This window comes from Nonomuraea sp. CX421 (assembly GCF_059358955.1).
Map to the genome: position 1 here is coordinate 55,331 of NZ_JCADBK010000003.1, position 55,430 is coordinate 110,760.

53 protein-coding genes (2 of these 53 running past the window's edge) are annotated in these 55,430 nt (G+C 71.2%); 28 read left to right on the forward strand and 25 right to left on the reverse strand.

Annotated elements, in window-relative coordinates; translation table 11 throughout:
• Positions 1-55: the 3' portion of an RNA-guided endonuclease InsQ/TnpB family protein gene (locus AC5L3X_RS06105; RefSeq protein ID WP_494856232.1), read on the forward strand. Its footprint begins 1,163 nt before the window's first position; the window shows 55 of its 1,218 coding nt (coding positions 1,164-1,218); its start codon lies off the left edge, out of view; the stop codon is at positions 53-55.
• A 41-nt stretch (positions 56-96) separates the two neighbouring features.
• Here the strand turns inward: AC5L3X_RS06105 and AC5L3X_RS06110 are convergent, their stop codons facing one another.
• From AC5L3X_RS06110 to AC5L3X_RS06145, 8 genes are read right to left on the reverse strand one after another with little or no spacing between them, the layout of a single operon-like run.
• Complete coding sequence (locus AC5L3X_RS06110; protein WP_494855655.1) at positions 97-1,056, reverse strand: NAD-dependent epimerase/dehydratase family protein; 960 nt, start codon at positions 1,054-1,056, stop codon at positions 97-99.
• Complete coding sequence (locus tag AC5L3X_RS06115) at positions 1,053-2,360, reverse strand: nucleotide sugar dehydrogenase (RefSeq protein WP_494855656.1); 1,308 nt, start codon at positions 2,358-2,360, stop codon at positions 1,053-1,055. The genes AC5L3X_RS06110 and AC5L3X_RS06115 overlap by 4 nt, the downstream gene beginning before the upstream one ends.
• Before the next feature lie 23 nt (positions 2,361-2,383).
• Positions 2,384-3,295 (reverse strand): glycoside hydrolase family 191 protein, encoded by a 912-nt coding sequence (locus AC5L3X_RS06120; protein WP_494855658.1) that lies wholly within the window; start codon positions 3,293-3,295, stop codon positions 2,384-2,386.
• A gap of 11 nt (positions 3,296-3,306) precedes the next feature.
• Positions 3,307-4,185: an NAD-dependent epimerase/dehydratase family protein gene (locus AC5L3X_RS06125; RefSeq protein ID WP_494855660.1), complete on the reverse strand. Its 879-nt coding sequence runs from the start codon at positions 4,183-4,185 to the stop codon at positions 3,307-3,309.
• A complete protein-coding gene (locus AC5L3X_RS06130) occupies positions 4,182-4,907 on the reverse strand; it encodes a sugar phosphate nucleotidyltransferase (protein WP_494855661.1) in 726 nt (241 codons plus the stop codon). The genes AC5L3X_RS06125 and AC5L3X_RS06130 overlap by 4 nt, the downstream gene beginning before the upstream one ends.
• A gap of 20 nt (positions 4,908-4,927) precedes the next feature.
• Positions 4,928-6,343 (reverse strand): hypothetical protein, encoded by a 1,416-nt coding sequence (locus AC5L3X_RS06135; protein ID WP_494855662.1) that lies wholly within the window; start codon positions 6,341-6,343, stop codon positions 4,928-4,930.
• Complete coding sequence (pelF, locus tag AC5L3X_RS06140) at positions 6,340-7,767, reverse strand: GT4 family glycosyltransferase PelF (RefSeq protein ID WP_494855663.1); 1,428 nt, start codon at positions 7,765-7,767, stop codon at positions 6,340-6,342. The genes AC5L3X_RS06135 and pelF overlap by 4 nt, the downstream gene beginning before the upstream one ends.
• Entirely contained in the window at positions 7,764-9,911 is a 2,148-nt protein-coding gene (locus AC5L3X_RS06145) for an Agd3-related carbohydrate deacetylase (RefSeq protein WP_494855665.1), read from the reverse strand. Before AC5L3X_RS06145 ends, pelF begins: the two co-directional genes overlap by 4 nt.
• Before the next feature lie 194 nt (positions 9,912-10,105).
• Here AC5L3X_RS06145 and AC5L3X_RS06150 point away from each other — a divergent pair, with 194 nt between their 5' ends.
• Positions 10,106-10,972 (forward strand): AfsR/SARP family transcriptional regulator, encoded by an 867-nt coding sequence (locus AC5L3X_RS06150; protein ID WP_494855666.1) that lies wholly within the window; start codon positions 10,106-10,108, stop codon positions 10,970-10,972.
• Positions 10,973-11,145: 173 nt separating this feature from the next.
• Here AC5L3X_RS06150 and AC5L3X_RS06155 read toward each other — a convergent pair whose 3' ends face one another.
• Positions 11,146-14,226: a PKD domain-containing protein gene (locus tag AC5L3X_RS06155; protein ID WP_494855667.1), complete on the reverse strand. Its 3,081-nt coding sequence runs from the start codon at positions 14,224-14,226 to the stop codon at positions 11,146-11,148.
• Positions 14,227-14,327: 101 nt separating this feature from the next.
• A complete protein-coding gene (locus tag AC5L3X_RS06160) occupies positions 14,328-17,315 on the reverse strand; it encodes a PKD domain-containing protein (RefSeq protein WP_494855668.1) in 2,988 nt (995 codons plus the stop codon).
• A 290-nt stretch (positions 17,316-17,605) separates the two neighbouring features.
• On the opposite strand from AC5L3X_RS06160, the gene AC5L3X_RS06165 reads away from it, so the two are divergent.
• The 5 genes from AC5L3X_RS06165 to AC5L3X_RS06185 are packed head-to-tail and all read left to right on the forward strand — an operon-like array spanning position 17,606 to position 22,739.
• Positions 17,606-18,982 (forward strand): hypothetical protein, encoded by a 1,377-nt coding sequence (locus AC5L3X_RS06165; RefSeq protein WP_494855669.1) that lies wholly within the window; start codon positions 17,606-17,608, stop codon positions 18,980-18,982.
• Positions 18,979-20,142, forward strand: a complete 1,164-nt coding sequence (locus AC5L3X_RS06170; protein ID WP_494855670.1) for a hypothetical protein — start codon at positions 18,979-18,981, stop codon at positions 20,140-20,142. The genes AC5L3X_RS06165 and AC5L3X_RS06170 overlap by 4 nt, the downstream gene beginning before the upstream one ends.
• An 11-nt stretch (positions 20,143-20,153) precedes the next feature.
• The gene (locus AC5L3X_RS06175; RefSeq protein ID WP_189125004.1) at positions 20,154-21,014 is read left to right on the forward strand and encodes a sulfotransferase domain-containing protein; all 861 of its coding nucleotides are present in this window, start codon (positions 20,154-20,156) and stop codon (positions 21,012-21,014) included.
• Positions 21,002-21,898 carry a Wzz/FepE/Etk N-terminal domain-containing protein gene (locus AC5L3X_RS06180; protein ID WP_494855671.1) on the forward strand — a complete coding sequence of 299 codons (897 nt, stop codon included), beginning with the start codon at positions 21,002-21,004 and terminating at the stop codon, positions 21,896-21,898. Before AC5L3X_RS06175 ends, AC5L3X_RS06180 begins: the two co-directional genes overlap by 13 nt.
• Positions 21,810-22,739, forward strand: a complete 930-nt coding sequence (locus tag AC5L3X_RS06185) for a glycosyltransferase family 2 protein (protein WP_189125002.1) — start codon at positions 21,810-21,812, stop codon at positions 22,737-22,739. The genes AC5L3X_RS06180 and AC5L3X_RS06185 overlap by 89 nt, the downstream gene beginning before the upstream one ends.
• Positions 22,740-22,748: 9 nt before the next feature.
• Here the strand turns inward: AC5L3X_RS06185 and AC5L3X_RS06190 are convergent, their stop codons facing one another.
• Positions 22,749-23,261, reverse strand: coding sequence for a glycosyltransferase (locus tag AC5L3X_RS06190; protein ID WP_494855672.1), 513 nt, complete (start codon positions 23,259-23,261; stop codon positions 22,749-22,751).
• Positions 23,258-23,719 (reverse strand): PssD/Cps14F family polysaccharide biosynthesis glycosyltransferase, encoded by a 462-nt coding sequence (pssD, locus tag AC5L3X_RS06195; RefSeq protein ID WP_189125000.1) that lies wholly within the window; start codon positions 23,717-23,719, stop codon positions 23,258-23,260. Before pssD ends, AC5L3X_RS06190 begins: the two co-directional genes overlap by 4 nt.
• A gap of 112 nt (positions 23,720-23,831) precedes the next feature.
• Between pssD and AC5L3X_RS06200 the strand changes: the two genes are divergently transcribed.
• The 6 genes from AC5L3X_RS06200 to AC5L3X_RS06225 are packed head-to-tail and all read left to right on the forward strand — an operon-like array spanning position 23,832 to position 31,769.
• On the forward strand, positions 23,832-25,604 hold the full coding sequence (locus AC5L3X_RS06200) for a tyrosine-protein kinase family protein (RefSeq protein WP_494855673.1): 1,773 nt from the start codon (positions 23,832-23,834) through the stop codon (positions 25,602-25,604).
• The gene (locus AC5L3X_RS06205; protein WP_494855674.1) at positions 25,601-27,139 is read left to right on the forward strand and encodes an MATE family efflux transporter; all 1,539 of its coding nucleotides are present in this window, start codon (positions 25,601-25,603) and stop codon (positions 27,137-27,139) included. The genes AC5L3X_RS06200 and AC5L3X_RS06205 overlap by 4 nt, the downstream gene beginning before the upstream one ends.
• A complete protein-coding gene (locus AC5L3X_RS06210) occupies positions 27,139-28,446 on the forward strand; it encodes a ParB N-terminal domain-containing protein (protein WP_494855675.1) in 1,308 nt (435 codons plus the stop codon). The genes AC5L3X_RS06205 and AC5L3X_RS06210 overlap by 1 nt, the downstream gene beginning before the upstream one ends.
• Before the next feature lie 3 nt (positions 28,447-28,449).
• Complete coding sequence (locus AC5L3X_RS06215) at positions 28,450-29,769, forward strand: RCC1-like domain-containing protein (protein WP_494855676.1); 1,320 nt, start codon at positions 28,450-28,452, stop codon at positions 29,767-29,769.
• A 9-nt stretch (positions 29,770-29,778) separates the two neighbouring features.
• Positions 29,779-30,912: a glycosyl hydrolase gene (locus AC5L3X_RS06220; protein ID WP_494855677.1), complete on the forward strand. Its 1,134-nt coding sequence runs from the start codon at positions 29,779-29,781 to the stop codon at positions 30,910-30,912.
• A complete protein-coding gene (locus AC5L3X_RS06225) occupies positions 30,909-31,769 on the forward strand; it encodes a beta-1,6-N-acetylglucosaminyltransferase (RefSeq protein WP_494855679.1) in 861 nt (286 codons plus the stop codon). The genes AC5L3X_RS06220 and AC5L3X_RS06225 overlap by 4 nt, the downstream gene beginning before the upstream one ends.
• Here AC5L3X_RS06225 and AC5L3X_RS06230 read toward each other — a convergent pair whose 3' ends face one another.
• From AC5L3X_RS06230 to AC5L3X_RS06265, 8 genes are all read right to left on the reverse strand, one after another.
• Positions 31,770-33,221, reverse strand: a complete 1,452-nt coding sequence (locus AC5L3X_RS06230; protein WP_494855680.1) for a sugar transferase — start codon at positions 33,219-33,221, stop codon at positions 31,770-31,772. It lies immediately after the preceding gene.
• Positions 33,222-33,512: 291 nt separating this feature from the next.
• Entirely contained in the window at positions 33,513-33,863 is a 351-nt protein-coding gene (locus AC5L3X_RS06235) for a hypothetical protein (protein WP_189124993.1), read from the reverse strand.
• A gap of 47 nt (positions 33,864-33,910) precedes the next feature.
• A complete protein-coding gene (locus AC5L3X_RS06240; protein WP_494855682.1) occupies positions 33,911-34,543 on the reverse strand; it encodes a GntR family transcriptional regulator in 633 nt (210 codons plus the stop codon).
• 10 nt (positions 34,544-34,553) lie between these two features.
• Positions 34,554-35,435, reverse strand: a complete 882-nt coding sequence (locus tag AC5L3X_RS06245) for a DMT family transporter (RefSeq protein WP_494855684.1) — start codon at positions 35,433-35,435, stop codon at positions 34,554-34,556.
• A gap of 18 nt (positions 35,436-35,453) precedes the next feature.
• The gene (locus AC5L3X_RS06250; RefSeq protein ID WP_494855685.1) at positions 35,454-35,831 is read right to left on the reverse strand and encodes a hypothetical protein; all 378 of its coding nucleotides are present in this window, start codon (positions 35,829-35,831) and stop codon (positions 35,454-35,456) included.
• Between the two features lie 165 nt (positions 35,832-35,996).
• The gene (locus AC5L3X_RS06255; RefSeq protein ID WP_494855687.1) at positions 35,997-36,494 is read right to left on the reverse strand and encodes a GNAT family N-acetyltransferase; all 498 of its coding nucleotides are present in this window, start codon (positions 36,492-36,494) and stop codon (positions 35,997-35,999) included.
• Positions 36,495-36,504: 10 nt separating this feature from the next.
• Positions 36,505-36,861, reverse strand: coding sequence for an MmcQ/YjbR family DNA-binding protein (locus AC5L3X_RS06260; protein WP_189124989.1), 357 nt, complete (start codon positions 36,859-36,861; stop codon positions 36,505-36,507).
• 43 nt (positions 36,862-36,904) lie between these two features.
• Positions 36,905-37,324: a VOC family protein gene (locus AC5L3X_RS06265; protein WP_494855689.1), complete on the reverse strand. Its 420-nt coding sequence runs from the start codon at positions 37,322-37,324 to the stop codon at positions 36,905-36,907.
• Between the two features lie 161 nt (positions 37,325-37,485).
• Between AC5L3X_RS06265 and AC5L3X_RS06270 the strand changes: the two genes are divergently transcribed.
• Positions 37,486-37,896 (forward strand): hypothetical protein, encoded by a 411-nt coding sequence (locus AC5L3X_RS06270; RefSeq protein ID WP_494855691.1) that lies wholly within the window; start codon positions 37,486-37,488, stop codon positions 37,894-37,896.
• Positions 37,897-37,965: 69 nt separating this feature from the next.
• Here the strand turns inward: AC5L3X_RS06270 and AC5L3X_RS06275 are convergent, their stop codons facing one another.
• The gene (locus AC5L3X_RS06275; RefSeq protein ID WP_494855692.1) at positions 37,966-39,597 is read right to left on the reverse strand and encodes an alpha/beta hydrolase family protein; all 1,632 of its coding nucleotides are present in this window, start codon (positions 39,595-39,597) and stop codon (positions 37,966-37,968) included.
• A 79-nt stretch (positions 39,598-39,676) separates the two neighbouring features.
• Between AC5L3X_RS06275 and AC5L3X_RS06280 the strand changes: the two genes are divergently transcribed.
• Positions 39,677-40,237: an ArsR/SmtB family transcription factor gene (locus AC5L3X_RS06280; protein ID WP_189124985.1), complete on the forward strand. Its 561-nt coding sequence runs from the start codon at positions 39,677-39,679 to the stop codon at positions 40,235-40,237.
• Here AC5L3X_RS06280 and AC5L3X_RS06285 read toward each other — a convergent pair.
• The 3 genes from AC5L3X_RS06285 to AC5L3X_RS06295 form a co-directional block, all read right to left on the reverse strand.
• Positions 40,198-41,502: an RNA polymerase sigma factor gene (locus AC5L3X_RS06285; RefSeq protein WP_494855694.1), complete on the reverse strand. Its 1,305-nt coding sequence runs from the start codon at positions 41,500-41,502 to the stop codon at positions 40,198-40,200. The genes AC5L3X_RS06280 and AC5L3X_RS06285 overlap by 40 nt on opposite strands.
• Positions 41,503-41,622: 120 nt before the next feature.
• Entirely contained in the window at positions 41,623-41,997 is a 375-nt protein-coding gene (locus AC5L3X_RS06290; protein ID WP_494855696.1) for a YciI family protein, read from the reverse strand.
• A gap of 52 nt (positions 41,998-42,049) precedes the next feature.
• A complete protein-coding gene (locus AC5L3X_RS06295; RefSeq protein ID WP_494855697.1) occupies positions 42,050-42,727 on the reverse strand; it encodes a DUF998 domain-containing protein in 678 nt (225 codons plus the stop codon).
• A 205-nt stretch (positions 42,728-42,932) separates the two neighbouring features.
• Between AC5L3X_RS06295 and AC5L3X_RS06300 the strand changes: the two genes are divergently transcribed.
• From AC5L3X_RS06300 to AC5L3X_RS06325, 6 genes are read left to right on the forward strand one after another with little or no spacing between them, the layout of a single operon-like run.
• Entirely contained in the window at positions 42,933-43,508 is a 576-nt protein-coding gene (locus tag AC5L3X_RS06300) for a biotin transporter BioY (RefSeq protein WP_494855698.1), read from the forward strand.
• Positions 43,505-44,923, forward strand: a complete 1,419-nt coding sequence (locus AC5L3X_RS06305; protein ID WP_494855700.1) for a class I adenylate-forming enzyme family protein — start codon at positions 43,505-43,507, stop codon at positions 44,921-44,923. Before AC5L3X_RS06300 ends, AC5L3X_RS06305 begins: the two co-directional genes overlap by 4 nt.
• A gap of 32 nt (positions 44,924-44,955) precedes the next feature.
• The gene (locus tag AC5L3X_RS06310) at positions 44,956-45,117 is read left to right on the forward strand and encodes a hypothetical protein (RefSeq protein WP_494855701.1); all 162 of its coding nucleotides are present in this window, start codon (positions 44,956-44,958) and stop codon (positions 45,115-45,117) included.
• A complete protein-coding gene (locus AC5L3X_RS06315) occupies positions 45,110-46,234 on the forward strand; it encodes a thiolase family protein (RefSeq protein WP_494855703.1) in 1,125 nt (374 codons plus the stop codon). The genes AC5L3X_RS06310 and AC5L3X_RS06315 overlap by 8 nt, the downstream gene beginning before the upstream one ends.
• Entirely contained in the window at positions 46,231-46,905 is a 675-nt protein-coding gene (locus tag AC5L3X_RS06320) for an energy-coupling factor ABC transporter ATP-binding protein (RefSeq protein WP_494855704.1), read from the forward strand. Before AC5L3X_RS06315 ends, AC5L3X_RS06320 begins: the two co-directional genes overlap by 4 nt.
• Positions 46,902-47,507 (forward strand): energy-coupling factor transporter transmembrane component T family protein, encoded by a 606-nt coding sequence (locus AC5L3X_RS06325; RefSeq protein ID WP_494855706.1) that lies wholly within the window; start codon positions 46,902-46,904, stop codon positions 47,505-47,507. Before AC5L3X_RS06320 ends, AC5L3X_RS06325 begins: the two co-directional genes overlap by 4 nt.
• Positions 47,508-47,574: 67 nt before the next feature.
• On the opposite strand, the gene AC5L3X_RS06330 is transcribed toward AC5L3X_RS06325, so the two are convergent.
• Positions 47,575-49,068 carry a PucR family transcriptional regulator gene (locus AC5L3X_RS06330; protein WP_494855708.1) on the reverse strand — a complete coding sequence of 498 codons (1,494 nt, stop codon included), beginning with the start codon at positions 49,066-49,068 and terminating at the stop codon, positions 47,575-47,577.
• Positions 49,069-49,235: 167 nt separating this feature from the next.
• Here AC5L3X_RS06330 and torT point away from each other — a divergent pair, with 167 nt between their 5' ends.
• The 7 genes in view from torT to AC5L3X_RS06365 are tightly spaced (at most 43 nt apart) and all read left to right on the forward strand, a layout consistent with a single transcriptional unit that may run on beyond the window.
• Complete coding sequence (torT, locus tag AC5L3X_RS06335; protein ID WP_494855710.1) at positions 49,236-50,357, forward strand: TMAO reductase system periplasmic protein TorT; 1,122 nt, start codon at positions 49,236-49,238, stop codon at positions 50,355-50,357.
• A 43-nt stretch (positions 50,358-50,400) separates the two neighbouring features.
• A complete protein-coding gene (locus AC5L3X_RS06340; RefSeq protein ID WP_494855711.1) occupies positions 50,401-51,927 on the forward strand; it encodes a sugar ABC transporter ATP-binding protein in 1,527 nt (508 codons plus the stop codon).
• The gene (locus tag AC5L3X_RS06345) at positions 51,924-52,955 is read left to right on the forward strand and encodes an ABC transporter permease (protein WP_189124973.1); all 1,032 of its coding nucleotides are present in this window, start codon (positions 51,924-51,926) and stop codon (positions 52,953-52,955) included. The genes AC5L3X_RS06340 and AC5L3X_RS06345 overlap by 4 nt, the downstream gene beginning before the upstream one ends.
• A gap of 2 nt (positions 52,956-52,957) precedes the next feature.
• The gene (gene pxpA, locus AC5L3X_RS06350) at positions 52,958-53,707 is read left to right on the forward strand and encodes a 5-oxoprolinase subunit PxpA (RefSeq protein ID WP_494855713.1); all 750 of its coding nucleotides are present in this window, start codon (positions 52,958-52,960) and stop codon (positions 53,705-53,707) included.
• Positions 53,700-53,945: an acetyl-CoA carboxylase gene (locus tag AC5L3X_RS06355; RefSeq protein ID WP_189124971.1), complete on the forward strand. Its 246-nt coding sequence runs from the start codon at positions 53,700-53,702 to the stop codon at positions 53,943-53,945. The genes pxpA and AC5L3X_RS06355 overlap by 8 nt, the downstream gene beginning before the upstream one ends.
• A gap of 5 nt (positions 53,946-53,950) precedes the next feature.
• The gene (locus tag AC5L3X_RS06360) at positions 53,951-55,315 is read left to right on the forward strand and encodes an acetyl-CoA carboxylase biotin carboxylase subunit (RefSeq protein WP_494855715.1); all 1,365 of its coding nucleotides are present in this window, start codon (positions 53,951-53,953) and stop codon (positions 55,313-55,315) included.
• Positions 55,312-55,430, forward strand: the 5' portion of a protein-coding gene (locus tag AC5L3X_RS06365; RefSeq protein WP_494855716.1) for a 5-oxoprolinase subunit B family protein. The gene runs 787 nt beyond the window's last position; the window shows 119 of its 906 coding nt (coding positions 1-119); the start codon lies at positions 55,312-55,314; its stop codon lies off the right edge, out of view. The genes AC5L3X_RS06360 and AC5L3X_RS06365 overlap by 4 nt, the downstream gene beginning before the upstream one ends.

The following is a 55,430-nucleotide window of genomic DNA, read 5'->3' on the forward strand; positions in this document are numbered from 1 at the left end:
GCCGTTGGGCGAGCCCGCGAACCGTGAACCTCAACCTGTCCTCCTACCTGCGTAGAGATGGGTTGGAATCCCCCGGCTTCGGCCATGGGGAGGATGTCAAGCCGTCCACGACTCCCGATACCACTCGAAGGTTCGGCGAACCCCTTCCTCCAGGGAGACGCGGGGTTCGTACCCGGTGAGCTCGCGGAGCAGGGTGAGGTCGGGGCAGCGGCGCGCGACCGAGCCCTTGGGGGCGGGCACCTCGCGGATGGCGGGGTCGGCGCCCGCGACGCGCAGGACGAGCTTGGCCAGGTCGCCGATGTTGGTCTCCTCGGAGTCGTCGCCGATGTGCACGATCCGCCCCGAGGCCGCCGGGGTGGCCATGAGCCGGACCATCGCCTCGGTGGCGTCGTCGACGTAGCAGAAGGCCCTGCTCTGCTCCGAGCCGTACAGGGTGAAGGGGTTCTCGCCGCGGGTGGCCCGCAGCGCCAGCTCGGGGATGACGTGGTCGGCGCCCATCCGTGGGCCGTAGATGTTGTGGAAGCGGCCGATGACGGCCGTGAACCCCTTGGCACGGGCGGTGTGCAGGACCGCCGCTTCGCCGAGCAGCTTGCTGACGGCGTAGGTGAAGCGCGCGGAGCCCACGTCCTCGATCATCAGCGGCACGCTCTCCGGGGTGGGGACGGGCACCGTGCCCGTGCTGACCCCGCCCGCGTACACCTCGCTGGTGGAGGCGAAGAACAGCCGGTCGTCCGGGCCGAGCCAGTCGAGCAGGTGCATCAGCACGAGGGTGTTGACCCGGATGACCCTGGCCGGGTCGGACTCGACGTTCCGCACGCCGACGACCGCGGCGAGCAGGTAGATCTGGTCCCAGCCCCGCTCGATGGCCGCGTAGGCCGCCGGGTCGGTCAGGTCGGCCGATCTGACGTCGGCCCGCGCGGCGAGCTCGGCCAGCGCGGGGTCGCGGCGGCCGCGGGAGAAGTCGTCGACGACGGTGACCTCGTGTCCGTCGGCGAGCAGCCGGCGGGCGAGGTGCAGCCCGATGAACCCGGCCCCGCCCAGCAGGAGGACTCTCATGACGCGCGCTCCTTCGCCAGATAACCGATGCCGGCGTAGCGGACGCCGTGCCGGACCACCGCGTCCTCGTCGAGGATGCGCCACGAGTCGAAGAGCACGCGCAGGCCGGAGGAGGCGAGCCTGGCCTCGACCTCGATGCCCCGGTAGTCGGGATGGTCGTTGATGATGATCATGGCGTCGGCCGTGGCGAACGCCTTGTCCAGGCTGACGGGCTCGCCGCCGTATGCCCGGATGACCTCGTCCGCGACCAGGGGGTCGTGTCCCTGGACGGTCAGGCCGGCGGCGGTGAAGACCGGCATCATGTCGGCGATCGGCGTGCCGCGCATGTCGTCGGTGGCGGGCCAGCCCTTGTAGGCCCAGCCGAGCACCGACAGCCTGATGCCCTCGGTGCGGCCGAACGTCTCGCCGACCAGCTCCACGACGCGCTCGGCGACGTGCGCGGGCAGCCGCTCGTTCAGCGACCGGGCCTGACCCACCAGGTACGGCCGGTGCGTCGGGCCCGCGCTGGCCAGCATGATGTACGGGTCCTTCGACAGGCAGCCGCCGCCCACGTAGCCGGGCTTGGCCAGGTCGGGCCGGGGATAGTCGAGGTTGGTGGCCCGGATGACCTCCAGCGGGTCGAGCCCGTTCTGCTCGGCGATGAGGGCCAGCTCGTTGCCGAAGGCGTAGATCAGGTCGGTGTGGCAGTTGTTGGAGAGCTTGACCATCTCGGCCGTCTCCAGGCTGGAGACGGGCACGATCTGGTCGGCGAGCCCCTCGAACAGCTCGACGCCGGCCCGCAGGCTCTCCTCGTCGAGCCCGCCGATGACCTGGGGCAGCTCGACGAGCTCGCGGAGCGCCTGCCCCTGGATGGTCCGCTCGGGCGCCATGACCAGCCGCGCCCGGCCCCAGCGGGCGGTGAGCGCGGGCAGCACGATCGCGCGGCTGGTGCCGATCGGCACCGTGCTGCGGACCACGACCAGGGTCTCCGGGCCGCACACCTCGGCCACCTGCTCGGCCGCCGCGGCGAGGTTGTCCAGCTGGGGCACGCCCGTGGACAGGTCGACGGGGGTGGAGACCGACAGGATGGCCGCGTCCAGCGGCGCGGCGGGCAGCCGGTCGGAGATGTGGATCGAGGTGCCGAGGAACTCCTCGAAGGCCTCCTCCACTCCCGGCTCGAACACATGGATCCGGCCGTTGGACAGGGCCTCGACCACGCTGGGGTTGGCGTCCACACCATGGACGGTGTAGCCGCGCCGCCCGAGGGCGGCGGCCAGCGTCAGACCCACATAACCCATGCCGACAATGCCGACTTTTTTCGGCATTTCTGGCTCCTTTCTGGCTAGTTTTACCTACAGGGCGGGCTGATGCGATCAAGGGCAACTGTGGTGACATTTCCCGCTATGCCGAGTTTTCGATAACGGGAACAGGCATTCATGACATTCGCCGCCGAACTCGCGTAGTCGGTCGCGAGCACCACTTTCCCTTGCCGGTGCAGAGCCATGGCATTGGCGAGATTCTCGCCGCACCATTCCTCGTCGCAGGGATCGTCCGTCGCCTTGAAGAACAGCTCCTCCATGCCGATCCCGTCGATCGCCCGGGTGTATCCGGGGTGGTGCCGGAGCTCCGGGGAGTTCTGCGGGAGGATGGCGAAGCCGGGGCGGCTCCGCTTGGCGTACGCGCTGATCCGGACGATCAGGTCGACCATGTCGCGGGCCAGGCGGTCACGGGTGCGGCCCGGCACCCGGGCCAGGTCGATCTCCTCGTAGGCCAGCGGGGTGTCGAGATAGACCCCGTCGAAGCCGGCCCGCAGCGCCTGGTCGACCCGGGGCCTGACGACCTGGTCCCACCAGCGCGGGTCCCAGTACTTCACGAAGTGCTCGTCCGGCCAGTCCTTCCAGACGTTGAGCAGCAGGTCGGCGTGCCGGTCACGCAGCGGGCGGTACTCGGTCCTGAACTCCTCGATCGAGCCGATCTCGAAGTACGCGAGCACCTTCTTGCCGCTGCCCCGCAGACGGGCGATCTCCTCGCGGGTGAAGTAGCCCTTGACCGTGCCGTCGCGGGAGAGATCGATGATGGCCAGCTGGTGCGGCGCGCGTGCCAGCTCGTCCAGCCGGCCCTTCGGGTACTTCTCCAGGACGTACGTGAACGTGGAGATCTCGCCCAGCCCCCGAGGACCGGCGGCCGGCGAGCCGGTCGCACAGGACGCGCAGGATGCCAGCGTGGCCATCGCGACCCCCGCGTGCAGGAAGGAACGCACCCCCGCTCCCCTCACACCATCGCCTTGACCGAGTCGCCGAGTTGGAACCGGGGCTGCCAGCCCAGCACCTGCCGGGCCCGGCCGATGTCGGCCCGGCTCCAGTCGACGGCCCGGGACCGGGCCGACCCCGGCGCGCTCTCCCGCACCTCGCCCGCGAACCCCGACTCCTGGGCCAGTAGCGCCACCACGTCGCGGACCGCGACCGCGACGCCGCTGCCGACGTTGAAGACCCGTTCGGTCAGCTCGCCGGCGAAGCCCGCGCTCACCACCGCCTCGGCCACGTCACGCACGTCCACGAAATCGCGGTAGGCGCCGAGCGGGCCCAGGTCGATGCGATCGAGCCCGTCCGTGACCGCCCGGTCGAGGAGCGTCCGGGCCCGGCCCAGCACGCTCTCGCCGCTGATGCCGGGGCCGATGGGATTGAAGATCCGCAGCGAGGCGCCGTCGAGCCTGCCCTCGGCGGCGGCCTGCTCGACCAGGAGCGTGCCGGCCAGGTGGCTGACGCCGTAGGCGCTGACCGGGCACACCGCGTCCTGCTCGCGCAGCGAGTGGTCCGGCCGCGCCGGGCCGTACTCGGCGGCGGATCCCAGGCGGACGAACCTGGCCTTCGGCGTCACCTGGGCCATCGCCTCGATGAGGAGCGCGGTGACCCCGGCGTTGCCGCGCACCAGCTCGTCGTATCCGCCCGACAGCCGGCCCACGCAGTTGAGCACCACCGAGGGCCGGACCGCCGCCAGCAGGTCGGCCACGTCGGCCACCGACGCCGTGAGCAGGTCGAGCCGGGCCCTGCCGGGACAGAGCAGCTGGGTCACCCGGGAGTCCGCCGCCAGCCGGTCCTTCACCTGGCGGCCCAGGAACCCCGTGGCGCCGAACAGCACGACGCCGGTCATCGCACCCGCTCCGGTGACGGCAGCAGCTGCGGCCGGATCTCGTCGAACCGGGCGTTGGCCTCGTCGTAGTCGTCGGGCCGCCCGATGTCGAGCCAGTAGCCGTCGAACTCGTAGATGCCCGGCGGGGTGTCCTTCGCGAGCAGGTCGAGCACCAGCTCGTCGAAGCCGAACGGCAGGCCGTCCTGGTAGTGCGCGATCGTCTCACGCGACAGGGCGTAGACCCCCATGCTCACCAGGTAGCTGAGCAGGGGCTTCTCCCTGAAGCCGACGATCCGCCCGCCCTGCGCTTCGAGCACCCCGAAGTCGATCTTCACGACGCGCGGCGAGGTGGCGACCGTGAGCGGCATGCCCGAGCCGGTGTGCCGGGTCAGCAGCTCGGCGTAGTTGAGCGTGGTGAGGACGTCGCCGTTCATCACCAGGAAGTCGTCGGGCAGCCGGTCCCTGATCGGGAACAACGGGCCGATGGTGGACAGTGGCTTGACCTCCTCCGTGTAGTCCACCGTCAGGCCCCAGCGGGAGCCGTCGCCAACGAACGCGCGGATGAGCGGGCTGAGATGCCCCACCGCGAGCGTCGCGTTGGTGAACCCCTGCGAGGTGAGCTGCCGCAGGATGATGTCGAGGATCGCGTACTCCTCGCCGATGGGCACCAGCGGTTTGGGCAGGGCCGACGTGTACGGACGCAGGCGAACACCCTTGCCACCGGCCAGAATGACGACGTGCATTGCGGTTCCCTTCTGCGGGGTCAGCGATACCGCTGGACGTCCCTGAGGCTCCGGGCCATGAGGACGAGCAGCACCGTGAAGAAGACGAGCCCGGCCGTGAGGAAGAGCGTCACGTCGGCCAGGGCGGAGTGCGGGTCGGGCAGCAGCCAGCGGCCACCCGGATGAACGGCGAGGGCCAGGCCCTGCGCCAGGCACAGGTGCGCCACCTTCCCCTGGCTGGCCAGCAGGAAGGCGACGAAGTAGGAGCCGCCGACGGTGACGTGGGCGGCGGCCATGACCGCGGCCCCGTACGACAGCGCGTCGGTGGCGTACAGGAACGTGAGCGGCAGCAGGGCGAGCGTGGACAGCACGGACAGGCAGATCAGCAGCCCTCTGGCGAGCAGTCCACGGGTCAGCTCGGTGAACTCGGCCGGGTAGCAGACCTCGCGGATCAGGGTCCTGGCCTCGTCCTGGAAGCGGTGCGCCCGGTATTCGAGCACGCCCATGCCGAAGACCAGCCCGGCGCCGGCGATGGCGAGGTCGGTCCGGTCGAGGACGTAACGGGCCTCGGCCTGGAGCAGGAAGATCGCGCTCAGCAGGCTGAAGACGAACGACGGGAGCAGGCCGCCGAGGTTGGCCCGGAGCAGCGTCCGCAGCCGGGGTTCGCTCGCGGGCGGGTCGGCGGCGACGCCCTCCCTCAGGGTCAGCAGGATGGCCGCCCCCACGAGGCCGGCGACGCAGACCACGCCCAGGCAGACCGCCACGAGCCCGGCCGGGCCCTCGCCGACGGCGACGTAGCCGACCCCGGCGAGCACGGCGGGCAGCATCATGATGGCGAGCCACGCCTCGCGCCGGTAGAACAGCAGGATGCCGGAGGCGATCTGGAACGCCATCTGCGTCACGCAGAGGGCGACGAGCGACACCGGGCCGTCCCTGACCACCGCGATCACCGTCGCCGTGAGCACCGCCGCGCTCACGCCCAGCACCAGCCCGGCCCGCAGCATCCGCCCGGCCGAGCGCGGGAAGCCGCGGCCGATCAGCGAGTAGGCGATCTGCGCGGCGGCGCTGCCGATCACCCAGCCGATCCCCGTGGTCAGGACCAGCCCCGGCATCAGCCACTGCGGGCCCACGAGCCCCGAGGCGGCGGGCAGCAGGGCGGCGGGCAGCGCGTACAGCAGCCCGTGCGCCATCTGCGCGGCCGGACGGGCCTGCCGGAGCACCGGCGCGGCGGGCGGCCGGGGCGGCTCCATGAGCGCGACGCGCCCATAGGCCGCCTCGGCCAGCGAGAACACGTCGGGATGGCCGTACCTCTCGCGGGCGATCTTGTCGTTGAGACCTTCGGACTCCAGGATGGCGGCCATCTGCAGGGGTTCGACGGCCCTGAAGACGCGCGTGCCCAGAGGTTGGATCAGCTCGTCGAGGCGGGCCGCGCCCTCATCGGGCGCGAGGGTCGTCATCCGTGGGCCTCCGGGCCGCCGCCGACCGGGATGAGCTCCTCGTAGACGCTGCGGTAGTCGTCCAGCGACTGCCGCAACGTGAAGCGGTCGAGCACCCGGCCCCGGGCGATCGCCCCCAGCCTGCGGCGCAGGACGGCGTCCTTCAGCAGGCGGACCGCGGCGTCGGCGACGGCCACGTGGTCACGGGGCGGCACCACGAAACCGGCGTCGGCCACCGCCTCGGCGACCCCGCCGACGTTGGTGCACACCACCGGCCGGCCGCAGGCCATGGCCTCGACCACGGTGTAGGGAAAGCCCTCGGAGATGCTGGTGAGCATCACCACGTGGCCCGCGTGGTAGGCGTCGACCGGGCTGGACACCCGGCCCTCGAAGATGGCGGAGTCCTGCAGCCCCAGCTCGGCGACGAGCGCGGCGCAGCTCTCCTTGTAGGACTCGTTGCCGAAGGGCACGCCGCCGAAGATGCTCAGCCGGGCGTCCGGGATCTTGTCCCGGACGATGGCGAACGCCCGGATCAGCGTGTGCAGGTCCTTCAGCGGGTCCACCCGGCCCATGAAGACCAGCGTCGGCGTCTCGGGCTCCGTCTCGGCCAGCGGGAAGTCGTAGGGGTCGACGCCGTTGTACATGATGCGGATCCGGTCGGGATCGGCGCCGTTGTGGATCTGCCAGCGTTTGTTGTACGAGGAGTGGGGCGCGATGCGGTCGGCCGCGACGTACGAGGCTCCCGCCAGCCTCCGGAAGAAGCTGAGCAGGAGCACCCGGACCGCGTGCGAGACCGGCTCGTTGACGTACTGCAGGTATCTCTCCCTCAGGTAGACGCCGTGCTCGGACAGCACGATGGGGGTCCCGTACTGCCATTTGGCGACCATCGCGACGAGCATGCTCAGGCCGTTCATCGCCACATGGGTCAGGTCGGTGCGCAGCGGCGGCTCGGCCAGCGGACGCAGCATGTGACCCATGAGATGGCCGGCGGTGATCGCGTCGGCCAGGTTGATCCCGTCTGTCCTGTTCCAGTACCACGAGTCCATGAGCTGGGTCAGCGACTCGTTGGTGGTGAGCGCGCCGGCCAGGTCACCGCCCGCGTGGGCGTACCTGAAGAGCGCCTCCAGCACCTCCAGGAACTCCGCGCTGCCCGCGCCCATGACCGCCGGGGTCAGCACCATGTGGAGGAAACGTTCGTACGCCTGCTCGAAGGCCGGGCCCGGCGCCCGCGGGGAGCGCCGGTAGTCGGTCTTCCACAACGGCATGGAGATGACCTGGTCGAGATTGTCCGGCAGGTCCCAGACGGGCCGTTCGGCGCCGTCCACGGTCATCGTGACCACGTCCCACCGGTAGGCGGGCATACCCCGGATGAGCTGGTCCATCCAGACGCTCACCCCGCCCATCGCGAAAGGGTAGGTGCCCTCCGAGACGAACGTCACCTTCACGGGCGAACGCTCGCGGCGACGGTGACAGGGGTGCCCGCGGCCAGCGTGACCTGGCCGACGGTGTCGGTGCCGTACGCCGTCGCGCCGGCGACCGCGGCGTTGGTGGCGAAGACGGTGGTGGCGGCGGTGGAGGTGAAGGTGACCGTGTCGGCCACGCGGTCGTAGACAGCGTTCACGTTGCCGAGGCCGGCGAAGTGCTTGGTGCGGTTCTCGGTGTATTCGGCCAGGGTGCCCCAGTTGGGGGTGAGCAGTGGCACCTTGTAGTAGGAGTTGTACTTGGCCGCCACGGCCTCCAGCCAGTCGAAGACGAGGCTCTTGCCCGAGCCGTAGTCACGCGCGTTGCCCTGGTGGAAGGTGTGCGTGTAGACCGAGCCGGACATGACGTGCTGCATCGCCACGTCACTCTCGTGCCCGATGATCTGCGCGTAGGTCTGGTTGGCCGGCCAGTAGGGGAACTTGCCCGACGGCCCGTAGTAGGAGTTGTAGAAGAGCGTCTCCTCGTCCGGCGTCGTCGTGTGGTAGGCGATGTTGGTGGGCCAGTCGGGCACCACCATGACGGCGGGCTCCAGTGGGTGGTAGATGCCGCAGTTGAAGCACGACGGCTTGTGGCTGTTGAAGGACATGTTGCCGTGCAGGTACTTCACGCCGAGGTCCTTGGCCGCGCGCAGCAGCTCGGGGTTGGAGGCGCCCAGCCCGTGGTCGGTGGGCGGGTCGATGTCGTTGTCAGGGTCGGGGTGGTAGACGCCGAGGCCGGAGTATTCGCCGGTCTTGAGGACCTTCGGGTCCACGCTCAGCCCGAGGAGCCCGGCCCTGGTGCGGTTGGCCTGGATCTCGGAGTAGTTGGTCCCGTAGTCCGTCGAGTTCATCTTCGGGTGCGAGAACGTGTGGTTGATCCAGGTGAAGGACGAGGCGCGGCAGCGCGAGTAGGAGGTCAGCCCGTCGAGGACGGGCAGGTTGAGCAGGCACGTCGGCAGGGAGAGCAGCTCGGCGCCCTCGCCGTTGTAGGCGATGTTCAGCTTGAAGGCGGAGGCCAGCGAGTTGGCCGAGCGGAAGCTGTTCTGCCGGTTGTAGAAAGCGACCGCGTCCGACCTGGTCAGCCGGAAGCCCGGGTCGGTGTCGAGGGTGCCGTCGGCCTTCAGGTGGTCGGTGTAGCTGAACCAGTCGTCCACGTCGGCGTTGAGGTAGTGGCGCTGCTCGCCCAGGAAAAGACCTCGGGTGGCCCAGCGGAACAGGCCGTAGGTGAGCAGGTCGGCCTGCGGCAGATACTGGTTGGAGGTGAAGGTGAGGGCCATCCGCTCGCGACCGTCGGTCGAGGTGCTGCGCACGCCCAGCACGTCGCCGCCCGCGGTGATGACGGGGTCGGCCGAGCAGCCCGCGGCGATGGCGCCGCGGTAGACGTAGGACAGCGAGATCGGCACGTTGACGCCCGACTTGAGGTAGTCGAAGACGCCCGCGCCGGCCGTGGTCAGCTGGGTGCTGATCGGGGTGTCGCCGACGCCCCCTTCGCTGCCCGCGCGCAGGCAGTAGTCCTCGGGGAAGGTCCCGTACGCGGTGTAGAGGGAGGCCTGGCGCACCCCGAAGTCACGCTCGTAGGCCCATAGAACGTTCCATTCTGCGGTGTCGAGCCCGCTGACGAAACCGCCGTCGCCGTCGGGGTGCAGCAGCGAGTTGTTGGTCAGCAGGATCGCGTTGTAGCGGCCGGTGCCGTCGCCCTGGAGCAGGCTCTGCGCGGTGAGCGGTTGGGTGCGGGTGTAGAGCACGTCGTACGCCGCGCCCACGCGGTCGAGTACGGACTTCCAGGTCGCGACGCCCCAGTCGTCCTCGTCAACGGCGACGACCAGGGCGCGCAGCCCCACCCGGTCGTTGGCGGCGGCGGTGAGCGCGGCGCTGGTCCGGGCGACCGTCGTGGACCGCTGCACGGGCACGGTGCCCGTCATCGTGGGGAGCGGGCCGAGCCTGTCCGCCTTCGGACGCGCCACCGGTGCCTTGATCGGAAAGGCGTGCGCCTTGCCGGGCTCGTCCGCGGCCGTGGTCACGGCCGCCTGGGAATTGGCCGTGAAAAGGCCGCACATCGCCAGTGCCGACCCGGCCATGACCGCCCAGTTGCGGGGTCGCGCGAATCCGATTCGCTGAATGTTACTCATTTTCATCCCACCTGACTTCCCGGCCGCGAAAGCGGAATACGGCCAGCGGATATGTCACCGGCCAAGCCTCGATTCTGATTACCGACAGTTTCTCGACGGTTTCATCGCGATTTCCCGGTCAACGTTTCACAAGACGATCGGACCCAATATCCTTCCTTGGGTCGTAATAAGCTGACACGCACGGGGGGAGACCCATGCAATTCGGCATTCTGGGTGCGCTGGAAGTGCGGGATGGGGACGATCAATTACCCCTCCGATCGATCAAACAGCGCAGCCTGCTCGCCATGCTGCTCTGCCACCGGGGCACGGTGGCGGGCAGCGACACCCTCGTCGACGCCCTCTGGGGGACCGACGCGGGTGAGGCGGGCGCCGGACGCCTCCGGCTCCAGATCCACCGCCTCAGGCAGACCCTCGGAGCGGGAGTGCCGATCACGCACGAGTCGACCGGCTACCTCATGCGCCTGCCCGGCGACGCCGTCGACGCCTGGAGGTTCGAGGCGCTCGTCCGCCGGGGACGCCGGGCCCTCGGCGCGAAGGACCTCGCCAAGGGCAGCGACCTGCTCCGGGCCGGTCTCGACAACTGGCGCGGGCCGGCCCTGTCCGGCCTGCACGACATCCCGCTGCTGCGACTGCACGCCACCCGGCTGGAAGAGGAGCGCCTCGCCGCGCTGGCCGACCGCGTCGACGCCGACCTCCGGCTGCGCCGGCACACCGGTCTCATCGGGGAGCTGACGGTCCTGGTCAGGGAGTATCCGCTCCAGGAGCGGTTCCGCGGCCAGCTCATGATCGCCCTGTACGCGACCGGCCGCCAGGCGGAGGCCCTGGAGGTGTACCAGGACGGCCGGCGGATCCTCAGCAGCGAGCTGGGCCTGGAGCCCTCACCGGAGCTGCGCCGGTTGCAGCTGGCGATCCTGAGCAGCGACCCCGCGCTCGTCGCGGCGCCGACCTCGGGCCACGGCCACGCGCGACGCGGCCGCTGCCACCATCGGCGCGACCGGCGGACCAACTGCCCGGTGTGCGCCAGGCGGTCCGGCACGGACGGCCACGGCCTCGCCGGCTGACACGATCCGGCAAACGAGACCCGGGAACGCGACCCGGGAACGAGACCCGGGAACGCGGAACGGGCCGCCGGAGAGGCGGCCCGTTCGTGTTCGATCAGCCGGTCACATCGGCCGGTTCACGGTCGGCCGGTCACATCGGCCGGTTCACGGTCGGCCGGTCACAGCCGGCCGGTTCACGGGGTGGGCTCCAGGACCAGGCTCCACATGGTGGCGCGCAGGCTCGCGGAGTCGGCCGTGGCGGTGAGACCGGCGTGGGTGCCCGGGGCGGCCGGCGCGTTGCCGTCGGTCACCAGGCTGGCCACCCGCCCCGATCCGGTGCCGACCAGGGTGGAGCGCACGGTCTCCCCCGCCGGAGCGGTCCAGGCCGTGGTGGCCGAGGACTTCTCACCCCAGTAGGACACGACCCAGCTCGCCGAGCCGGTCACCCCGATGGACGGAGTGGTGTGGGCGGCCTGGGTGACCGTCTCGATGACGCCCGAGTACCCCTGCAGGACGTTCGCCGACACGCCGCGGTAGGCGACGAGGGTCAGATCCGCCTTGGACTGCGCCGACAGCGTGACCGAGAGCGGATCGCCGCCGTCCTCGGGTGAGGCCACCTTCTTCCACACCTTGGTGACGACTCCCCCGTTGTCCTTGGTGTCGACGAGGGTCCACCCGGTCACGCCGGTCGGATCGGGGATCGTCACGCCGGAGCTGTTGACGGTCATGAACAGCAGCATCCCGTCGCCGCCCGCGACGCCGGCCGGCACCGTGACGGTGTGGGTCACCTGGTTGCCGTTGACCGCCGCCTGGCCGACGTACTGGATGTTCGCCGAGGCCGGGGCCACGGTGAAGGTCTTCGTCACCGCGTGCGTGCCGCCCCTGTCGTCGGTCACGGTCAGCTTCACGTTGTACGAGCCGGCCGCGGCGTAGGTGTGCGAGGCCGACTGGCCCGTCCCCGTGGCGGAGTCTCCGTACTCCCAGGCGTAGGAGACGATGGAACCGTCCGGGTCGGAGGCGAGGCTCGCGTCGAAGTCGCAGGCCAGGGCGGTGCAGGTGGCCGCGAAGTCGGCCGTCGGCGGCTGGTTCGCGCCGAGGACGGTGACGTTCTGCGTGGCGGTGGCCGTGGCCCCCTGCTCGTCGGTCACGGTCACGGTGACCGGGTAGGTGCCGGGCGCCGCGTAGGTGTGCGGGGCGACCGCGCCGGTGCCGGTGCCGCCGTCACCGAAGTCCCACGCCGTGGCCACCAGGGTGCCGTCGGGGTCCAGCGATCCGGTGTTGCGGGCGGTGCAGGCGAGGTCGGTGCACGACACCTGGAGCGCCGCCGTGGGGCCCGCGTTGGGCGGGGTCGCCCCCGCCGGTGAGTACAGGAACAGGCCGCGCTGACGCCATTCGCCGGAGCTGCTGAGCGTCACCGCGGTGCCCGCCACCGGCGCGCCGCCGGTGAAGTCGATCCGGCGGAAGTTGTTGGACACGCGGTCGGTGAAGTACAGCTTGCCGCCCGACAGGAACATCCCGCCGACCCGGCTGAAGTCGATGCCGGAGACGTTCGCGCTGGCGGTGAAGCGCTGGGCGCCGACGATCTCGCTCTCGGTGTTGAACCAGCGGTAGTAGAGCGAGGACTGGCCGCTGCGGGTGAAGTAGATCCGCCCGTTCGCGTAGAACATCGCGGTGGCGTTCTGCAGGTCCGACCCGAAATCGGTCAGGCCGTTGAGGTTGACCTCGGCCGCGGTGCCGAAGGTGGTCCCGTCGAACGTCCGCTTGTAGAACTTGCCGTCGGACCAGCCGGTGTAGAGCTGCCCGCTGAGCATGAAGGCGCCGCGGGAGCTGGACCAGTCGAGGCCGCCGTTGGGCGCGGACGTCACCGTGCCCAGCGTGGTGCCGTCGTAGCTCCGCTGCTGGACGTTGTCGTTGACGATGATGGAGCCGAGGCCCGCCTGGTACAGGGTGGCGGGCAGTTCGCCCTGGAACGGCCTGGTCACGGTGGCCCCGCCGGTGTGCGGGAAGAGGGCCAGGCGGCCGTGATACTCCCAGTTGCCGATGCGGTCGGTGTCGCTGCCGACCCACAGCCCCTGCGGGGTGGCGGTCAGGTCGAACACGCCGACTCCCAGGGTCCGGCCCGGGTTCCAGGTGAACGGCAGGCCGGTGCGCGGGTCGAGCGCGGCGATGCCCTCCCGGCTGACGGATCCGGGGCCGGCGTTGTCAGCGGCGAAGGGGTTGTTCAGCCAGCGGAAGTGGCCGCCGATGTAGACCGCCTTCGAGGTGACGCCGACCGCGTACGTGGTGTCGCCGCCGGTGTAGTTGGCCCAGGTCGGGTTCTGGCCGGTGCCCGTGGCGTACGTCTCCCATCGGGTCTGGGTGTCGCACAGCCTCGGCGGGCCGCCCGAGTACGCCCCCGTGGTGGTGACCACGAAGAAGCGGCCGTCCGGCGAGTAGTCGACGTCACGCATGTAGCTGTCGAAGGCGCTGGAGCAGGCGTCGGCGAAGCGGGTGGTCTGCCAGTTGGCCAGGGCCGCCGCCGGACCGGTGAGGTCGACCTGGACGATCTGACGCCGCGCCTGACCGCCGACGGTGGTGAAGTTGCCGACGGCGACCAGGCGGGTCTCGTCGGGGGTGACGTCCATCTTCAGCACGGCGGTGGTGCCGCCGTCGTGGGTGCCGGAGACGGCGAGGTCGTAGTAGGCGTCGCGGGCCCCGGTGGCCGGGTTCAGCGTGGCGAGCGCCGCCTGGGGCTGGCCGTCCACGGTGGTGAACGCGCCCGCGACGTAGAGTTTGCCGCCCGCCAGGCGCAGGTCGTTGACGCGGGCGTCGACCGACGGCGTGAAGCCCGGCAGCGCGACGCCGTCGGTGGTGCTGAGCCGGGTGAGGCGGCGGTTGGTGACGCCGTTCACCTGCCCGAACGCGCCTCCCACGTAGACGGACGCACCGTCCGGAGCGGGCAGGAGGGCTCTGACCTCGCCGTCCACGCTCGGCGTGAACGTGGTGTCGATCGCTCCGGTGACCGGGTCGAACGCGAAGAGGCTGTTGCGGGTCAGGACGGTGGGGCTGTCGTCCTCCTGGACCTGGGTGAACTCACCGCCGACATAGACCTTGTTCCCGATCTGGACGACGGCGTTGACGAACCCGTCGAGCACGTGCGGGGTGTAGTTGACCGGGTTGTCTGACACGATCTTGTCATGTGGCGCCTGCACCGCGTTGACTGGACCGCTCCACACCATGACGAGCGCGCACAAGAACGCGCCGCCCACGGCGAGGCCGCGTTTGCGTCCCCCCATCGGGACCCTCCTTGGAGCTGAATTGAACGTGATCCCCCGTGCTTGCGGCATCGGAGGCCCCCGTGACCCGGCGGTCAGAGGGGCATCCGGTGCGATTCCGCCTATGGAGCGATGACGAGGCTCCACATGGTGGCTCTGAGGCTCGCGGAGTCGGCGGTCGCGGTCAGGCCCGATCTGGTGCCCGTCGCCACCTGCGCTCCGCTGTCGGTGAGCAGGCTGGTGATCCTGCCGTTTCCGGTGCCACTCTGCGCGGACCTGACCGTCTCACCGGCGGGCGGGGCGAGCGTCGTGGTGGCCGACGACTTCTCGCCCCAGTAGGACACGACCCAGCTGCCGGGCGTCGTGACGGCGACGGCGGGCGTGGTGTGCTCCGCCCGTGTGACGGTCTCGTTGACCGACTCGTGGGCGGCGACCACCTGGTTGCCGGTGCCCCGGTAGGCGACCAGGGTGAGGTCGCCCTTCGCGAGTCCGGAGAGGGTGACGGAGAGCGGGTCGCCGCCGTCCTCGGGCGCGGCCACCTTCTTCCACACCTTGGTGAGCACGCCGCCGTTGTCGCGGGTGCCCACGACCGTCCAGCCGGTCACGCCCGCCGGGTCCGGCATCGTGACGGTGGTGTTGACGGTGAGGAAGAGCAGCAGGCCGTCGCCTCCGGCCACGGCGGCGGGGACGGTGAGGGCGTGCGTCTGCTGGTTGCCGCTCGTCCTCGCCATGCCGACGAACTGGATCTCGCCGGTGTTCTGGACCACCGAGATGCTCTTGGTGACCGTGTGCGCGGCGCCGGAGTTGTCGGTCACGGTGAGCTTCACCGGGTAGGTGCCGGGCGCGCCGTAGGTGTGCGAGGAGGACTGCCCGGTGCCGCCCGACGCGTCGCCGAAGTCCCAGGCGTAGCCGGTGATGGAGCCGTCGGGATCCGACGACGGGCTGCCGTCGAAGGTGCAGGCCAGCTCGGTGCACATCACCGCGAAGTCGGCGATGGGCGCCTGGTTGGCGCCCTGCACCGTGACGGTGGCCGTCGCGGTCGCGGTGCCCCCTCGGTCGTCCGTCACGGTCACCGAGATCGGGTACGTGCCGCTTCCCGGGAAGGTGTGGGCGGCCAGCGCGCCGGTGGCCGTCGTGCCGTCGCCGAAGTTCCAGGTCGTGGCGACGATCGTGCCGTCGGGATCGGCGGAGCCGGTGTTGCGCACCGTGCACGACAGGTCGGCGCACGAGGTGGTGAGCGCGGCCACCGGTGGCCTGTTGGGCTCGGTGGCGCCCGCCGGGGCGTACAGGAACAGCCCTCTCTGCCGCCAGTCGACGCCGTCGATCGCGGGACCGCTGACGGCCACCACCGTGCCCGCCACGGGCAGGCCGCCAGCGAAGTCGGCGCGCAGGAGCCGGCCGTCGACGCTGTCGCTGAGGTAGAGCTTGTCGCCGGCCAGGAACATGCCGCCGACCCGCGAGAAGTTGAGCCCGGTGATGTTGCCGGTGGCGGTCGTGCGCTGCGCCCCGACGATGTCGCTCTCCGGTGAGAAGCCCCGGTAGTAGAGCGAGCTCTGGCCGGTGCGGGTGAAGTAGAGCCGGCCCGCGTGGTAGAACATGCCGGTCATGTTCTGCATGTCGGTGGCGAAGTCGGTCAGCCCATAGAGGTTGACCTCGCTCGGCGCCCCGAACGCGGTGCCGTTGAAGGTGCGCCTGTAGAGCTTGCCGTCCGACCAGGCGGTGTAGAGCCGGCCGCTCAGCATGACCGTGCCCCTGGCGCCCGACCAGGCGATGCCGCCACCGTCCACCGGCTGGACGGGGCCGGCCGTGGCGCCGTCGTAGGAACGCCGCTGCACGGCGTCGGTGCCGCCGGCTCCCGCCTGGTAGACGTCGCCGGGCAGCGCGCCCGCCGAAGGTGGCAGCACGATCGTGCCACCGGCCAGCGGGAACATCGCCAGCCGGGCGTGGAACTCGCCGTTGACCCGGTCGGTGTCGCTGCCGAGCCACAGGCCGGTCGGGGTGGCCGTGAGGTCGAAGACGCCGACGCCCAGCGTGCGTCCCGGGTTCCAGGTCAGCGGGATGCCGCTCACCGGGTCGAGCGCGGCGATGCCGGCTCTCGGCACCGCGCCCTGCCCCGCCGCGTCGCCGCGGAAGGGGTTGTTGGCCCAGCGGAAGTGGCCGCCGACGTACACGGCCTGGGGGGTGACGGACACCGCGTAGCTGGTGTCGCCGCCGGTGTAGTTGATCCACGTCGGGTTGAGGTTCGCGCCGGTCGCGTAGGTCTCCCAGCGGGCGTGGGTGTCGCAGAGCCTCGGCGGCCCGCCGGAGTAGGCGCCCGTGGTGGTGACCACGAAGAAGCGGCCGTCGGGCGAGTAGTCGACGTCGCGCATGTAGGTGTTGAACGAGCTGGAACAGGTGGCCGTGTAGCGCGTGGTGTCCCAGTCGGCGAGGGTGGCGCTGGGGCCGGTCAGATCGAACTGGACGAGCTGCCTGCGGTTCTGGCCGTCGACGGTGGCGAAGTTGCCCACCGCCACGAGCCTCGTCTCGTCCGGCGTGACGTCCATCTTCAGGATCTGCGTCGTGCCGCCGTTCTGGGTCCCGGCGAACTGGAGGCCGACGTACGGGTCGAAGGCGCCGGTGTCGGGGTCGATCGTGGCCAGGGCGGCCTGCTGCTGGCCGTTGACGGTGGCGAAGGCGCCGCCGACGTAGAGGCGGCCGCCGGCCAGGCGCAGGTCGAGCACCCGGGCGCTGAAGTTGGGCACGAAGCCCGGCAGTGCCTGCCCGGTCGTGGTGTTGAGCCTGGTCAGGATGCGGTTGGTGGCGCCGTTGACCGTGCTGAAGGAGCCGCCCGCGTAGATGGACTGCCCGCCCGGGGCCGGGAGCAGGGTCCTGACCTCGTTGTTCATGTTGGGCACGAAGGCCGTGTCCAGGCGCCCGGTCGCGGCGTTGAAGGCGAAGAGCCGGTTACGCGTCTGTACGGTGGCGCTGTCGAACTCGCGCACCTGAGTGAAGCTGCCCCCGACGAAGACCCGGTTGCCGATCTGCACCACGGCGTTGACCTGGCCGTCCAGGACGTGGGGCGTCCAGTCGACCGGATTGGCGGAGACCACCCTGTCCTGGGGGTACTGCACAGCCAGCGCGGGTCCCCCGCAAACGACAAGAATTCCGGCCAAAGCCACGGCACAAATCCGCGCTAAACGGCCATTTCCCCCCATCGGCCCTCCTCAGGCCTCGGAAAACGTCCCAACGCCCCGATCGCTGGCAAAGTATGACACGTTCCAAGCTCTGTGGCATGAGGCAATTTTTGCCACCTTTTCCGTACCGGAACGACGATCACTGCCCTCTTGCACCTCGGGACGGATGCCCTCACTATGGACGCGGCTCATCACCAACAACGCGCACTTCGAGGGACATGTCACAAATGGCGGACATTGCGGTAGGTGGCCCGCTTCCGGCCTCCGGACCGCTCGCCCTCGCGTCCCGGCGCAGTCCTCCCCGGCTCCGTCCCGGCTGGCCGCTGAGCGTGATCTTCCTTGGCTTCCCCCTCTGGTGGGTCACCGGGCTCAGCACGTTCATCTTCCTGATCATGGCCGTGCCGATGGCCGTCGCGCTCCGGCGCCGTCCGGTGGTGCGCGCCCCCCGCGGCTTCGCGCTGTGGCTGTTCTTCCTGGTCTGGATGCTGATCGGCGGCCTGACGCTGTTCGCGGACGCGCCTTACGGCGTGCCCGGGGGCGAGCTGAGCAGGCTGCTCGTCTTCGGCTACCGCTGCGGGTGGTACCTCGCGATCACCGTCGTGCTGCTGTACGTGGGAAACCTCACCGAGGAGGAGCTCCCGAGGGCGCGGGTGATCAGGCTGCTGGGCTTCATGTTCGTGGTGACGGTGGCGGGCGGGCTGGTGGGCATTCTGGCGCCGCACCTGGAGTTTCCGTCGCTCCTGGAATTGGTGCTGCCTAAAAGCCTGACCCGGAATGACCTTATTTCCAGCCTTATTCATCCTAAAGCTGCCACTTTGACCACATTCCTCGGATACGAGGAGTCGCGGCCCATCGCGCCCTTCGCCTACGCGAATTCGTGGGGCGCCAACCTGGCGCTCTACCTGCCGTTCTTCCTTCTGGCCAACACCGGCCGGAAGCCACGCTGGCGGCGGATGCTGCTGGTCACGGGCCTGCTGCTCTCCCTGTTCCCGGTGATCTACTCGCTCAACAGGGGGCTGTGGGCGGTGCTGGGGCTCGCGGCGGCGTACCTGACGCTCCGTTACGTCCACAAGGGCAACCGGTGGGCCCTCCGATTCGCCGTGGGCGGGGCCGTCGCCCTGTTGCTGCTGGTCACCGGCTCACCGCTCAAGGCGCTGTTCCAGCAGCGGCTCGACACCCCGCACAGCAACGACCGGCGCGGGCAGCTCTACGTGGTGACGACGGAGAGCGCCGCGATCGGCTCACCCGTCGTGGGTTTCGGCTCCACCCGGGACCTGCAGGGCAGCTTCGCGTCCGTGGGAGGCGGTGAGCGTCCCGGCTGCAAGGGCTGCGGCGTGCCGCCGCTCGGCACGCAGGGCAGCCTGTGGTACCTGATCTTCGCGCACGGTTTCGTCGGGGCCGCGTGCTTCCTCGGCTTCCTCATCAGACGCTTCGCCACGCACTGGCGAGATCCCGACCGCGTCAGCATCGCGGGGTGCTGCGTGCTGCTGAGCTTCGCGGTGTTCCTGCTGATCTACGACCTGCTGGACGCCCCCCTCTACACCGTCATGATCGCCCTGGCCCTGATGTGGCGCCGGGAGCGATCCGGCACGGAGGTCCGATGACGGCCGGCGCCTGGACCGAGACCGTCTCCCGCCTGTGGCCGGGCAGCGACGTGAGCCACGTACACCGCCGCGGCGGGCAGCTGGTGTTCCTGCCCAACGCGCGCGAGGCGCGGATCCTGCTGCCGCTCGGCGCTCCCCGGGCGGCCAGCGCCGCGCTCCGCCGTTTCAGCCACGACCTCGGCCCCCGTGCGCGCCTCGGCCGGGGCCTGCTGTCGCTCGCGCTGCGCACCGGCCTTCCGCAGCGCCTCCTGCCCGACCGGGTCCGCGTCGGCCCCGCCGACGGGCCCTCCGTGCAGGACCGGCTGAGCGACCTGCTGGGGCAGCCCGTCGTGGTCAGCGTGACGATCGGGAACGAACGCGCCAACCGTAAACCGGTCCTGCAGGCGCTGACCCCGTCGGGCCGGTCGCTGGCGTTCGTCAAGATCGGTGACACCGACGTCGCCCGCGCGCTGATCGCCGCCGAGGCCGACGCGCTCCGCACCCTGTCGGCCTGCCCGCCGCGCGGGATCAGGACCCCCCAGCTGATCGCGTACGAGTCGTGGGGGACGGTCGACGCCCTGGTGATGTCGGTGTTGTCGAGCGGCGTGCGCCGGTGGCGGCCCCGCGACGAGCTGCCCGTGGGAGCGATGGCGGAGCTGGCCTCGATCACCGCCACCACCGCGGAGCTGGCCGGCAGCCCGTTCTGGAACGGTCTCACGGCGACGCCGGACCTGCTGCCCGACGGCGAGGCCGCCTCCCGGCTGGCCACCGTACTCGACCGGCTCGGCGAACGGCACGGCGGCGTCCGGCTGTCCTACGGCGCCTGGCACGGCGACTGGACCCCGTGGAACATGGCCTGGCAGCGCGACGTGCTGCACCTGTGGGACTGGGAGAGATTCGCCCAGGCCGTGCCCGTGGGATTCGACGCCCTGCACTACGCGCTCCAGCAGCTCGGGCCCACCACCTCCTGGACGGTCCAGCGGGTGTGGTCCGGCGGCACGCCGGCCGTGCTGGCGCCGTTCGGCCTGAAGGGCCCGGCGGCCTCGACGACGCTGAGCCTCTATCTGGCCGAGTTGTGCGCGCGCTACCTCGTGGCCAGCAGGGGCAGCATCGGCGCCCCGCTGCGGGCGCAGGCCGACGCCCTCCTCGATCTGCTCGACCGCCACACGACCACCAGCTGAAAGGGGACGAGATGCTCTCGCGCCGGTCCGCGCCGCCGTTCGTCAAGCAGATCGGACGGTCCGTGACCCGCCAGGTGGGCCTGGCGACCAGCCGAGCCCGCATGCTCCCCGGCTTCCTGCTCGTGGGCACCCAGCGAGGGGGCACCACCTCGCTCTGGCGCGCGCTGACGGCCCATCCCGCCGTGGTCCCGCCGCTGTTCCACAAGGGGGTCCACTACTTCGACGTCAACTATCCCCGCGGCCGGCACTGGTATCGGGGCCACTTCCCGGTGCGCGCGCTGGCGACCCGGCGCGCGTCCGCGCCGCCCGTGACGGGCGAGTCCGCCGGCTACTACATGCACCACCCGCTCGCCCCCGGCCGGATCGCCAAGGACCTCCCGGGAGTGCGGCTCCTGGTCGTGCTGCGCGACCCGGTGGAACGTGCCTACTCCGCCCACATGCACGAGCTGGCCCGAGGCTTCGAGACCGAGCCGTTCGAGCGGGCGCTGGAGCTCGAACCCCAGCGGCTCGACGGCGAGCTCGCGCGGATCGAGGCGGACCCCGGCTACGTCAGCCACAGCCACCGCCACCACTCCTACGTCGACCGCGGCCACTACGCCGACCAGCTCGACCGGCTTTTCACCCTCTTCGGTCGCGACCGGGTGCACGTGCTCTTCGCGGAGGACCTCTTCGCCGGCTTCGAGCGGGAGTACGACCGCATCCTGGCGTTCCTCGGGCTGCCGAGCTGGCGCCCCGCCACCCTGGGACGCGACAACGCGCGGCCCCGCTCCCCGATGCCCGAGTCGGTCCGCCGCGACCTCGACGCCCACTTCCTGCCCTACGACGAGCGGCTGGCCCGGCTGCTCGGGGTGGTGCCGCCGTGGCGGCGCTGAACCCCGACCCCACCCTGGCCGGCTACGCCGCCTTCGTCCGCCGGCACCTGATCCCGATCGTGCTGCTCGTCGCGGCCGGCACCGGCGCGGGGCTGATCCAGGGCATGCTGACGCCCCCGACCTACACGGCCTCCACCCAGGTGTTCGCGCCGGCCACGCCCGTCCATCCCGGCCTGGAGCGCAAGCCGGATCAGCGGCTGCCACGCGACGTCACCATCGACACCGAGGCCCAGCTGCTGCGGTCGAGCCCGGTGATGGACCGGGTGGCCGCCGCGCTCGGCGTGAACCGCCAGGGCGCCGCCGAGGCGATCACGATCAGCGTGCCCGCCAACAGCCGGCTGATCACCGTACAGGTGCGCGACCGCGATCCCGAGCGGGCCCTCGCCGCCGTGATCGTGGCGACCGACTCCTACCTGAGCCTGCGGCGGCAGATCGTGGCCGGGATCCGCCAGCGCCAGCTCGAAGCCCTGCAGTCGCGCATCGGCGTCGTGGAGGTCCGGCTGGACACGTTGTCGAAGGGCAGCGTGCGCCGGGACGCGGCGTCCCGCACCCGGCGGGCCTCGATGATCCGGCAGATCAACGAGCTCGAACGCCAGGTGTCCAGAATCCAGCGGCAGAGCGAGACCACCGGCGAGGTCGTCAGGGCCGCCTCGGTGCCCAGGCGTCCCGACCGCGACAACAACGAGGTGCCGGTGGCCTCGTACGCCGCGCTGGGCCTGCTCGCCGGCGTCGTCATGGGCATGCTCCGCGACCGTCGCGGCAGAGTCCCCGCATCATCCGAAGGAGCCGTACGGCATGAGCCAGAGCCCGAGCCCGACCTGTCCGCCCGTCTCGGTGATCGTCGCGACCCGCGACCGGCCGGCTCTTCTCGCTCAGGCCCTTGACGCGATCCTCGCCCAGGACTATCCGGGGCCGATCGAATGCGTCGTCGTCTACGACCGGGCCGAGCCGGATCCCGGCCTGGCCCGGGACGACGAGCACCGTCGCGTGATCGTGATCTCCAACGACCGGACCCCCGGCCTGGCGGGAGCCCGCAACACCGGGGCGCTCGCGTCCAGCGGGACCTTGCTGGCCTTCTGCGACGACGACGACGTGTGGCTGCCCGGCAAGCTCCGCGCCCAGGCCGACCTGCTCGCCGAACGCGGCGCCGAGGTCGCGGTCTGCGGGATCGTGGTGCTGTTCGACGGCAAGGAGACGGAACGGATCGCCGACGAGACGGCGTTGACCGTGACCGAGCTGGCCCGCCGCCGGGTGATGGAGGCGCATCCGTCGACCGTGCTGGTGACCAGGGACGCCTTCCTGCACCGCGTCGGGCCGGTGGACGAGGACATTCCGGGCAGCTATGGCGAGGACTACGACTGGATGCTGCGGGCCGCCGCGACCGGGCCGATCGTGGCGGTGCGAAAGCCTTTGGTACGCGTCCTGTGGGGGTCGCAGTCCTTCTTCCAGCGCGACTGGCGGATGGTCGTCGACGGGCTCGAGTATCTCGCCGGCAAGCATCCCGTGCTGCGGGCCGACCCCCGCGCCGCCGCCAAGCTGATGGGCCGGCAGGCCTTCGCGCTGGCGGCGATGGGGGCCAGGCGCGACGCCCGCCGCCTGGCGTGGCGGACGTTCCGCAGCAACTGGCGCCAGCCGCGCTCCTACCTCGTCTTCCTCATGTGCGCCGGTTTGGTACGGCCGGAGTTCCTGCTCCGCACGGCCCACTCCTTCGGCCGGGGGATCTAGGCAGGGGATCTAACGGCGGTCCTTGAGGAGTTCGTTCACATAGCCCTCGAAGCGTTCGACGGCCCGCGCGACGGAGCTGGCGGCGTGCTCGGCCGCGAACTCCGCCCGGTGCGTGAGTGCCCTGGACACCAGCGCGCCCAGCTCGGACTCGCTGCCGGCCACCGCGATCAGCCCGGAGGCGGCGAGCCGCGCGCAGAAGAGCTGCTGGTGGTCGTCGACGTGCTCGTTGAGGACGGGCGAGCGCGGCACGACGATGGGCTTGACACCTCGCCGCCTGGCCTCCGCGATCGTGGTGGGGCCGCCGTGCGACACGATGACGGCGGCCTCGGCCATGAGCCGGTCGACCTCCTCGTGCTCCAGGTAGGCGTGCCCCTCGGCGTGCCGGGGCGGGCGGGACGTGCCGTGCTGGACGACGCAGCGCGCCTCGTCGCGATGGGCGGCGGCCCAGGTGTCGGCCCAGCCGACGAGCCGGGAGAAGTCATGGTGGTCGGTGCCCACCGAGACGAAGACCGTCCGCCTCACAGCAGGCCTCCGATCACTCGCGCACGCGGGTAGAAGCGCAGCTGCTCTTCCCATTGCACGAGGAAGAGCGTGGTCAGCGGCGAGCAGAGGCGACCGGTGAGCGTGGCGCTGTCGAGCCGGTCGTACACCTCGATATAAACCGTTGGAATCCGCACAAACTTCGCAATCAGAAAAAACGGAAAGGCCACTCCGGCGCCCGTCGAGACGATGAGGGCGGGCCGGTCCCGGCGGAGCAGTTTTATGGCCAGCCGAAAATTGCGTACGAGGTTGGGCAGATTGCGCGTCGTGGGGTGGTGCCCCCAGACGACGTTCTCGCCCCTCAGCCGCGATCGAGCGTCGTCGGTGTCGAAGGTCACCCAGGTCCGGTGCCATTTTCGCCACCACGGCTCAAGGGAGGCCAGCTGCGCCAGATGCCCCCCGCTCGACGCGACCAGCAAGACTTTTCGCTCTTCCGCCACGGCCGCCCGCTTTGTCGCACATCCGGATTGAGTTCAGCTCACAGTAGAACATTGGCCATATTCCGGTAAACTTCGTGCCGACATTGCCTGGGGACGCGCAAAGGGGGCGGGGATGGCGGACGACCAGATTTCCCCCATACGGTCCAGGCTTTTTCTGGGGGCTCTGCTCCATCACAAACTGGTCATCATCGCCGTCACCCTGCTGGGCGCCCTCGCGGGCGCCGCCGCCGGCTACGTCCTTCCGCAGACCCACGTCTCGTCGGCGACCGTTCTGATCATCCCGCTGACCGGCAACCCCTACTCCCCCGAAGGGCGCGGCGACGACCTGATCAACCTCGCCAGTGAGACCCAGCTCGTCACCGCCGACGTCGTGGTCGCCCGGGTCGCCACCCAGCTCGCCGCCCCCGACCACGCCACGCTGCGCCGCAACGTCAGCGTCCAGGTCCCGACCAACACCCAGACGCTGGAGATCTCGTTCGCCGCCGGCGACCCCGAAGAGGCCCGCAAGGGCGCGGCCGCCTTCGCCACCACCTACCTCGCCTTCCGCCGGGAACGGTCCGAAGTCATCCTCGACGACAAGCTCGCCGAGCTCGCCGAGCAGGCCAAGAAGGTCGACACCAGCCTCCAGAAGGCGACCTCCGAGCTCGCGTCCCGGTCCCTCACCTCCGCCCGGCGCAACTACCTCTCCCACCGCATCACGCAACTGAGCAACCAGATGGCGGTCCTCGACGAGCAGTCCAACGACCTGGCCAGCACCCCGGTCTCGCCGGGGCAGGTCATCTCCTCGGCGTCCACCTCCTCGGAGTCACTGACGTCCGTCATCGGGCTCTACGGCGCCGGCGGCCTGCTCGCGGGTCTCGTGCTCGGACTGCTGGCGGCCATGGCGCGCGAGCGCGCCACCGACCGGCTGCGCGACGCGGCCGCGGTCGGCGCGATGGGGGTCCCGGTGCTGGCCGTGTTCGACGGACCGCCGCACCCGGCCGCGCTGCTCGACGCGGCGACGATCACCGGCCAGGCCAACCGGGGCCTGCGCACGGCCGTCATCACCCGGATGAGCCGCCCGCGCTCGGCGATCCTGGTCGCGGGCGTCTCAACGCGCGACGAGTCGGCGCGGGTGGCCGCCCAACTCGGCGTCGGCCTGGCCAACACCGGCGGCCGGACGATCCTGATCGACGCCAACCACGGCGCCGTGCCCAGCGCGTCGGCCCTGTTCGGGATGACCGAGGCCAAGGGGCTGCGCGAGGTCCTCGACCGGGCCGGCGAGCCGAAGGACATGCTGGCGCCCTACGACGACCAGCTGAGCGTGCTGCCGCAGGGCACCGACCTCGCGCGGGCGGGCGACCGCCTGCCCGGCCGCCTGCTGATGAAGACCGTCGGGCGGCTCCGCCAGCAGGCCGACTTCCTGCTGCTCAACGGCCCGGCGCTCAGCGACCCAGACGGCCGGGCGGTGTGCATGGTCGCCGACTACGCCGTGATCGTCGTGACGGCGAAGACGACCAGGAGGCGCGACCTGCTCGACGCCTACCTCCTCGCGCACCAGTCCGACATCGAGGTCATCGGCGCGGTGGTCGTCAGACCGCCCACGCGCAAGGCGGTCAGGGCGGCCGGGCGGGCGCTGGCCGCCGAGCCGCCCATGAGCCTGTGGGACGCCCGCGAGGCGCCCGTCACGCCGAAGCACGAGCCCCCCGGCCACGCCTCCGTCCCGCCGAAGCACGAGCCCCCCGGTTACGCCCCCGTGAGCGCCCCCGTCGGCCCCCTCGACGACGGCCGCGACGACGACTCGGCGGCGCAGCCGCCGCCCGCGCACGACGACGCGACCTCCGCCACGGTCACCTTCCCCGTCGTCTCGGACAGCCTGCCCGCGAAGACCGGCAACGCTCGATGACGGGGACCGCCGGCGGCAACCTCTCGGCGCTCGCGCGCGGTGGCTCGCTCAACCTGGTGGGCGCGGCCGTGACCGGCGTCGCGCAGTTCGCGCTGGTCGTGGTGGTCGCGGCGGCCTACCCCCTGGACGTCACGGGCGCGTTCTTCGCCGCCTCGTCGGTCTTCATCATCCTGGGCGCCGTCGGCGAGCTCGGCACGGACGTGGGGCTCGGCCTGTGGGTGCCGCGCCACCTGGCGCTGGAGCGCTCCAGGAGCGCGGCCAGGACCGTCGTGGTCGCCCTGGTCCCGGTGCTGGTCGTCTCGGTCGTGACGGCGGCCGGCATGTTCGCCGTCGCTCCCTGGATCGGCGACCTGATCGCCGCGGACCGGGCGGCCGAGACCGTGGCCATGCTCCGGCTGCTGGCGGTCTTCCTGCCGATCTCGGCCGTCGGCAACGTCCTGCTCTCCGCCACCCGCGGGCACGGGCGGATGCGGCCCACCGTGATCATCGACCGCATCGGCCGCCCGCTGGGCCAGATCGCCGGCATCCTGGTGATCTCCCGGTTCACCACCGATCCGAGCCTGCTGGGGCTGATGTGGGCGCTGCCGTACCTGCCCTCGCTGGTGGCCGCCGCCGTCGTGTACGGCCGGCTGCACCGCCGGGCGACCGGGGAGTCGCCGCCGGTGCGGGAGATCGCCGGTGAGTTCTGGCGGTTCACCTCGTTCCGGGCGGTCTCCCGGGTGTGCCAGACCGCGTTCCAGCGGGTCGACATCGTGATGATCGCCGCGTTGAGCTCTCCCCTGGACGCCGCCGTCTACACCGCGGCCACCAGGTTCGTGGTGTTCGGGCAGCTCAGCAGCCAGGCCGTACAACAGGTCATGCAGCCGATCGTCAGCCGGCAGCTCGCGCTGGAGGACTGGCCGCAGGTGCGCGAGACGTTCAGGGTGACGACGATCTGGTCGGTGCTGCTGGCCTGGCCGGTCTACCTGGTCACCGCGGTCGCGGCGCCGGCCTACCTGCTGGTCTTCGGCGCCGAGTACAGGTCGGCCGGCGAGGTGACGGTGATCATCCTGTCGGTCGCCATGCTGGTCGCGACCGCGGCCGGCCCGGTCGACACGATGCTGCTGATGAGCGGGCGCAGCGGGCTGAGCCTCACGTACACGATGGCCTCGCTCGCCGTCCAGATCGGTCTCGGCGCGCTGCTCATCCCCTCGTGGGGGCTGACCGGCGCCGCGCTGGCCCGCGCCGCCGCGGTCGTGGCGCGCAACGTGCTCTCCTACGCGCAGGTACGCCTGTCCATGAGGATGACGCCGTTCAGCCCGGGCCTGGGGTGGGCCGTGGCGGCGACCACGCTGTGCTTCGCCGTGCCCCTGCTCGCCGTGCGCGCCGCCACCCCGGCCCCGGCTCTCTGGTACGCCGCCATCGCGCTGTCCGTCGTGGTCTATGTCGCGCTGCTCTGGAAGATCCGCGGCCACGTCGCTCTCACCGCCCTGTCGGCCCTGCTGCCCCGGCGCGTGCGCGAGGCTTCCGCGCTGTCCACCGTCAAGGAGATCTGATGCCGTCCCTCAGCCGACTTCGCGCCCTGCGGCGGCGCTCCCGGGCCGTGTTACGCAGGCTGGCCGACCCCGGGGCGCAGGAGCGCCTCGTGTCGGCCGCGCGGGCCATCCCCTTGCCGCACCGGGTACGGACCGGGCTGTCCACCGCCTTCCTGCGGCAGCGCGACACGGTCGAGGTGCCGCTGGACCGGTTGCTGCTCGGCGCGCAGAACGGCATGTCGGGCGCCGAGTTCAGCGGGGCCGTCGGCGACCTGCTGTGGTGCTCGACCCCCATCGCCGAAGGGCCGCACGTCGCGCTGCTGCGGCTGGCCGAGGCCGCCGGGGGCGATCCGGCCGACGAGGCGATCCTCGACTCCCCGTACGGCGCGCTCGCGAGGCGGGCCATTGGCAGCGGCGGCCACTACTTCGGCGCGCGGGACGACGCCGGCATCCTGGAGACGGCCCGCTCCTACCTGCTGCGGCACGCCGGAGACGCGACACCGCAACCCGCCCGGACGTTCCAGAGCAGGCCGGACGATCCGGTGCTGGTGGCGCCCATCCGCTGGTCCGACCACTACCAGATCCTCGACGGCCACCACCGGCTGGCCAGCGCGGTGGTGCGGGGCGAGCCGACCGCTTCCGTCGTCGTCAAGAAGCTGCCCGTCACCACGCCCCTGCAGGACCACCTGCGCAGGATGAGCTGGCTCGACGGCACCCGGGAGCTGTACCAGCCGATCTCCGCCCCCGAGCTCGCGGGTGACTGGCCGACCGTGCGGGCCTGCACCGACCGGCTGGAGAAGATGCGCGCGTTCGCCGGGGAAGGACGGGGACGCGGCTACCTCGACGTGGCGAGCTGCTACGGATGGTTCGTCTCGCGGATGGGCGAGCTGGGCTTCGAGGCGCACGGCGTCGAGCGGGATCCGCTGGCCGTCCCCCTGGGCAAGGCGGTGTACGGCCTGCCCGACGGCGCGGTCCGCACCGGAGACGCGGTCGACGTGCTGCGCGACACCGACCGCACCTGGGACGTCGTGTCCTGCTTCAGCCTGCTGCACCACTTCATCCTGGGCAGGGCGTCGGTCGGGCCCGAGCAACTGGTCAAGCTCCTCGACAAGGTGACGGGGGAGGTCCTGTTCCTCGACACCGGTCAGGACAACGAGGCGTGGTTCCACGAATCGCTGGCCGGCTGGAACCCGGCCACGATCGCGGAGTTCCTCCGGTCCAACACGTCCTTCACCAGGATCGTGGATCTCGGCCCGGACGTGGACGCGGTCCCTCCCTACGCCGGCAACTACGCCCGGCACCTGTTCGCCTGCGTCAGGGAGGGCTGAGCCATGGCCGGCCGACGCGCCTTCCTCGGCCTGGCGCTGTGCGCGGCCCTCGCCGGCGCCTGCGGATCGCCGCACGTGACGGAGCGGGCGGTCGTGCCGACGCCGCCCGCGGGCGGCGACCGGGGCACGCCGAGTACCGCGGGAGGGGTCTGGACGGCGGGCTGGAACGCCGACGGGCAACTGGGCCGCGAATCGGCCGAGATCTCCTCCGGCCTGGACAAGGTCACCGGGATCGACGGCCGAAAGACGCTGGACGACGTCGTGGCCCTGGCGGCAGGTGGCCGGCACTCGATCGCGGTGACCAGCGACGGGTCCGTGGTGGCCTGGGGCGCCAACGACCTGGGCCAGCTCGGCGACGGCACGACCACCTCCAGCGACCGGCCGGTGCCCGTCCGGGCCGCCGACGGCGGGACCGGACGGCTGAGCGGCGCGGTCGCCGTCTCCGCCAACAGCGACTTCTCGATGGCGCTGCTGTCCGACGGGACCGTGGTCACCTGGGGCAAGGGCGACGCGGGACAACGCGGTATCGGCACGCGCGACGCGCCGCTCACCCCGACGACCGTGAAGAACGAGGACGGCGACGGGCCGCTGAAGGACGTCACCGCCGTCTCCGCGGACGGCCGCACCGAGCTGGCGCTGCTCAAGGACGGCTCGGTCGTGGCCTGGGGCGCCAACAACTACGGCATGCTGGGCGACGGCACCACGAAGAGCCGGTCCCTGCCGGTGCCCGTGCGCGGGGTCGACGGCGCCGACCGGCTCACGGGGGTCACGGCCATCGCCATGGGCGGCCAGCACGGGCTCGCCCTGCTGCAGGACGGTCACCTGGTCTCCTGGGGCTACAACGACATGGGCCAGCTCGGGTCGGGCGACACGGAGACCAGGCTCGTGCCCGCGATGGTCTCCGGGCCGGGCGGCAGGGCGGCCCTTTCGGGGGTCATCTCGATGGCCGCGGCCGAGAAGCACAACTTCGCGATCCTGCGCGACCGGACCGTCGTGGCCTGGGGCAACAACACGGCGGGACAGCTCGGCGACGGCACGACCGAGCTCCGGACGACGCCGGCGCAGATGGTGGGCACCAACGGCGAGGTCCTCCGAGGCGTCCACCAGGTCTACGCGGGAGAGGCGTACGGAGCGGCGATCCTCGACGACGGGACGGTGCGCACCTGGGGGGCCAACGGCAAGGGGCAGCTGGGCTCGGGTGACCGGGTGCCGCGCAGCCAGCCGGGGCCCGTCGTGGTCCTGGACAACGACCGGCCCGAGAGGGCCCTGACCGCCGCGGCCGGAGAACGGCATCTGCTGCTTCTCCTGGACGACACACCCTAGGAGGCCGTCGTGCGGAGCGCCGGATTCGTCGTCCTGATGGCCGTGGCCGTCGTCGTGCCGGGGGCCTGCGCCGTACCGGTGGGCGAACGCAGGCTCATGCTCGGCGCGGTCGGGCAGAGCCGCGCGGAGATCGAGCGGCGCGAGAGCGAGACCGGCGTGCCGCTGGCCGGCGTCCGCGTCTTCAAGAGGTGGGACTGGACGCTCTTCGACGCCGACGAGACCTGGGCGCGTGACACCGGGCACACGGTCTTCGTGTCGGTGAAGTCGCGGCGCGGCGACGGCCGCCCGATCCGCTGGCGCGACATCGCCGACTCCCGCCCGGGGGATCCGCTCTACCAGGACCTGGTCCGGCAGGCGTCGCAGATCAAGGACTTCGGCGCGATCGTCTACTTCACCTTCAGCCACGAACCCGAGGCCAAGGGCTCCCGGCCGATGGGCGAGGGCGCCGACTTCGTCGACGCCTGGCGCAAGGTCGTCGACGTCCAGCGCGCGCGGGGCGTGACGAACGCGCGTTACGTGTGGACCGTCACCTCGGTCGCCTTCGACCGCACGGACCGCACGGCGGCGAGCCTGTTCTATCCGGGCGACGCGTACGTCGACCACATCGCGGCCGACTCCTACAACGGCTACACCTGCGACAACCCGAAGGGCCGCTGGGCGGAGCCGGCCGAGGTGGTCGAAGGACAACGGCGCTTCGGCGCGCTGCATCCGGACAAGGGCCTGATGCTGCTGGAGTGGGGCTCGGTCGAGGACCCCGAACGCCCCGGCCGCCGGGCGGAGTGGCTGAACGCGGCCAGGAAAATGTTCCTCAGCCCGGGCTACGAGCAGTATCGCGCGCTGCTGTCCTGGGACGCGCGCAACCTGGGCGGCGCCGCGCCCGCCTGCGACTTCGACGTCGCCGGCACCCCTGATTCGCTGGCCGCGTGGCGGGCCATGGCCACCGATCCCGGCTACTCGGCCAAGAGCCCGTGCGACCTCGGCGACTGCCGGCTGCCCGAGGATTCCGGTGCCATCCTGACGAACCTCTGGCGGCGGATGACCGGGCTCTTCCGTCGCGCCTACGCCAACCGCCGTACCGGCCGCCGTACATCCGCCGGCCGTCGCGCTCCCGCCCTCCGCCGAAAGGAGCGGTACGGTCCATGAGCGGTACCGTCGCCGTGATCGTCCTGTCGCACCGCGACCCCGCCCAGGTCGCGCGGCTCGTCCGGCGCGTCACCACGGGCGCCAACACGCTCGCCGTGGTCCACCACGACCCGACCGGTGAGCCGCTGACCCTGCGGCCGTCCTCCGACGTCGCGGTGATCCCCGACCCGGAGCCGTGCCGCTGGGGCCGGCTCTCGCTCGTACGGGCCCAGTGGCGGGCGCTCGGCTGGGTGCGCGCGAACGTTCCCGACCTGTCGTGGGCCCTGCTGGTGTCAGGCCAGGACTATCCGATCCGCACCATGCGCGACATCGAGAACGAGCTGGCCGTCACGCCGGCCCACGCCTATCTCCGTCACTTCCGGGCCGACGGCGACCCCGCCGACGACGTCCATCCGTGGCAGGAGCTGACGCGACGGCGCTACCTCCACCGGCGGCGGCTGCCGTTCAGCGCTCGCTCGGTGCCGCTGCCCGTCGCCCGCCGCCATCCCTACCGCGACGGAGTGCGGCTCTACGTGGGGGACATGTGGTTCAACCTGTCCGGGGACGTGGTCGACGGCATGCTGGAGGCGACCCCGCTCTCCGACCGGCTGTTGCGCTACCTGCGTCACGCGCCCATCCCCGACGAGTGCTTCATCGCGAGCATGGCGCTGAACACGCTTTCGCCCGAGCTGGTCCGCAACGACAGCAAGCGCTTCATCAGGTGGACGCCCCGGTCGAAGCACCCGCAGACCATCACCGCCGGGCACCGCGACCTCCTCGTGGCGAGCGACGCCTTCTTCGCCCGGAAGCTCGACGCGGCCGGGCACCCGGAGGTGCCCGACCTGCTCGACGCGCTGGCCGAGGAGCGCAGCGGGTGATCAGTAGGCGCCGGTGCCGCGTAGCACCGTCGACCAGGTCTTCCACAGGATCTGCAGATCCAGGATGAGCGACCAGTTCTCGACGTAGCGCAGGTCCAGTCGTACCGACTCCTCCCAGCTCAGGTCGGATCGGCCGCTCACCTGCCACAGGCCGGTGATGCCGGGCTTCACCAGCAGCCGCCTGCGCACGTCGTCGCCGTACTTCTGGACCTCCTCCGGCAGCGGCGGCCGTGGCCCGACCAGCGACATGTCGCCACGCAGGACGTTCAGCAGCTGGGGCAGCTCGTCGACCGAGTAGCGCCGGAGCATGGCGCCGATCCTGGTGATCCTTGGATCGTTCCGAATCTTGAACAGCACGCCGTTGCCCTCGTCCAGGCCAGCCAACTCGCATCGCGAGCGCTCGGCGTCCTGCACCATCGTGCGGAACTTGTAGATGACGAACTCCCTGCCGTCCTTGCCGACCCGCGTCTGCCTGAACAGCGCGGGACCACGGCTGGTGAACCGGATCGCGACGAACACCGCGAACAGCACCGGCACCAGCGTCAGCATGCTCACGAGGGCCACGATCCGGTCGAAGACCGCCTTGATGGCCTGCCGCGCGCCGTTGAGGTCCGGATGGGCCACGTGCAGGAGCGGCAGCCCGGCCACCGGCCGGATGTTGATGCGCGGCCCTGCCACATCCATCAGCGCGGAGGCGACATAGAGATCGGTGCCCGCCTCCTCAAGGCGCCAGGCCAGCCGGCGCAGGGCCGCCCCGTCGAACTCGGGGCACGACAGCACGGCCACGGTGTCGGCGTCGACCCACCGCACGACCTCGTGGACGTTGGAGAAGTCGCCCATCACCGGGAAGCCGTCGAACTGGCTGGGCAACGTCGCCTGGTTCGGCGTCGGAACACAGGCGGCGACGATCTTCATTCCGTGATGCGGCTTACGGCTGAACGATCGGTGCAGTTCCAGCACGCTCACCCAGTGACCGACGACGACCACGCGTCGCATGCAGACGCCGTCGTAGCGCTGGCGGTGCAGGTGTTTGCGCATGGCGTATCTGAAGATCAGATTGGCCAGGCCGGCGAGCGGAATGCCGATCATCACGATGCCGCGGGCGACGGGCGTCTGCGTCGCGTAGGCGATGATGGCGACCGAGGAGGCCAGCATGGCCACCCCGCGCAGGATGCTGCGGTATTCCTCCGCCCCTTCGCCCAGTGAACGAACATCGTATCCACCGGTCAATCGCACCACTAACGGCCAAACCGCTGCAATCGAGGCGGAAAGCACTATTTCCCACGGTGCGATATAGCCCAGCAACTGCCGGGCGACGACCACCCCTCCCAATCCCAGAAGGCCGCAGAGTATGTCTCCCACCACGACCATGCGTACGTACCGTTGAGACCAGACCGTGACCCCGGATAACCGGCGCGCTTCGGCACGGGCCTCTTCGAAGACAATCCCCATGTTCCCTCGCCGTGCCAGTCCCCACCCCATGCACACCAGACGTCGCTAAGTAGGCGGTCGACGTCCTTACTGCGAACTGCCGTGACAGCGAGATCATTCTATAGATGGCCACTATTCAGGTGAAATACACCTGCACGTCCACAACCGGCCACATTTACCGGAAGAAAGACCCTAGACGGGGGGATGACATTGTGGTCGCTCGCTAAGGACGCGAGAACGCCACAGTGCAGAAAGTCTCGAAATTATAAATATTACGCAGAAAAGCTTGCCCGAACCGGACGAACGCCCACTTCAGTCATATTCCAGGTCAGGGAGTGTGGACGGCGGGTCCGGGCTGCGCCAGACGACCACCACCCCGTCGTGTGCCGACTCGGCCGCGACAACGAACCGTTCGAGATCGAAGTCGGGCAGATAACGCAGCCGGGCGAGGAACGTGGCGTCGGTGGCCGACCTCGGCACCACACAGCCCTCGCCGTCACGGTCGAGCAGGATGTAGAGGACGTCCGCCCCGTCCTCGGTCACCACACGGACCTCGACGACGTCCTCCCACGCGAGTGCTTCAACGCTTCCGTCCGCGTAGTGACGGGTGACGCCCTCTTCCGTGACGTACACGTAGGAGTCCGGCATCGGATTGCCGTGCATGGCCGCGATTCTTGCGAGTTCTGGGGTCGTCCCGCAAGGGTTCGCGATTATGGGTGCCGCTCTCCGCCCCACCCGTGACCGAGGTGAGCGGCGACCGCCGCCCGTGCCGCCTCGGCGGGACCCTCGGCGATCGCGTCGAGCAGCTCTCGATGCTCGCGTACGAGCACCTCCCTGTCCTCGTAGACCTCGCGCAACCGGACCAGGCCGAGCCGGGTCTCCGCGTGCAGCGCGCCGTAGAGCCGCTCGAGCCGAGGGCTGCCCACCGCCTCGATCAACGCCTGGTGCAGCGCCATGTGCTCGGCCACCGAGTCGGCCCACGGCGCCGCGGCGGGCAGCGCGTCCATCCGGGCCAGCGCCGCCTCCGCCTCGGGCACCCGCTGGCCGGCCACCGCCTCGGCCATCAGGTCCTCCAGCGGCCGGCGCACGTACATCAGATCCGACAGGTCGGTGAGCGTCACCTCGGGGACGTAGGCGCTGCGGTTGCGCTCGCGTCGCAGCAGGCCCTCGTGGACGAGCGCGGCCAGCGCCTCACGGACCGTCGGCCTGGCCACGCCGTAGGCGGCGGCGATCTCCTGCTCGGGCAGCGGCCTGCCCGGCTCGATCTCGCCGGACAGAACCCTGCGGCGCAGCGCGTCGGCGAGTGCGCCGACGGCGGAGACGGGACGAAGGGGCAGCGTCACGACCGTGACTCTAACCGCCTTCGAGTACGGGCGCCTTTCCCGGTGTGACGGTTCTTGCCGGTACGGCGACCGCCACGAGGCTGATCGCCAGGAGCACCAGCCCGGTGACCGAGACGAGGCCCAGCCGCTCACCCAGCACGACCAGGCCGAGCAGGGCGGCGACCGCGGGTTCGGCCAGCGCGAGCGTGGCGGCCGTGGCCACCGGGGTGCTGCGCAGGCCCCGGCCGTACAGGAAGTAGGACAGGGCGGTCGTGCCGAGACCGAGGTAGAGGACGGCGAGAAGGCCGCGCGGCTCGGCCATCCAGTCGACTCCCGTCACCAGCAGGACGGGCAGCATGATCACGGCGGCGCCACCGAACAGCACGCCCATCACCGCGTTGGAGGGCGCGCCACCCCCGATCGCACGGGCCGCGCTGACCGCGTAGAAGGCGTAGAGCAGTCCGCCCGCCAACGCCAGCAGCACGCCTGAGACGAGTTGCCCGCCCGCCTCCGCGCCGCCTCCGACGATCAGGGCCGCGCAGCCGCAGATCGCCGCCGAGGTGGCGAGCGCCCAGCGGCGGCTCGGTCGCTCGCCGTGCAGCAGCCAGGCGAGCAGCCCGGTGAACACCGGCCCGCTGCCGATGGCGACGACCGTGCCGATGGCGACGCCGGTGCGGCCGACCGCGGCGAAGAAGCAGAGCTGGTAGGCGGCGACCGCGGCGGCGGCGAGCAGCAGGCCGGGGGTCACCACCCGCCGGACGCCGCGACCGGCGAACAGCGCGAGCGCGAAACCGCCGATGACCAGCCGGGCCGCGGCCAGCGCGACCGAGTCGGCGGAGACGAGCAATCCCGCCGTGCCGGCCGTCCCCCACAGCACCGAGGCGCCCACGACCGCGAGAGGTCCGTTCTTCATTCCGATATTGTCTGACAATCAGACAATGTTGTCGAGTTGTTCATCGATGAGCCGCCCCGCCGGGGCCATCAGCTCGCCGGTGTAGTCGTCGAGCACGGCCAGGCCTTCGCGGATGTCGGGGGTGGTCTTGCGCGGTAGTTCGAGGAGCGCCTCACCCTCCGCCGCGACCGAGCCGTCCACGTGGAAGACCCCTTCGGAGACGACGATCGAGACGGCGAAGCAGAGCTCGCGGCCGTCGGGGAGGGTGAACGCGATGCCGGTGCGGGCGCCGGCCGGAGGGATGAAGTTGGAGAACGGCTCGCTCCGCACGAACGGGTGTTGTAACTCGGCGAGGAGACCGGCGGCCCGGCTCAGGGCCGCCAGCAGGCCGGCCGCGGCCAGGCTCTCGCTGTCCACCCTCCGAGCGTAGATCAGCCTGCGACCCCCTGACCACCTCGGCCCGGCCGCGGCCCTCACGATCCGGTACGGCCGCAGTGCGGATCAGGACCGCTCGGGAGCGGTCGCCAGCGGTCGAGTCAAGGGCGGTCGGTGGCGAGGGCGGTCGAACCAGAGGCGGTCGAGTCAGGGGCGGTCGGTGGCGAGGCGGGCGTGGCGTTCGACGTCGTAGCGGACGCCGTCGTGGCTGAGCTTGGCCCGCTCGATGCCCTCAGGGCGGAACCCGGCCTTGGTCGCCACCCGGCACGAGGCCGGGTTGTTGGTGCGGTGACCGAGCTCCAGCCGGAACAGGCCCCGCTCGCGGAACGCCCAGCGCGCGAGCTGGGCCGTGGCCGCGGCGGCGACCCCGCGCCCCCTGGCCTCGGGAGTCGTCCAGTAGGACACCCAGCCGGTCTCGTGCACGTCGATGTCCGTCACCGCGACGTTGCCGACCACCTGGCCGTCGAGCGTCACGGCGAACGCGTGACCCACGCCCGACCAGGCGGCGATCCAGCCCATCGCGTCTCTCAGGGTGACGACGGGCCAGGGCGCCTGCGCGCGCATGTCGGGCTCCTGGAAGGCGGCCAGGACGGCGGGCGCGTCGTCGTCGCGCCACTGGCGCAACTCGATGGTCGTAAGCAGCATTAGTGGAAGATTATCCCCCTATATGGTGTTTTGCCTCAAAGGCGGCCACCAACTGCTTGGGCGCGGTCAGACACCATGCCTCGGCGACCAGCTCGAACAGCTCGTCGCGGTCGATGCGGTCGAGCCGGACCACCACCCACCCGAACCGCCCGGCGGTGAACTGCACCTCGAACACGTCGGGCCGCTCGGCCACCAGCGCGAGCTGCTCCTCGATCGTCGCCTTGAGCCCGACGGTCTCGGTCTGCTCCCACAGGTAGCCGAACCCCTTGCCCCGCACCTTGATGCTCAGCCAGTCACCGCCATGACTCGTGCGCACCTCGGGCAACTCGTCCAGCAGCTTGAGGAAATCGTCGACGCTCACACCCATGGGCTCTGTGTAGCAAAGACCACCGACAATCCACAGGTGGGGATCAGGCGTAGTAGCGGACCTCGATCACGTTGTCGTCGGGGTCGGGGAAGTAGATCACCTCTGGCGAGATGCCTTGAGCGCCGAAGGAGCCGGCGCCGGTGCCTGTGACCTGTACGCCGTGACGGTCCAGCCGGGCCCGGAGAGCCTCGAAGTCGGCCCGGCCGACCGCCAGGCAGAAGTGGTTGACCGGGTGGCCCGCGCTGCCCTTGACGCCGGTGCCCTCGTCGACCTGTCCCGCGGCGCCCTGGCGCATGAGGTCGAGGATGGTCTCGTCGGTGATCCGTACGCTGGGGAACGGCGCCTTCCCGGCCCGGAACTCGTCGGCCCGCACGCCTGGCAACCCGATCACCCGCTCGTAGAAGTCGAGCGCGCGGAGCTGGTCCGATACCCAGCAGACGAGGTGGTCCAGGCGTACATCCATGAAAATCCTTCTGTAGTAGTGATATTTGACCCAATATCCGGCGCAGAATGCTCGCTGTCCACTTCTCCGTCCCGCCATCGGCCGTTCGTCGGCTCCCTGAAATGATCGCGACGACCGGTATACGCCTTTTCTCACCACGACATCTGAGGCACGATGATCACATGACGGAGGTCACCGTGACGGCGCGCATGCCGCACGCCGCCACGAGCGCCAGATTCGTCATCACGCTGCAGGTGGCCTTCGCCATGGTGGGCTTCTCCCTCTACGGGATGGCCATTCTCACGGGCGGCCTCTTCGAGCTCGCCCCGATCCTCTCTTTCACGATCGGCGTCGCGTTCATCGTGGCGCTGGGCCGGTTGACAGGCCGCTGGCACTCGCGGCTGAGGCGGATCCGCTGGGCCACCGTCGCCCTGGAGATCGTCATCGCGGGCGGCCTGCTGGTGGCCGACGCCATCGACGCCGGGAACAGCGCCGGGATCAGCGTCGGCGGCCTGGTCGGCTCCATGGCGTGCCCGGCCGTCGTCATCGTCCTGATGCTCGTTCCGGCCACCGGACGCTGGTTCGACCGCTGACCGCTCAGGCGGAGCGGCGTCGTACGGGTAGTGCCGGAGGGTGATGCCGGTGGCGGACCGGTCGCCCCGTCAAGGGAGCAGCAGGCCCCAGTAGAGGGCCCAGGGCACGAACACCAGCCCACCCATGAGCAGCAGCCCGAGGCGCACCCTCTCCCCGCGCGGCACGGAGCCGCGGGCGCGGCGCCAGGCCCGTACGGTGAGCACGGCGGCGACCACGCAGACCACGGAGAGGGCCTGCAGGGCCAGCCAGACGAGCGGGCGACCGGCCAGCACGGGCCCGGGAGCGGCCAGCTTGCCACCGGTCATCACCAGGTAGAACAGGTAGCAGAACGCGCCGAGCACCACCGTCAGGCCGCCGGCGCTGACCAGCCGCGCGGCTCTCGTCACCGGCGCGAGCGAGCGTCCGCGCAGCCGGCGCACCAGCGCGACCACCGGGTAGGCCGCGAACCCCACGACGAACAGCACCAGCGCCACGAGCTGCATCGGCGCCGACTCCCACCAGGCCGGCGGATCGACGGCGACGGTCAGGGAGTCCTGCACGGGAGCGGGGCCGGACGTCCGAACCACCGGGGGCCGTCCGGCCGTGACCTCGCCGATCCAGCCGCCTACCAGGTCGGCGTAGCCGGGAGCCAGCTCGGGCAGCCGGGTGACGCCCCCGTCGGAGGTCAGGTGAGCGGCGTGGTCGGCGCCGGCGAAGAAGCGGATCGTGTAGTGCCGGTTGCCGCTCCCCTCCAGGGCCGAGACGAACCCCGGCGGGCTCTCCTTCGGCGGGGTGAGCAGGTCGTGGACTCCCCAGATGGCGAGCACCGGCCGGCCCAGTGCGGCGATGGTCGGCTCCGGGTCGTAGTAGGGCTCGGGGAACAGGCCGCCGTCTGCGATCACCCGGTAGAGGTTGCGCTCGGCCCGGTCGACGAGTGGCCCCGACACTCCGGCCTTGCGCAGCCCGGCCGCCACGGCCCAGGTCTGCTGGCGCAGCGGCGACTGGCTGTTGGCGCCGACGAGCACGACGAACGCGATGTCCGCCGATCGGGAGGCCGCGATCGGGGCCACCCAGCCGCCCTCGCTGAACCCCCAGATGCCGACCTTCGCCGGGTCGACGCCCGGCTGGGAGCGCAGCGTGGCCACGGCGCCGAGCGCGTCGTCGGCGAGGGTCGAGTAGGACCGCCCCGTGAGCGAGTAGCCCTCGGAGCGCTTGTCGTAGACGAGCACCGAAAGGCCCCTGCGCGCGAACTCGACGGCCTCGGTCATCAGTTTGCCGCGCGGGGTGCCCGTGCCGGACCCGTGCACTAGGACGAGGCCCGGCCGGGCACCGGTCTTCGCCGCCGCCATGCCCGTGGCGGTCCTCGCGGCCTCCTCCTGCGCGCCTCCCGCACCGCCCTCCGTGACGGGTGAGAGGACCGTGCCATGCAGAACGAGGCCGCCGCCGCCGCGGAAACTCACCTCGGTCGCGGTGAGATCGGGCGGAACGGCCTCAGAAGCGGGTGCGTCGGCGGCGCTGGTCACGCCAGAGGTGGCCACAGCGGGGGGCGCGGGGGCGAAGGCAGACGAGGCGGCGGAGGCGGGCACAGCGGCGGAGGTGGGGGCGGACGCGGAGGTGGGGGCGGACGCGGTGGCCGAGGCGGGCGAGGCGGTCGTCGCCGCCGTCGCCGGTCCTGTGAGCAGGCATGCGGCGATGGCCACAGCCGGGAGGATTCGTCTCATATTGCCGAAGGTACTATGCAGAGACTTCTCGGCAGACGTTCATCTGCAGATATCATCCTGTAGTACTAGGCTGCTCCTCATGAAGGATGACGACCGGTTGTTGCTCGACGACCCGGCCCGGCTCAAGGCCCTGGCCCATCCCATGCGCCGCCGGATGCTGCACCATCTCAGCGTGCACGGCGAGGCGACCTCGACCACGCTCGGCGAGCTGCTCGGCGCCAAGACCGGCACGACCAGCTACCACCTGCGCCAGCTGGAGAAATACGGCTTCATCGAGGAGATCCCCGAGCGCTCGACCGGCAGGGAGCGCTGGTGGCGCAAGGCCGGCCCGAGGGACCTGCGGTTGCCCACCCCCGACCAGCTCGCCCCCGAGGACCGTCCCGTGCTCGCGGAGTTCCACCGGCTCGGCATGGAGGAGGATCTCGAGCTGTTCCGGCGCTTCCCGGAGGCCTACCGGCGTGATCCCGACTGGGCCAAGGGGTCACGCGGGCTCGGCCGGATGACCAAGGCGGAGTTCCACGACTTCTACGAGGCGTACATCGAGCTGCTGATGAAGTACAGCCACCGGCCCGAGGACGCGCCGCCGGACGCGCGGCCCCTCTACGTGCGGATGTTCGCGCTGCCCGCCGACGAGGACTGACCGGCCTCCCCGTCGAGATCCGCCGCCCGGCCGAGGAACAGGGCGCGCTCGCGTTCGTTGCGGGTCAGCTCGGCGGCGCGGGCGAACTCCTCGCGCGCCTCGCCGGGCCGTCCCAGCTTGGCCAGCAGATCCCCGCGTACGGCCGGCAGCTGCGGATAGTGCCGGAGCGCGCGCTCGGCGACCAGGCCGTCCACGATCTCCAGCCCGCGCGCCGGTCCGTACGCCATGCCCACGGCGACCGCCCGGTTCAGCTCCACGACCGGCGAGGGGGTGAGGTGGGCCAGCACCCGATAGAGGGCGGCCATCCGCTCCCAGTCGGTGTCGTCGGCCGAGGCCGCGCGGGCGTGGCAGGCGGCGATCGCGGCCTGCAGGCCGTACGGGCCGATGGTGCCGAGCGCCTCCGCGCGGCCGAGCGCCTCCAGCCCGCGGCGGATGAGCAGCCGGTCCCACAGCCGCCGATCCTGGTCGAGCAGGAGGATCGCCTCGCCGCCGGGGCCGGTGCGGGCGCGGGTGCGGGACGCCTGGATCTCCATCAGCGCGACGAGCCCGTGCACCTCGGCCTCCCCCGGCATGAGCCCGGCCAGGATCCGGCCCGCGCGCAGCGCCTCCTCGCAGAGCGACAGGCGCATCCAGTCGTCGCCCGCGGTCGCCGAGTAGCCCTCGTTGAAGATCAGGTAGATGACCTCCAGCACCGAGGAGAGCCGGTCGGCCAGCTCGTCCGGCGGGGGCAGCTCGATCCGCACCCGCTTCTCGGCCAGGGTGCGCTTGGCTCGGGAGATCCGCTGCCCGACGGTCGGCTCCGGGACGAGGAACGCCCGCGCGATCTCCTCCGTGGTCAGGCCGCCGAGCAGGCGCAGGGTCAGCGCGACCCGCGCCTCGGTGGGGAGCACCGGGTGGCAGGCCGTGAAGAACAGCCGCAGCACGTCGTCGCCGATCGGGTCGTCGAGGGCGTCGTCCAGCTCGTCCACGGCCGACTCCTGACGGAGCTCCTGGTCGTGGCCGACCTCCTGCAGTTTCTGCTCGTAGCGGGTACGGCGACGCAGCAGGTCGATCGCCCGGTGCTTGGCGGTGAGCATGAGCCACGCGCCCGGATTGTCGGGAACCCCCGACACCGGCCACTGCTCCAGGGCCGCGACCAGAGCGTCCTGCGCCAGCTCCTCGGCGATGCCGACGTCGCGCACCATCCGGGCGAGCCCGGCGACCACCCGTGCCGACTCGATCCGCCAGACCGCCTCGATCGCCCGCCGCGGATCCCCTGTGGTCATGGGAACCGATCCAACCACGGGCCGACCACGACGGCGCCCCCGGCCAAGGTCCGAAACGGACCGAGACCGGGGGCACCGTCATGCGGGATCGGGCGACGGGCTGTCGTGAGGGTCAGGCGATCAGGCGGAGGCGGCGAAGTCCTCGGGACCGAACACGCGGTGGATGTCCACCTCGCCCTCCCAGCCCTCCCAGTGGTCGCGGTGCGCCTTCATGAAGCGGGAGGCCCACTCGACCGCCTCCTCCTTGGAGCCGAGCTGGTAGAGGGCGTAGCTGACCAGCTCCTTCGCCTCGGCGAACGGGCCGTCGGTGACGCTCAGCTTGCCTCCGGTGAGCTCCACCCTGGCTCCTTCGGCGCTCGGGGCCAGCCCGGCGTTGTCCAGCAGCACGCCGGCCTTGGTGGCCTCCTCGCCGAGCTTGGCGATGGCCTCCATCAGGTCGGCGGGCGGCGGGGTGGCGGGGGTGGAGGTGGCGCGGACCATCATCACGTATCGCATGGCGGTTTCCTCTTTCTCTTCTGTGTGATTTTCTCTAACGAATCCGGACGGTTCAGCCGCGCTGGGGCGTGGCCCGCCGGTAGAGGTGCAGCGACAGGGCCGAGAGCCAGGCCCAGACGGCCACGACCCCCGCGACGAAGGTCAGGGTCGCCCAGGACGCCCCGCCACCGGTCGCGACGGCGGCGAAGGACAGCAGGAAGAACGCCCCGGTGACGCCGGAGTAGACGGCCCATCCCCCGCGCCCCTCGCCGGCGAACCGGCGGGCGACGATGAGGCAGGCCACGGTCAGGCAGACGAACCCGACCGCTCCGGCGACGAAGTGCAGCGTCCCGTGCAGTGACACGACGCCCGGCCCCTCCGGCGTCCCGGCCGGGAAGCCCATCATGGGGTCGGCCCGGAAGATCCCTGACGCGATCAGGCTCACCCCGTAGACCCCGATCAGCCGGGGGACCCAGGTCGCTCCCGGCCCCGAGGCGAGGGCCCGGCCCAGCCCGACGGCCGCGGCGAGGGTGGCCGCGGCGACGACCAGGAAGTTGGTGACATGGATCCAGCCGAGGTCGCCGTTGGCGAGCAGGCTCCAGGCGTGGCGGGTGACGTCGAAGCCCTCCCTGGTCAGCGCCTGGGCGAGCGACACCACCACGTACACCGGCCCAGCGATGACCCCGTAGCCGAGCAGCGACCTGGTGACGCTCGTCTGGGGGTCGCAGATCTCCGTCAGCTGCTGGCTCATGACCTTCTCCTTGTGAGTCCGGGGCTGTTCTCGGCCCTTTGACTACGCTTCGAACGGGATCGCGGCGCTTCGACAAATCGACCGAATCTTTTTCAAGATTTTTTAGTCTCGTCCTTGTCTCGGCGTCATCGCAGGTCAGCGAGGGGGCCCATCGCTCCGCCGGTCACCGCCCAGGCATTTCAGACCGGGAGATATCGTGACTGCTGTGTCTCGACCCCGCTCCCCCCTGCCCGCCGCCGACCTCGCCCGTACGGTGGTCTTCGCCGCCTTCATCGCGGTGCTGGGCATCTTCCCGGGCGTCTACGTCGGCGGCTCCGGTGTCCCCATCGTGCTGCAGAACGCCGGGCCGCTGCTCGCGGGCAGCATCCTCGGTGCCCGGCGGGGCACCGCCTCCGTCGTGCTGTTCCTGGGGCTGGTCGCCCTCGGCCTGCCGCTGCTGTCGGGCGGCCGGGGCGGCATCGCCCCGTTCGTCGGCCCGAGCGGCGGTTTCCTGCTGGGCTGGATCCTGTCGGCGTTCGTCGCCGGGCTGATCGTGTCGCGCGCGACCCGGCCCCGGCTGCCGTTGCTGCTGGCCGCCAACCTGGCCGGGCTGCTCGCCAGCTACCTGATCGGCATCCCCTGGCTCGGCTTCTACACCGGTGACCTGCCGGCCGCCGCGGTGCAGTCGATGATCTACGTGCCGGGTGACCTGGCCAAGGTGGTCGTCGTCTCGCTGATCGCCGCCGTCGTGCACCGCGCCCTGCCGAGCAGGCCGACGGGCAGGACGACGCCCACGTCATGACGCTCGCGACACCGCCGATCCTCGGCGACGGAGCCGTACCGGCCGGTCTGCTGGCGCGGGCGCACGGTGCCGCCCGGTGGCTGGCCGCGCGCGGCGTCGCGGAGGGGTCGCGGATCGCCGTGGACGCGCCCGGCGTGCCGGCCTGGCTGCTCGGCGCCGACCTGCTCGGCGCGGCGACCCTGGTCGTCGAGCCGTCATGGACCCCCCGGGAGCGCGAGGCGGTGCTGGCCGACGCGAGCCCGCACCTCGTGGTCACCGGCGCCGCCCCGCCCGTGGCCGACGGCGTTCCGCGAGCCGCTGGCGACCTTCCCGTGGCCGACGGCGTCCAGAGAGCCGATGGCGACATCCTCGTCACCGCCGACGTCCCGAGAGCCGATCGCGGCACCCGCGGCGCGGGTGGCGTCTCACCGGTCGGCGACGACGCCACGATCTTCTACCTGCCGACGACCTCGGGCAGCAGCGCCCGGCCGAAGGTCCTCATGCGCACGCGCGGATCGTGGCTGCGCAGCTTCGAGGCGCTCGGCCGGCTGCCGGGGCCCGTGCTGATCCCGGGGCCGCTGAGCTCGTCGCTGTTCCTGTTCGGCACGCTGCACGCGCTGTGGTGCGGCCACGAGGTCCGGTCGCTGCCGCGTTGGGCGCCGGAGGCCGCGGCCGAGGCGGCGCGCGAGGCCGCCACCGTCCACCTGGTCCCGGCGATGCTGTCCGCGCTGCTCGACGTCCTCGACCGGCGGCCCGACCTGCGGGCCGGCTGCGCCCTGCGGACGGTCGTCTGCGGCGGCGCCCACCTCGACCCCGGCGCGCGGGCCCGCTTCTCGCGGCTGCTGCCGGGGGTCGAGCTGGTCGACTACTACGGCTCCGCCGAGCACTCGCTGATCGCGGTCCGGCGCGGCGAGGGCGGGCTGCGGCCGGTCCCCGGTGTGCGGCTCGACGTCCGCGACGGCGTCCTCTGGGTACGCTCGCCGCTCGCGTTCGACGGCTACCTCCGCGACGGCGTCCCATGGCCGGTGACCGGCTGGTCCACCGTGGGCGACCGGGTGGAGCTCGACGACACCGGCGCCCTGGTGGTGCTGGGCAGGCTCGGGGCGACCCTGTCGAGCGGCGGCAAGCTGGTCTCCGCCGAGGAGGTCGAGGGCGTGCTGCGCGGCGTCCCGTACGTCACGGACGTGCTCGTCACCGGCACCCCGCACCCGACTCTCGGCTCCATCGTGACCGCCGTCGTCGAGGCGACCTCCGGCGGCCGGCCCACGCTGCGCGAGCTGCGGCACGCCGCGTCGGCCAACCTCGAACCCGGCAAGCGGCCCCGCCGGTGGCTGGTGACGACGGCGCTGCCGCGCACCGCGTCCGGGAAGCCCGCCCGTGCCACGGTCGCCGAGCAACTGCGCGACGGCACCCTCGCCGCGGAGCCGATCCGATGAACGCGACCACCGCGATCAGCCGAGCCGATCGGATGAACGAGACCACCCCGGTCAGCCGAACCGATCCGATGAACGCGACGACCGCGATCAGCCCAGCCGAGCCGACGAACATGACCAGCCCGGTCAGCCGAGCCGATGCGGTCAGCCCCTGCGACGAACAGGCCGGCGCGATGAGTGAGGACCGCGATGAGTGAGGACCGGACACCGGTCGTCGTGGCGGCCCGGCGCACTCCGATCGGCAACGCGGGGGGCGCGCTGCGCGCGTTCGGCGCCGACGAGCTGGCCGCCCCCGTGCTGCGGGCCGTGCTCGACGACGCCGCTCTCGACACCGTCGACGACGTCGTCCTGGGCAACGTGTTCGGGCCCGGCGGCAACCCGGCCCGCGTCGCCGCCCTGCGCGCCGGGCTGGACGAGAGTGTGCCCGGGATGACCGTCGACCGGCAGTGCGCGAGCGGCCTGGCCGCGATCACCCTGGCCGCGGCGCTGATCCGGGCCGGCGAGGGCGAGGCGTACCTTGCCGGGGGCGTCGAGAGCGCCTCCACCGCGCCCTACCGCGCGTGGCGGCCGCACTCGCCCGGCGAGACGCCCCGGTGCTACACGCGGGCGCCGTTCGCTCCCGCCGAGATCGGCGACCCGGACATGGGCCCGGCCGCCGACCTGGTGGCGGCCGAGGCCGGGATCTCCCGGCAGCGGCAGGACGCCTTCGCCGCCCGGAGCCATGCCAGGGCGGTCGAGGCCCAGCGGTCCGGCCGCTTCGCCGCCGAGCTGGTCCCGCTCGGCCCCGCCGACCGCGACGAGCGGCCGCGCCCCGGTTTCACGGCCGAGCGGCTGGCCCGCTTCCGGCCCGCTTTCACGCCCGGCGGCACCGCCACGGCGGCCAACTCGTGCGGCATCAGCGACGGCGCCGCCGCCGTGTTGCTGGTCAGCGAGACGGTCCGCCGCCGGCTGGGCCTGCCCGGCCTGCGGCTCGTCGCCTCGGCGACCAGGGCCGTCGATCCCAACCGGCTCGGGCTGGGCGCGGTGCCGGCGATGAAGGCCGTGCTCGACCGGGTTCCTGACGTCGTCGAGTTCAACGAGGCGTTCGCCGGCCAGACGCTGGCCTGTCTCGACGGCGCCGGGATCGACGAGCAGCTGGCCGGTCCCGACGGCGGCGCGATCGCCCTGGGCCATCCCTGGGGAGCCTCGGGCGCCGTGCTCGTGGTGCGGCTGTTCGCGACACTGGTACGAGCGGGCCGTGCCGGCTCCGGCCTGGCCGCCCTCTCGGCGGGCGGGGGCGTGGGCGTGGCGACGATGTGGGAGGCAGCGCGGTGATCGAGTTCGAGGGCGTCGGGCACCACTACGGCGACCGGGTGGTGCTCTCCGGCGTCGACCTGCGCCTGCCGGAGCGGCGGGTGGCGTTCGTCGGGGCCAACGGCTCCGGCAAGTCCACCCTGGCTCGCATGATCAACGGCCTGGTGCAGCCCGCCACCGGCCGGGTGCTGGTCGACGGACTCGACCCGGGCCGCGACGGCCGGGAGGTCCGCCGGCGCGTCGGGTTCGTCTTCACCAACCCCGACAGCCAGATCGTGATGCCGACGGCCGGCGAGGACGTCGCGTTCTCGCTGCGGCGCAGCGGGCTGCCGGCCAGGGAGCGCGCCGAGCGCGCGGCCGAGGTGCTCGCCCAGCACGGCCTGGCCGGCTACGCCGACCACCCCGCCCACCAGCTCTCCGGCGGCCAGAAGCAGTTGCTCGCCCTGTGCGCGATGCTGGTGCTGGAGCCCGCCGTGCTGGTGTGCGACGAGCCGACGACGCTGCTCGACCTGCGCAACAAGCGCCGGTTCGTGGATCTGCTGGCCGGGCTGGAGCAGCAGGTGGTGCTGGTCACCCACGATCTCGACCTGCTCGGCGGCTTCGACCGGGTGATCGTGCTCGACGCGGGACAGGTCGTGGCCGACGACACGCCCGAACCTGCGCTGCGTCACTACCGCAAGCTCGTCACGTGAACGTCGGCGGCTGGTACGAACCCGGCTCGACCCCGCTGCACCGGACACCGGCGGGCTGGAAGTTCCTCGTCCTGTTCGTGCTGGCCGGGGCGGTGTTCCTGGTGGGTTCGCCGGTGTGGCTGGCCGCGATCTGCGCGGCCGTCGCCCTCGGCTACGCGGTGGCCCGGGTCTCGCCGCGACGCTGCCTCCTGGTGCTCCGCATGCTCGCGATCCTGGTGGTGTTCGTGCTCGCCCTGCAGTGGTGGCTGCTCGGGCCCGTTCCCGCGATCGTGATGTGCCTGCGGATCGTGGCCGCGCTGGCCGCCGCCAACCTGTTCACGATCACCACCCGGGTCGAGGACGTGGTGTCGGCGGTGGAACGCGGCCTGCGTCCGCTGAGCAGGTTCGGGGTGCGTCCCGACCGGCTCGGCCTGCTCGTCGGGCTCACCCTCCAGTCGGTGGCGGCCCTGTCCACCATCGCGGCCGAGGTCCGTGAGGCCGCCAAGGCGCGGGGCGCGGAGCGGTCGGTCATCGCGTTCACCGTGCCGTTCCTGGTGCGTACCCTGCGCCATGCCGACGAGCTGGGCGAGGCGCTCGCCGCGCGCGGCGAAGGCGACGGCTGACGGCGGCTCCGGGGGGCGGCCGGACAGCCCGAGGTCGCGGTTCGAGGGGCCGGCCGCCCGGCACGGTTCAACCGTTGGCGGCGTCGTACATCCGGCTGGCGAGATTGCAGATCAGCAGCGTGTCGAGGCTGTCGAGGTCGGCGTCGAGCAGCTTGCCGATCTGCGCGAGCCGGTATCTCAGCGTGTTGCGGTGCAGGTGGAGTGCCTTGGCCGTCAGGTGTTGCCGGGCGTCGAGCCGCAGGTAGGTCCGCAGGGTGTGGAGCAGCTCGCCGCCGGTCCTGGCGTCGTGGTCGATCAGCGGCTGCAGGACCTCGCGGGCGGCGTGCTGCCCGCCCCGGCCGGCGGCCGCCGCCACGATCGAGGCCAGGTCGAAGGCGCGGGCGCGCACCGGCGTCGCCTGGTCCGGTGTGATCATGGCCCGCGCGGAGGCGAGGACCATGCGGATCTCCTCGGCGTCGCGGGCCGGCCCGGCCACGACGATCCGCCGGCTGGGCATCTCCCGGCGCAGGACCTCCAGGACCTGGCCCGTCGGGTCGCCGGCGCCGCCCTGGGCGAGCAGCACCAGCATGTCGCCGCTGCGCACCGAGCGTACGACGGGCAGCACCTGCTCCACGGCCAGCCGCAGCCGCAGCGAGTAGCCGGCGGAGAAGGCGGGGTTGGGGTGGGCCACGAGCACCACGGTGGGGGCGTCGCTGTCGAAGCCCGCGACGCGCAGCGCCCTGACCAGGGTCGCCGTGGGCGTGGTCCAGTCGGTCAGACCGGACAGCACCGCGGCCATCCGCGTGGCGCTCGACGACTCCTCCTGGAGCCTGCGCGTCAGGTCGATGGCGATCAGCGTGGCCGCGGAGTGCATGGCCATCCGCACGGTCTCGACGGTCATGTCGGACCGGCCGACCAGGATGTGGTCGTGCGCCCCGGCCTGGTCGAGCGGCACGGCGAAGTAGCCGGTCGTGCCGTTGGTCGCCAGCCCCTCCAGCACCAGGTCGGTGCGCAGCTCGTGGTGCATCGGCCAGCTCGACATCACGTTTCCGTCGATGTCGATGATGGCCGCCTCGCCGTCGATCTCCTCGGCGATCTTTCTGAGCAGGGCGGCGAGGGGAGCTCCGGTGGAGACGAGCTTGGCCAGGTCGGCGGCCAGGTTGGAGGCCCGGCCCAGGTCCTTGAACCGGTCGGCGATGATGGCGTCGGCGACGAACTCGCTGATCCGTACGAAGGGCACGCTGTAGGGGACGGCGAGCAGCGGCAGGTCCGCCGCGGTGGCGCACTCGACCAGCGCGCGTGGGATGTCGTGGTGGGTCAGCCCGTGCCCGAGGCCGACCGCCGGGACCCGGGCCGCCTTGAGCCGCTGGATGAAGGCCTGCCACGCGTCGTGGTCGTCGGCGTCGATGAAGGCGCCGGTGGTCAGCAGCAGCTCGCCGCCGCGCAGGAACGGCGTGGGGTCGACCAGCTCGGTCGACGCGACCCACCGGACAGGGCGTTGCAGCAGCTCGGGACTGCTGGGCGTGACGAGGGTCAGCTCGAGCACGGACTCGGCGAGGAGCTGGCTGAGCGTTAGGGCCATGAACGTGCCGACCTTTCGGGCTGACCGAATCTCTGTGCACTTGCACGATACAAGCTCGCCAGCCTTGGCCCTCACGCCCGTAGACGCTGAAACCGACCGCCATGTTGACTGCAAACACCCATCTACCTGCGAAGTTCCCGGCGTGGAACGAAACACAGGGAGCATTCGTGCACTTCCGTTATCCCGCCGTTCTGGCGACCTCCGCCGCCGCGCTCCTGGCGTTGACCGCCTGCGGCTCGGCCTCCACCACCGAGTCCGGAGGCGACACCCCCGCGAGCGCCGCCGCCGACGCGAACTGGGCCCCGGCCAAGATCGACATCTGGGCCGACCTGGCCATGGACAGCGAGCGCAGCAAGGGCGAGTACACCCCGCTGGACAAGGCCGAGAAGCCCTGGAACATCTGCGTGTCGGTCCCCCACATGAAGGACGCCTACTGGCTCGGCCTCAACTACGGCGTGGCCGAGCAGGCGCGCGAGTCCGGCGTCAACATGACGATGGTCGAGGCGGGCGGTTACGAGAACCTGGACAAGCAGACCCAGCAGATCGAGGACTGCGCCCAGAGCGCGGACGCCCTGGTCATCGGCGCCATCTCCTACGACGGGCTGAACAAGACGGTGGACCGCCTGGCGGCCGCCGGCAAGCCGGTGATCGACGTCGTCAACGGCATGTCCAGTGACAAGGTCACCGCCAAGTCGCTCGTCTCGTTCAACGACCTGGCCGACATCACGGCGAAGTGGCTGATCGAGGACTCCAAGGGCGAGGCCGTCAAGGTCGCCTGGTTCCCCGGGCCGAGCGGCGCGGGCTGGGCCGAGGCCGGCGAGGAGGGCTTCAAGGCCGCCCTCAAGGACAGCAAGGTGGAGGTCGTCGACACCAAGTGGGGCGACACCGGTAAGGATGCACAGAGCCGGCTGATCGAGGATGTGCTCGCCGCACACCCGGACATCGACTACATCATCGGGACCGCCGTGACCGCCGAGGCCGCCGGGCCGATCCTGCGCGACCGCAGCCTCAGCGACAAGATCCGCGTCGCGGGCTACTACTTCACCCCTGGCACCTACACGGGCATCCAGCGCGGCACCGTACAGGCCGCTCCGAGCGACAGCACGGCGCTGCAGGGCCGGATCGCCATCGACCAGGCCATCCGGGCGCTGGAGAAGAAGGAGTTCATGAAGCACGTCGGCCCCGAGCTGGTCATGGTGACCAAGGACACGCTCGGCGACTTCGACGTGGCGACCACGCTGGCCCCCGACGGCTGGTCCCCCACGTTCACCGTCAAGGCCGGCAGCTGACCCGACCCCACCTGACGCCCGTCCATGACCAGAAAGTTGTCTCATGACCGATCCTGACCACGAGGTCGTGCTCCGGGTCCGCGGGCTCACGAAGAAGTACCCCGGCGTGACCGCGCTGGACGGGGTGGACTTCGAGCTTCGCAAGGGCGAGGTGCACGTGCTCTTCGGAGAGAACGGCGCCGGCAAGTCCACCCTCATCTCGATCATCTCGGGTGCCCAGCACCCGGATGGCGGGACGATCGAGGTCAACGGGCGTCCCGTTCACCTCGCGGGCGTCGCGGCCGCCCGCGGGCTGGGCATCAGCGCGGTCTTCCAGGAGTTCTCGCTGATGCCCACGATGACCGTGGCCGAGAACCTGGTCATGGGCGCCGAGCCCGGCCGCTTCGGCCTCATCAACCGGCGCCGGGTCCGCAGGCTGGCCCAGGAGCGCCTGGACGAGTTCGACTTCCACATCTCGCCGGACCGGCTGGTGGAGACGCTGAGCCGGGCCGAGCAGCAGATGGTCGAGATCGCCAAGGCGTTCCGGCCCGAACTCAGCGTCCTCATCCTCGACGAGCCGACCGCCTCACTGACCGAGGAGGAGTCGGAGCGGCTCTTCAGCCTGGTGGAGGAGGCGCGAGGCCGGGGCATCGGCATCGTCTACATCACCCACCGGATGGCGGAGATCCGGCGTCTCGCGGACCGGGTGACCGTGCTGCGGGACGGCAAGCTGATCACCACCGTCCCGGGCGGCACGCCCGACGACGAGCTGATCAACCTGATGACCGGCCGCGTGGTGGAGGACCTCTACCCGGAGCTGCCCGAGCCGGGCACCCGGGTCGTCCTGGCCGCCCGTGACCTGTCCACCTTCGACGGCGCCGTACGGAACGCGACCTTCGAGCTGCGCGCCGGGGAGATCGTGGGGTTCGCCGGGCTCATGGGCTCGGGCAAGTCCACCGCGGCCCGCGCCTGCTTCGGCCTGGAACGGGTCGACTCCGGCACGCTGACCATCGACGGCGCCGATCTCACCAGGGCCAGACCGGCCCGGGTGATGAAGGCCGGCGTCGTCTACCTGCCCAGCGACCGCAAGACCGAGGGGCTGCTGCTGAACCGGCCGCTGCGCGAGACGGTCACGCTGCCCTGGCTGCACCGGGACTCGATCTCCAGCGGCCCGGTGCTGCGTCCCGGCCGGGAACGCGCCGTGGCCGGTGACATGCTGCGCCGGATGAAGCTGAGCCCACCCGACCCCGAGCGGACGGCCGACAGCTACTCCGGCGGCAACCAGCAGAAGGGCCTGCTCGGGCGGGCGCTGCTCGGAAACTGCAGCACGTACCTGCTGGACGAGCCGACCGTCGGGGTGGACGTCGGGGCCCGGGTGACGATCTACGACCAGATCGTGGAGCTGGCCCGGCAGGGCAACGCCGTGCTGGTCATCTCCTCCGAGCTGCCGGAGATCCTGCACCTGTGCCATCGCGTGTACGTCTTCGCGCACGGGACGATCACCGCCGAGCTCCGGCAGGACGACATCAACGAACAGACGATCCTGCGTCACATGATGCATTGGGACGAACCGGCGAAGGAGATCGCATGACCCTCCAGAGTGAGGTCGAAGTCACCGCGCGGCCTCGGGGATCTGTGATCTCGTACGCCGCCCGGATCTTCGTCAGGATCGGCGTGCTGCCGATCCTGGTGGTCATCGCGTTGATCACCTTCTCGTTGATGTCGGACAACTTCCTGACCGTGGACAACATCCACTCGGCGCTCAGGCAGAACTCGTACATCATCATCGCCACCCTCGGCCAGTTCGTGGTGCTGCTGGCCGGTGGCTTCGACCTGTCGATCGGCGCCATCACCGCGCTGGTCTCGGTGTCCACGGCGATGGCCATGTCGTCCCAGACGGGCTCGCCGCTGAGCGCCGTAGTGATCGGGATCGTGGTGGGCGTGCTCGTGGGCATGGCCTGCGGGCTCCTCAACGGCCTGGGCGTGGCGAGCCTCAACATCAATCCCTTCATCATGACGCTGGCGACCGCCTCGGTGTTCTCGGGCCTCGCGCTGATGCTCACCTCGGGCGTGCCGGTCTCCGGGCTGCCCATGGAGTTCAGCGACTGGCTGGGCTACGGCAGCGTCTTCGGGATAGGCATCTCCATCTGGCTGGCGCTGCTGGCCGCGGTCGTGCTCTGGGTGCTGCTCACCCTGACGCGGCCCGGACGCCACATCTACTCGGTCGGGTCCAGCCCGCGCGCCGCCCGGCTGTCGGGAGTCAACGAGTTCCGCACCCTGATCCTGGCGTACGTGACGGCCGGCGCGCTGGCGGCCGTCGGTGCAGTGCTGCTCACGGCCCGCCTCGAGACCGGCGAGGCGAACATCGGCGCGTCGCTGCCGCTGCAGACGATCGCCGCGGCCGTCATCGGAGGCGTGAGCCTGCGCGGTGGCGCGGGCCGCGTGCTCGACGCGGTCCTGGGCGCGGTGTTCATTGGGATCGTCGCCAACGGCATGAACCTGGCGCAGATCAACTCCTACTACCAAATGATCGTCACCGGCGTCGTGCTGGCTCTGGCCGTCGTCGCTGACCGGCTTCGCACGCGGCTCGCCTCCGCGGTGTACGCCGGAAAGGTGTGAACATGAAGGTCACTCTCAACTCCGACATGGGTGAGTCCTACGGGATCCACTCCTTCGGCAACGACGACGCGCTGCTCGACCTCGTCGACACCGCGAACGTCGCGTGCGGGTTCCACGCGGGTGATCCGAGCGGCATCCGGGAGACCGTCACCAAGGCCGCCGCCGCCGGTGTCTCCGTCGGCGCGCACCCGGGCCTGCCCGACCCGGTCGGCTTCGGCCGCCGCGAGATGAAGCTGTACCCCGACGAGGTGCGCGACATCGTTCTCTACCAGGTCGGCGCGCTCAAGGGCTTCCTCGACGCGGCGGGCGTCGCGCTCGACCACCTCAAGCCGCACGGCTCGCTGTACGGGATGGTCGCCCGCGACGAGGCGCTGATGGACGCCGTCTGCGACGTCGCCGTGATGTACGGGGTGCCGGTCTTCGGCATGGCGGGCACCGCGCACGAGCGGGTCAGCGCCGCTCGCGGGGTGCCGTTCCTCGCCGAGTTCTACGTCGACCTCGAGTACTCGGCCGACGGCGGACTGATCATCGCCAGGCGCCCGCATGCCACGCCGGTGGAGCGGGCAGTGGAGCGGATGACGGTCGCCCTCGATGAAGGGGTCGCCATCGCCGCCACGGGCGAACGCATCCCGATGAGGTTCGACACGGTCTGCGTCCATTCGGACACGCCCAACGCTGTGGCAGTGGCCACCGCCATCAGGGCCGTCATCGATTCGCAGGATTCGACTTCTGGAAAGGTCTCGCATGTCTGAGCACGTTGTGCAGTCTCCGCTGCCCGGAGTCTTCTACACCCGTCCCGCTCCCGACAAGGAGCCGTTCGTCGAGGTGGGCTCCGTGGTGAGCGCCGACACCACCGTCGGACTGGTCGAGGTCATGAAGCAGTTCGCCGAGGTCAAGGCCGGTGCGAGCGGCACGGTGACGCGGATCCACGCCGAGAACGAGAGCATCATCGGCCCCGGCGACGGCATCCTCACCATCGAGAAGGGTTGATCTTGGTGCGCAAGTTGCTGGTCGCCAACCGTGGGGAGATCGCGGTACGGATCATCCGTGCGGCTCGGGAGCTCGGGATCAGCACGGTGGCCGTCTACAGCGAGGCCGACCAGGAGGCGCTGCACGTCCGGATGGCCGACGAGCGGGTGCTCATCGGCCCGCCGGCGGCCTCCCGCAGCTATCTCGACATGGACGCGATCGTCACGGCGGCGGTCGACCTGGGCGCCGACGCGGTGCACCCCGGCTACGGGTTCCTGTCGGAGCGGGCCGAGTTCGCGCAGAAGGTCGCCGACGCGAGGGTCACCTTCGTCGGGCCGTCGGCCAGGACAATCCGGCTGATGGGCGACAAGGCGCGGGCGCGGTCCGCCGCCGACGAGGCCGGCGTGCCGACCGTCCCGGGTTCGGCCGGGCCGGTCGACGGCCTGCCGGAGGCCCTCGCGGCGGCTGAGCGGGCGGGCTATCCGGTGGCGATCAAGGCCGCCGCCGGGGGCGGTGGCCGCGGCATCCGGGTCGTGGCCGACGCGGCCGAGCTCGCCGAGGCGCTGCCGGTGGCCCAGGCCGAGGCCCAGGCGGCGTTCGGCAGCGGGCTCGTCTACATCGAACGGTTCGTCGAGCACGCCAGGCACATCGAGGTGCAGGTGTTCGGCGACGGCGAGAACTTCGTCCACCTCGGCGAGCGCGAATGCTCGATGCAGCGGCGCCGCCAGAAGGTGCTGGAGGAGGCGGGCGCGCCCGGCCTGCCGGAGAACGTGCGCAACGCCATGACCGACGCGGCCGTCGCGCTCGCCAAGGTGGCGGCCTACACCGGCGCCGGCACGGTCGAGTTCCTCTACGACCCGGCCACCGAGGAGTTCTACTTCATCGAGATGAACACCCGGATCCAGGTGGAGCATCCGGTGACGGAGATGGTGACCGGCCGCGACTTGGTCCGCGAGCAGCTGACCGTGGCCTCCGGGGCGCCCCTGTCGTTCGCCCAGTCCGACGTCGAGTTCCGCGGCCACGCCATCGAGGTGCGGCTCAACGCCGAGAACCCGGAGTTCTCCTTCATGCCGAGCCCCGGCGTGCTCTCGTCGATGCGGATGCCGGGCGGCCCGTTCGTCCGCATCGACTCGGGCTTCGAACCCGGCGGCGAGGTGAGTCCGTTCTACGACTCCCTGCTCGCCAAGATCGTGGTCTGGTCCGACACCCGCGCGTCGGCGATCTCCCGCATGGCGCGCACCCTGGACGAGGTCGAGGTGGAAGGTGTCGTCACCACCGCGGGCTTCATGCGCAGCGTGATCGACATCGAGGAATTCCGCGAAGGCCGCTACCACACCACCTTCCTCGAAGGGTGGATGGCCGGCCGTAACAAGAGTGGCGGGAACGCATGACACAGAACATCGCGCGCAGAACAGGCCAGAGCCGCTACTCCTGGGGCGGCGACGAGCATCTCGTCGTCCAGTTCGCCGAGGCCATGAGCCTTGAGGTCAACTTCACCGCCATGGC

Excerpts from the sequence above, each read along its gene's own strand:
- AC5L3X_RS06110 (WP_494855655.1), bottom strand. The coding sequence starts at position 1,056 with ATGAGAGTCCTCCTGCTGGGCGGGGCCGGGTTCATCGGGCTGCACCTC.
- AC5L3X_RS06115 (WP_494855656.1), bottom strand. The coding sequence starts at position 2,360 with ATGCCGAAAAAAGTCGGCATTGTCGGCATGGGTTATGTGGGTCTGACG.
- AC5L3X_RS06125 (WP_494855660.1), bottom strand. The coding sequence starts at position 4,185 with ATGACCGGCGTCGTGCTGTTCGGCGCCACGGGGTTCCTGGGCCGCCAG.
- AC5L3X_RS06130 (WP_494855661.1), bottom strand. The coding sequence starts at position 4,907 with ATGCACGTCGTCATTCTGGCCGGTGGCAAGGGTGTTCGCCTGCGTCCG.
- AC5L3X_RS06135 (WP_494855662.1), bottom strand. The coding sequence starts at position 6,343 with ATGACGACCCTCGCGCCCGATGAGGGCGCGGCCCGCCTCGACGAGCTG.
- AC5L3X_RS06145 (WP_494855665.1), bottom strand. The coding sequence starts at position 9,911 with ATGAGTAACATTCAGCGAATCGGATTCGCGCGACCCCGCAACTGGGCG.
- AC5L3X_RS06150 (WP_494855666.1), top strand. The coding sequence starts at position 10,106 with ATGCAATTCGGCATTCTGGGTGCGCTGGAAGTGCGGGATGGGGACGAT.
- AC5L3X_RS06155 (WP_494855667.1), bottom strand. The coding sequence starts at position 14,226 with ATGGGGGGACGCAAACGCGGCCTCGCCGTGGGCGGCGCGTTCTTGTGC.
- AC5L3X_RS06165 (WP_494855669.1), top strand. The coding sequence starts at position 17,606 with ATGGCGGACATTGCGGTAGGTGGCCCGCTTCCGGCCTCCGGACCGCTC.
- AC5L3X_RS06170 (WP_494855670.1), top strand. The coding sequence starts at position 18,979 with ATGACGGCCGGCGCCTGGACCGAGACCGTCTCCCGCCTGTGGCCGGGC.
- AC5L3X_RS06175 (WP_189125004.1), top strand. The coding sequence starts at position 20,154 with ATGCTCTCGCGCCGGTCCGCGCCGCCGTTCGTCAAGCAGATCGGACGG.
- AC5L3X_RS06185 (WP_189125002.1), top strand. The coding sequence starts at position 21,810 with ATGAGCCAGAGCCCGAGCCCGACCTGTCCGCCCGTCTCGGTGATCGTC.
- AC5L3X_RS06200 (WP_494855673.1), top strand. The coding sequence starts at position 23,832 with ATGGCGGACGACCAGATTTCCCCCATACGGTCCAGGCTTTTTCTGGGG.
- AC5L3X_RS06205 (WP_494855674.1), top strand. The coding sequence starts at position 25,601 with ATGACGGGGACCGCCGGCGGCAACCTCTCGGCGCTCGCGCGCGGTGGC.
- AC5L3X_RS06210 (WP_494855675.1), top strand. The coding sequence starts at position 27,139 with ATGCCGTCCCTCAGCCGACTTCGCGCCCTGCGGCGGCGCTCCCGGGCC.
- AC5L3X_RS06215 (WP_494855676.1), top strand. The coding sequence starts at position 28,450 with ATGGCCGGCCGACGCGCCTTCCTCGGCCTGGCGCTGTGCGCGGCCCTC.
- AC5L3X_RS06225 (WP_494855679.1), top strand. The coding sequence starts at position 30,909 with ATGAGCGGTACCGTCGCCGTGATCGTCCTGTCGCACCGCGACCCCGCC.
- AC5L3X_RS06230 (WP_494855680.1), bottom strand. The coding sequence starts at position 33,221 with ATGGGGATTGTCTTCGAAGAGGCCCGTGCCGAAGCGCGCCGGTTATCC.
- AC5L3X_RS06235 (WP_189124993.1), bottom strand. The coding sequence starts at position 33,863 with ATGCACGGCAATCCGATGCCGGACTCCTACGTGTACGTCACGGAAGAG.
- AC5L3X_RS06245 (WP_494855684.1), bottom strand. The coding sequence starts at position 35,435 with ATGAAGAACGGACCTCTCGCGGTCGTGGGCGCCTCGGTGCTGTGGGGG.
- AC5L3X_RS06255 (WP_494855687.1), bottom strand. The coding sequence starts at position 36,494 with ATGCTGCTTACGACCATCGAGTTGCGCCAGTGGCGCGACGACGACGCG.
- AC5L3X_RS06260 (WP_189124989.1), bottom strand. The coding sequence starts at position 36,861 with ATGGGTGTGAGCGTCGACGATTTCCTCAAGCTGCTGGACGAGTTGCCC.
- AC5L3X_RS06265 (WP_494855689.1), bottom strand. The coding sequence starts at position 37,324 with ATGGATGTACGCCTGGACCACCTCGTCTGCTGGGTATCGGACCAGCTC.
- AC5L3X_RS06270 (WP_494855691.1), top strand. The coding sequence starts at position 37,486 with ATGACGGAGGTCACCGTGACGGCGCGCATGCCGCACGCCGCCACGAGC.
- AC5L3X_RS06275 (WP_494855692.1), bottom strand. The coding sequence starts at position 39,597 with ATGAGACGAATCCTCCCGGCTGTGGCCATCGCCGCATGCCTGCTCACA.
- AC5L3X_RS06280 (WP_189124985.1), top strand. The coding sequence starts at position 39,677 with ATGAAGGATGACGACCGGTTGTTGCTCGACGACCCGGCCCGGCTCAAG.
- AC5L3X_RS06285 (WP_494855694.1), bottom strand. The coding sequence starts at position 41,502 with ATGACCACAGGGGATCCGCGGCGGGCGATCGAGGCGGTCTGGCGGATC.
- AC5L3X_RS06290 (WP_494855696.1), bottom strand. The coding sequence starts at position 41,997 with ATGCGATACGTGATGATGGTCCGCGCCACCTCCACCCCCGCCACCCCG.
- AC5L3X_RS06295 (WP_494855697.1), bottom strand. The coding sequence starts at position 42,727 with ATGAGCCAGCAGCTGACGGAGATCTGCGACCCCCAGACGAGCGTCACC.
- AC5L3X_RS06305 (WP_494855700.1), top strand. The coding sequence starts at position 43,505 with ATGACGCTCGCGACACCGCCGATCCTCGGCGACGGAGCCGTACCGGCC.
- AC5L3X_RS06310 (WP_494855701.1), top strand. The coding sequence starts at position 44,956 with ATGAACGAGACCACCCCGGTCAGCCGAACCGATCCGATGAACGCGACG.
- AC5L3X_RS06315 (WP_494855703.1), top strand. The coding sequence starts at position 45,110 with ATGAGTGAGGACCGGACACCGGTCGTCGTGGCGGCCCGGCGCACTCCG.
- AC5L3X_RS06330 (WP_494855708.1), bottom strand. The coding sequence starts at position 49,068 with ATGGCCCTAACGCTCAGCCAGCTCCTCGCCGAGTCCGTGCTCGAGCTG.
- AC5L3X_RS06340 (WP_494855711.1), top strand. The coding sequence starts at position 50,401 with ATGACCGATCCTGACCACGAGGTCGTGCTCCGGGTCCGCGGGCTCACG.
- AC5L3X_RS06345 (WP_189124973.1), top strand. The coding sequence starts at position 51,924 with ATGACCCTCCAGAGTGAGGTCGAAGTCACCGCGCGGCCTCGGGGATCT.
- pxpA (WP_494855713.1), top strand. The coding sequence starts at position 52,958 with ATGAAGGTCACTCTCAACTCCGACATGGGTGAGTCCTACGGGATCCAC.
- AC5L3X_RS06355 (WP_189124971.1), top strand. The coding sequence starts at position 53,700 with ATGTCTGAGCACGTTGTGCAGTCTCCGCTGCCCGGAGTCTTCTACACC.